This is a genomic window from Micromonospora sp. Mcm103 (genome assembly GCF_024519755.1).
Taxonomy (GTDB): domain Bacteria; phylum Actinomycetota; class Actinomycetes; order Mycobacteriales; family Micromonosporaceae; genus Micromonospora; species Micromonospora aurantiaca.
In genome coordinates this window covers 1-57671 of the sequence record NZ_JALJRJ010000010.1, presented here as the reverse complement: position 1 = coordinate 57671, position 57671 = coordinate 1, and the positions used below count along the sequence as shown (strand labels likewise).

Sequence of the window (57671 nt, the reverse complement as noted above, 5' to 3'; positions counted from 1 at the left end):
GAACCTGACGGTGTCCCCGAAGAACCCCAGGGCCACGCCGGGAACCCCGCTGACGGTCACGACGACGTGGTCGGGGCTGCCCGGTGGGCGGCACACCGGCTACATCGAGTACGCGGGCGGCACCGGAACCGTGGTGAGCGTCAACTGACCCGCCGGTGAGCGCGGCGGGGCCGGACAGCGTCGTCCGGCCCCGCCGTCGCCGGCCCGGGTTAAGCTCCTCCGATCGAGCCACAAGTTACCGGGAGGTAAGCATGTCGGAGGAGCCCCGCGTCGCCATCGTCACCGGAGCCGCGCGCGGCATCGGCGCGGCGACCGCCCGCCGGCTGGCGGCCGACGGCATGGCCGTCGCCGTGGTCGACATCGACGAGTCCGCCACCAAGGAGGCGGTGGACGCCATCGGCTCGGCCGGCGGCCGGGCGCTCGGCGTCGGCGCCGACGTGTCCGACCGGGCCCAGGTCGAGGCCGCCGTGGAACGGGTCGCCGCCGAACTCGGCGCGCCGACTGTGCTCGTCAACAACGCCGGCGTGCTGCGCGACAACCTGCTGTTCAAGATGACCGACGGCGACTGGGACACGGTCATGGGCGTGCACCTGCGCGGGGCGTTCCTGTTCAGCCAGGCCGCGCAGAAGCACATGGTCGAGGCGAAGTGGGGCCGGATCGTCAACCTGTCCAGCACGTCCGCGCTCGGCAACCGGGGCCAGGCCAACTACTCGGCCGCGAAGGCCGGTCTCCAGGGCTTCACCAAGACGCTGGCGATCGAGCTGGGCCCGTTCGGGGTGACTGTCAACGCGGTCGCGCCGGGCTTCATCGTCACCGACATGACCGCCGCCACCGCGGCCCGGATGAAGGTCGACTTCGACGACCTCCAGAAGCACGCCGCCGCCGAGATCCCGGTCCGCCGTCCCGGCCGCCCGGAGGACGTCGCGCACACCATCTCGTTCCTGGCCAGCGAGGGCGCGTCCTTCGTCTCCGGCCAGGTCATCTACGTCGCCGGCGGTCCGAAGGACTGACCGGCCCGACCCGGCGCGGGCCCGCTCAGGCGGGGTCGCGCCGGGTGCGCCACAGCCAGAACAGGCCGAGCACCGGCAGCACCAGCGGCACGTAGCCGTAGCCGCTGCCGAAGTCGGACCAGACCGTCTCGTCCGGGAACAGATCCTTGTCGACGATGCTCAGCACGCCCACGCCGAGCACGCCGACCAGTTCGACCGTGCAGCAGGCGAGCGCGACCCGCCGGCCGGTGTGCCCGGCGCGGGCCAGCCCGACCGCCGCCACGATGTAGATCAGCGCCGCCACCGCGGACAGCAGGTACGCCACCGGCGCCTCGTCGAACTTCGTGGCGATCTGCAGGCTCGCCCGCGAGGTCGCGGCGATGGCGAAGACGATGTAGACGGCGATCAGCAGCCGGCCCGGGCCGCGGTTGGTGGCGCGCTTCTCGTGCGCGGTCGTCGGGTCAGCCACCGAGGACCTCCCAGGTCTGCTGGAGCCGTACCGCCACCACGGGCGTGACCAGGCAGATCGCGCAGACGATGCCGGAGCCCCAGCGGGTCGGCTCCATCCGGGCCAGCACCCAGGCCAGCGGCGGCAGGCAGACGAGCGTCACCAGGTAGCCGAAGAACGCACCCGGCTCGCCCGGCCGCTCCCCGCCGCCGAGCGCGACGAGAGCCGTCACGGTGAGCGCGAGCAGCGCCACCTCCAGCACGGCCAGGCCGACGAACTGGATCCGGTCCGGCGGCCGGTGGCGTACCGCCGCCACCAGGGCCCAGACGGCGAGCGCCAGCGAGATCACGATCGCGACCGTGGCGAGCGGCCCGTCCACCGGGGAGGCGGAGGCGGCCGCCGCGCTGGTCGTCGACACGGTGTCGTTCACCGGCACAGCCTACTAATCCGTGTAGTAGCGGCTCGCCCGCCGGGTCGTGGCGCGCCGGACGGGCCGGGGGACTAGCGTGGATCACGGTCCCGGCGTACGCCGGTGGCGGACGTCGACGGCAGGGGGTCGGGGTGCGGTTCGGGTTGTTCGGCACCGGTTACTGGGCGGCGGAGACGCATGCCGCGGCCATCGAGGCGCACCCGTGGGCACGGCTCGCCGGCGTCTGGGGACGCAACCCGGCGAAGGCGGAGGAACTGGCGACCCGGCACGGCGTACCGGCCTTCACCGACGTGGACGCGCTCATCGACGCCTGCGACGCGGTCGCCGTGGCGCTTCCGCCGGACGTGCAGGCCGACATCGCCGTCCGGGCCGCCACCGCCGGGCGGCACCTGCTGCTGGACAAGCCGCTGGCGCTCGACCTCGCCGACGCCGACCGGGTGGTCGACGCGGCACAGGCGTCCGGGGTGGCGTCGGTGGTCTTCTTCACCCAGCGCTTCCACCCGAACGTCACCGGGTTCCTCGCCTCGACCGCTGCGGCGGGTGGCTGGCAGCACGCCCGGGCCACCATGTTCGCGTCGATCTTCCAGCCCGGGAACCCGTACGGCGACTCGACCTGGCGGCGGGAGCGCGGCGCGCTGTGGGACATCGGCCCGCACGCGCTGTCGCTGATCCTGCCGGTGCTCGGCCGGGTCACCCGGGTCGCCGCGATGGACGGCCCGAGCGGTCTGGTGCACCTGCTGCTCACCCACGACGGCGGCGCGACCAGCTCGCTGTCGCTGACCCTGGACGCGCCGTCCGAGGCGGTCACCCGGGACTTCGTCTTCTTCGGCGAGAACGGCACCGAGACCGTCCCGCCCGGCGACGGCAGCGCGCTCCAGGCGTTCGGCGCCGCGCTCGACCAGTTGCTGGAGGAGGTCGACGCCGGCACCCGCGACCACCGCTGCGACGTGCGGTTCGGCCGCGAGGTGGTGGCCGTGCTGGACGCCGCGCAGACCGCCCGTGCGCAGGGACGCACCGTCGACCTGTAGAAAACCGGTCGCCCGGGCCGGACCCGGTCGTTAGCGTGGCGGCATGTTCACGCATGCCCTGATCCGCGTGGCCGCCGCGCCGGCCGCGTGTGGGCTCCTCCTGGACGCCCGTCCGCGGTTCCGGCGCCCGGCCCTGGCCGGCCGGTACGCCGCCCGCGTCTGACCCGACCGCCGGTTCCCGACCCGCCCCGAGGGGCGCCGGTCGTGCCACCTCGCCGAGGTGGCGGTACCCGTGGTTCGTCCACGCCACCTCGCCGAGGTGGCCCGCTCAGGCATGTGCCGCGTCCCGGCCACTGTCCAGGGTCGTCCGAGTCCCGATCCGCTCGGACCGCCCGCCCGATCCGCCCTACGCCGCCTCGACGGCGGGGGACACCAGCGCAGCGGTCCGTACCCGTCGCCGTCCGGCGACAGACAGGACGAACCCGTGGCGCCCCGCCGAACCACCGCACGCGACCGGTCCCGTCGCGTACTGTCCCAGAACTTCCTCGCCGACCCGGCCGCCGTCGCGCGGATGGTCCGCGCGGCCCGGCCCGGCCCGGACGACCTGCTGCTGGAGGTCGGCGCCGGACGCGGCCGGCTGACCCGGCCGCTCGCCGCGCGGTGCGGGCGGCTGATCGCGTACGAGGTCGACCCGGCCGTGCTGCCCGAGCTGACGGCGGCCTGCGCTCCGCTGCCGAACGTCGAGGTACGGGCGGCCGACTTCCTGGCCGCTTCCCCGCCCGCCGGGCCGTTCTCGGTGGCGGGCAACATCCCCTGGTCGCTCACCGCGGCGGTGGTCCGCTGGTGCCTGGCCGCACCAGGGCTGGGCGCAGCGACGCTGCTCACCCAGCTCGACTACGCCCGCAAGCGCACCGGCGACCACGGCCGGTGGAGCCGGCTCACGGTGCTCACCTGGCCGGAACACCACTGGCGGCTGGCCGGGCGGGTGCCCCGGGCCGCGTTCCGGCCGGTGCCGGGGGTGGACGGGGGCATCCTGCGGCTGGAGCGCCGGACGACGCCACTCGTGGCGCCGGCCGCGCTGCCCGCGTACCGGCGGATGGTGGAGCTGGGCTTCGGCGGAGTCGGCGGCTCGCTCGCGGCCTCGCTGCGCGCGGGCCATCCCCGGCCGCGGGTCGACGGCGCGTTGCGGGCCGCGCGGATCGCGCCGGACACCCCGGTCGGGCTGGTCTGGCCGGAACAGTGGCTGGTGCTGTTCCGGCTGCTGCACGCGCCGGTCAACCGGCGAGGGTGACGAGCGCCTCGACCAGTTCGGCCGGGGTGTCGAACTCCTCGGCCGGCAGCGTGCGCAACCGCTGGAGCGTCTCGGTGCTGGCGCCGTTCTCCTGGCCCCAGCGGACCAGGTCCTCCCGGGAGACCGGGTAGTCCAGCCCGGCCAGGAACTCCTGCAACTGCGCGCCGGTGACGGTCATGCCGCCCGGCTACCCGCTGGGCCCGGCGGCATGCCCGCCGCCGGGCCGCGGCGGCGGTTTGTCCCGGCGGGCCCCGGGTAGCCGCGGACATGCTGGTACAGCGGCTCGGCGCGCCGAGCGACTTCGACCCCTTGCTGGACCGCGTGCGGGACGCCCGGGTGGTGATGATCGGTGAGGCGACGCACGGCAGCTACGACTACTACCGGCTGCGGGAGCAGTTGACCCGGCGGCTCATCGCCGAACAGGGGTTCGACTTCGTGGCGGTGGAGGGGGACTGGCCGGACTGCGACCGGGTGCACCGGTCGGTGGTGTGCGCGCCGGGCGGGGCGGCCGATCCGCTCGCCGCGCTGGAACGGTTCGAACGCTGGCCCACCTGGATGTGGGCGAACGCCGAGGTGGCCCGCTTCTGCCGCTGGCTGCGGGCGTGGAACCTGGAACGCCCCGAGGGGGAGCGGGCTGGCTTCCACGGGCTGGACGTGTATTCCCTCTGGGAGTCGATGCAGGCCATCTTCGACTACCTCGGTGAGGAGGATCCGGCCTCGCTGGAGGCCGCCCAGGAGGCGTACCGCTGCTTCGAGCCGTACGGCAAGCGGCCCGAGGAGTACGGGATGGCCAGCCGGTTCGTCTCCGCCCGGTGCGAGGAGGAGGTGGTCCGGCTGCTGGCGCGTACCCGGGAACAGGCCGCCGCGGACGGCCCGGACCGCTTCTCGGCCTGGCAGAACGCGGAGGTGGTGGCCGGCGCGGAGCGGTACTACCGGGCGATGGTCGGTGGCGGCCCCGAGTCGTGGAACGTCCGCGACGTCCACATGGCCGACACGCTCGACCGGCTGCTCGACCGGTACGGGCCGGACTCGCGGGGCATCGTGTGGGCGCACAACACGCACGTCGGCGACGCCCGGGCCACCGACATGGCGGCGGACGGCATGGTCAACATCGGGCAGCTCGGCCGGGAACGGCACGGCCGGGACGCGGTGGCGCTGATCGGCTTCGGCAGCTGGCACGGCAGTGTGGTGGCCGCGCCGCGCTGGGGCTCACCGGCCGAGACGATGGTGGTGCCGCCGGCCCGGGAGGGTTCGGTGGAGCACCTGCTGCACGAGCTGATGCCGGACCGGGCGGTGCTGGTCTTCGGCGGCGACGACCAGCCGGAGTGGGTGACCGGCGAGGCGGACCACCGGGCCATCGGGGTGGTGTACGACCCGAGCTTCGAGTCCTGGGGCAACTACGTGCCGACCCGGCTGGGCGAGCGCTACGACGCGTTCATCTGGTGCGACGAGACGACGGCGCTGCATCCGCTGCCGACGCTCGTGACGCCGGGCGAGATGGAGACGTACCCGGCGGGTGTGTGAACGGGTGGGGCCCGGACGGACCCCACCCGCACGGATCACACGTTCGCGTGCTGCTTCTCGGCGAGGTGGGCGCGCAGGCCCTCACCCTCGACGTCCACGTTGGGCAGGATCTTGTTCAGCCAGCGCGGCAGCCACCAGGCGGCGTTGTTCAGCAACGACATCACCGCCGGCACGATCGTCATCCGGACCACGAACGCGTCGATGGCGACACCGATCGCGAGCGCGAAGCCCATCGACTTGATGATCGGGTCCTCCAGGAAGACGAAGCCGCCGAACACCGAGATCATGATGAGCGCGGCGGCGGTGACCACCCGGGCGCCGTGCCCCATGCCGTTGATGGTGGCCTGCTGGGCGGTGTCGCCGTGCACGAAGTCCTCACGCATCCGCGAGACCAGGAAGACCTCGTAGTCCATGGCCAGGCCGAACAGGATGCCGATGAGCAGGATCGGCAGGAAGCTGACCAGCGGGGCCGGGGTGTCCAGGCCGACCAGGTCGGCCAGGTGGCCCTGCTGGAACACCGCCACGGTGATGCCGAACGTGGCCGCCACGGTGAGCAGGAAGCCCAGCGCCGCCTTGACCGGCACCAGGATCGACCGGAACACCAGCATCAGCAGCAGGATCGACAGGCCCACCACCAGCAGCAGGTAGACCGGCAGCGCGTCGGAGAGCTTCTCCGACACGTCGATGCCGACAGCGGTGACGCCGGTGAGCAGCACGTCGGCGTTCTGGATGCCCGAGACCTGCTTGCGGATGTCCTGCACGACCGTCTCGGTGGCCTCGTCGGTCGGGCCGGTCTTCGGGATCACCCCGATCAGCGCGGTACGCCCCGACGGGTCGACCTGCGGCGGCGCCACGGCCAGCACCCCGTCGGTCTTCTGGACCAGCGCGGTCACCTGCGGGATGGCGGCCTGGGTGTCCTGCGGCGAGTCGGCGGTGACCACGACCGCGAGCCGGCCGGTGAAGCCGGGGCCGAAGCCCTCCCGGATCAGGTCGCTGCTGACCCGGGCCGGGCTGCCCTCGGCGGCGGCCGAGGCGTCCGGCAGCGCCAGGCGCATGTCCTGGGCCGGGATGGCGAGCAGGCCGAGGCCGAGCAGGCCGACCAGGATCACCGGGATGCGCAGCTTGGTCACCCACCGCGCCCAGCGGAAGCCGAAGCCGGAGCGGTCCTCCGAGCCGGTGGTCGGGTCCTCGACCGCCTTGCGGTCGCGCAGCTTGCGCGGCAGCACCTTGTGGCCGGCGAATCCGAGCAGCGCCGGGGCCAGCGTGATCGCCACCAGCACGGCCACGGTGACGGTGCCGGCGGCGGCCAGACCCATCACGGTGAGGAACGGGATGCCCACCACGGCCAGGCCGGCGAGCGCCACCACGACGGTCGCGCCGGCGAAGACCACCGCCGAGCCGGCGGTGCCGACCGCGCGGCCGACCGCCTCCTCGGGGGAGAGCCCGTCGAGCAGGTTCTGCCGGTGCCGGGAGGTGATGAACAGCGAGTAGTCGATGCCGACCGCGAGGCCGAGCATCAGCGCCAGGATCGGCGCGGTGCTGGTCAGTTCGACCGCGCCGCTGAGCGCGAACAGACCGGCCATGCCGACGCCGACACCGATCAGTGCGTTCAGCATGGTCATCCCGGCCGCCACGAGCGAGCCGAACGTGATCACCAGGACGATCGCCGCGACCAGCACGCCGATCGCCTCGGTCGAGCCGACCTCCGGCTCACCGTTCAGCACCTCGCCGCCGGGGGCGATCTGCCAGCCCTGCGCCTCGGCCTGCGCGCCGACCTTCTCGTACGCGTCGCGCTGCTCGTCGGTGACCTCGTCCGCGCCGCCGGCGAACTGCACCTGGATCAGCGCGTACCGGCCGTCCGGGGTGAGCGCCTGCGCCTGGTACGGGTCGACCGCGCCGACCACGCCGGGGAGCGTGGCCGCCTCCTCCGTGACCTGCTTGACCACCGCCTGTCCGGCGGGTGAGGTCAGCGCACCGTCCTGCGGTGCCTTGACCGCGATGGTGCCGGTCGCGCCGCTGGCCGCCGGGAAACGGTCGGCGAGCAGGTCGATCGCCTTCTGCGACTCGGTGCCCGGCATGGTGAAGTTGCTCGCCGTCGGGCCCTTCAGCGTGGCCGCGGCCAGGCCGAGTCCGACGAGTACGACGAGCCAGACGACGGCGACGAGTCGCCGCCGGCGCAGGGATGCCCGGCCGAGCCGGTACAGCAGGGTCGCCATGGACCTTCCTTGTCCTCGCAGGAACGGATCAGGTGGTGACTTCGAGCGCGCGGTACGCCACGGCGAGCAGCGCGGGTCGCAGCTGCTCGTCGGGGATGTCCAGGAACTCGCCGCAGGTCTCGGCGATGCCGGCGAGCACGACGAGCGCCGCGACGCGTGCCTCCGGACGGTCGGAGAAGCCGGAGAACGCGGCGATGAGCTGCTCGGAGATCTGCTGGATGTGGGCGAACGCGGGCTGCTGGAGCAGGTCGGGGAACTCTCCCCGGAGCAGCGCGATCTCCCGGCGGAAGCGGACCGCCAGGTCGACGAAGCCGTCCGCGGCGACGCGTTGGGCCTCGGCGCCGGTGTGCGCGGCGATGCGGACGTCCAGCTCCTCCAGCACCGTGATGGCCGGGGCCATCAGCTCGCAGAGCAGGGCGTCCTTGCTGGCGAAGTGGTAGAGCACCGTGGCCTTGGAACAGCCGACGTCGCCGGCGATGTCCTGCAGCGAGGTGCCCTTGTACCCGGTGACGGCGAAGCGGCGAGCGGCAGCGGCCAGCAGCTCGTCGTGGGTGGCGGTGGTGGGTCGCGCCATGTCCTCCAGCATGCCTGACCGATCGGTCAGGTGCTGACCGATCGGTCAGATCCGCCGCGTGGCGTTCGCCACAGCGTCCTGTTTTCGCAGCTCAGGCCGGTGTTCCGGTCCAGTCGGCCAGCCATTCGCCGGACCAGGTGAGCGCGCCGGAGCGCAGGTCGGCGACGAGTCCGCGTACCCAGTCCAGCTCGGCGCGGAGCACTGTCAGCTGGTACTCGTCCTCGACCAGGAAGAGGCGGGGCAACTCCACGGCGCTCAGCGCCGCCTCACGCTCGCGCAACCGTGCCTCGATGGCGCCCGCCCGCTCGTCGAGCCGCCGGGCCGCCTCCTCGGGCGGCAGGATCGGCAGGAACGACAGGGCGGCGGGGAACTCCGGGAACTCCCGGGCGGGGGTGGCGAGCGCGTCGGCGAGCCACCCGTCGAGCGTGCGGCGGCCGGCCGGCGTGAGCGCGTACACGGTGCGCTCCGGCCGCCCCTCCTCGCGCCTGGTCTCGGCCACCCGGATCAGCTCGTCGCGGCGCAGCCGCTCGATGGTCTGGTAGATGCTGTTGCGCTGCGCGACGTTCACCACGTCCTGCTTCTCGCGCTCCCGGATGAGCTGCTGCATCCGGTACGCGTGCATCGGCTCCTCGACCAGGAGGGCCAGCACCATCATCGCCAGCGGCGAGCGACGAACCGTCATGGCCCCACCCTAGGTGCCCCCTGTCGCGCCATAGTCATTTTATGTATAGTCATGACATGACTAAAGCTCTCGTCGTCGGTGCCGGACTGGCCGGCCCGGTCGCCGCCATGGCCTTGCAGCGCGCCGGCATCGACGCTGCGGTGTACGAGGCGTACCTGCGGGACGCGGTCGGGGTGGGCGCCTTCCTGACGCTCTCCGCCAACGGGCTCGACGCGCTGCGCGCGATCGACCTCGACGACCTGGTGGCCGGGCTCGGACACCCGACACCCCGGATGCTCATGCACAACCACAGAGGGCGCCGGCTCGCCGAGTTCGGGGCCCCCGGCAGTCGTACCGTCGGTCGTTCCGACCTCTACCGGGCGCTGCGCGACGAGGCGCTGCGCCGGGGCGTCGAGTTCGTCCACGGCGCCCGGCTGGCCGGCGCCGACCCGACCGACGGCGGTGTGACCGCCCGGTTCGCCGACGGCCGCACCGCAGACGGCGACCTGCTGGTCGGCGCGGACGGGCTGCGCTCCCGGGTCCGCACGCTGATCGACCCGGCCGCCCCCGCGCCGCGCTACGTACCGCTGCTGAACGCCGGTGGCTTCGCCCGCGGGCTGCGCCTGCCCGACGAGCGCGGCGTGATGCAGATGATGTTCGGCCGGCGCTGCTTCTTCTGCTGGATCGTGGTGGGGGAGGACGAGGTCTGGTGGTTCGCCACCCCGCCGCAGCCGGTCGAGCCGAGCCGGGAACAGCTCGCCGCGATCGGCCCGGACGAGGCCCGGACCCGGCTGCGCGCTCTGCTCGCCGACGATCCGGGACCGGCGACGCGGATCCTCGACCACACCGCGCGGATCGAGTACGGCTGGCCCACGTACGACCTGCCCTCCGTGCCGGTCTGGCACCGCGACCGGTTGATCGTGATCGGCGACGCGGCCCACACCGCCGCCCCCTCCTCCGGGCAGGGCGCGGCGATGGCCTTCGAGGACGCCGTCCAGCTCGCCCGCTGCCTGCGCGACCTGCCGGACGTACCGGCCGCGTTCCGGGCCTACGAGCGGCTGCGCCGCGACCGGGTGGAGCGGGTGGTGGCGCAGGGGCGGCGGACCAGCACCACGAAGGTCGCCGGCCCGGTCGGGCGGCTGGTCCGGGACCTGGGCATGCCGTTCGCCGCCCGCTACCTGGCGCGCGACGGCGGCGCCGCCCAGGCCTGGCTGTTCGACCACCACATCGACTGGACCGAGCGGGTACGGGACTGAGTCAGGCCGGTGGGCCGCCGTGCCGGCGGTCGTACTCGGCCCGGGCCGCGCTGATCGCCTCGCGGTGCCGCTCGGCCCAGCTCGTCAGCGCCACCAGCGACTCGTACAGCTCCCGGGCCATCGGCGTGGCGGTGTACTCCACCTTCGGCGGCACCGTGGGATGCACGTGCCGGTGCAGCAGCCCGTCCCGCTCCAGGTTGCGCAGCGTCAGCGTGAGCATCCGGCGGCTGATCCCCTCCACCCGGCGCTCCAGCTCGGTGAAGCGGATCGGGCCGGCCGAGGCGGCGATCAGGATGCCGATGGCCCACTTGCCGCCGACCCGGTCCAGCGCCTCCCGCACGGTGCAGGCGCTCGCCTGCTCCGCCGCGTCCGGTCCGCACCGCTCCGACTCCGCCTCACCCACGCCCCGATCGTCGCAGGTGCGGGACGGCGAGGCGCGCCGGGCACCGTGTCGGGGTTGCCGAGCCGGGCCCGGCCCGGGATGGTGGTCCGATGGGCGCCGCCGACGAGACCCGGGCCGGAGTGTCGCTGACCAACCTCGACCAGTCGCTGTTCGACGGCGCCGGGGCGACCAAACGTGACCTGGTCGACTACCTCGACGCGATGGCTGACCGGATCCTGCCGGAACTGCGGGACCGGCCGCTGTCGGTGCTGCGGGTGCGGCCCGGCCAGGAGCCGTTCATGCAGAAGAACCTGCCGAAGTACACGCCCGACTGGGTGCGCCGCACCGAGGTGTGGGCGGAGGCGTCGCACCGCCGGATCTCGTACGCGCTCTGCGACGACCGGCGGACGCTGCTCTGGTTCGCCAACCAGCGTGCGGTGGAGTACCACCCGACGCTGGCCCGCGCCGGTGCGCCCGAGTACCCGTCCCACCTCGTGCTCGACCTGGATCCGCCGGAGGGGGACGCGTTCGGCGCCGTGGTGCGGGTCGCGCTGCTGGTGCGGCAGGCGCTCGCCGACGCCGGGCTCGCAGGCGCGGTGAAGACGAGCGGCGCCAAGGGGCTGCACGTGATCGTGCCGGTGGATCCGGCCACCACGGCGGAGGAGGCCGCCGCCGCGACCCGGGCGCTCGCCGCCCGTACCGAACGGCTTGACCCCGCGGCCGCGACCACCGCGTTCATCGTCGCCGACCGCGGCGGCCGCGTCTTCGTCGACTCCACCCGGGCGTACGGCGCGACAGTGGTGGCCGCCTACAGCCCTCGGATCCGGCCCGGCGCCCCGGTGTCGTACCCGGTGGGCTGGACCGACCTGGAGAGCGCGAGCCCGGCCGACTTCACCGTGCTCACCGTGCCGGGCCTGCTGGGGGACCGGGATCCGTGGGCGGAGGCGCTGCCCGCGCCGCAGCGCCTGCCGGCGGACCTGGTCGAGCAGGGGCGGACCATCCCGGTGGCCCGGGTGCAGGCGATGCACGAGGGCAAGCGCCGCGCGAAGGCCCGCCGCGAGGCCGGGTGACTCCGCTCCGCGTCAGCGACGCCGGGTCGCCGTCGCCGGTGGGCGCTTGCCCCAGGAGAACGCGATGAGCACCACGGCCAGCGCCCAGGTGACGATCATCGTCCAGATGGGGCGGGTCTCGGTGGCCGCGCCGACGACCCCGCCGATCGCGTAGCTGACCAGGCAGAGCAGGCCGGTCGCGGCGAGCCGCCCGGCGGCGCTGCGGCCCTCCGGCTCGAACACCCAGTCGGCGATGCCCTTCGTGGTGCGCAGCACGGTGCCGGTCTGGTACGACGTGGCGGTCTGCACGCCGAACGTGCGGACGACGAGCCCGCCGAGGATGCCGACCGGGAACGCCAGCAGCGCGGTCAGGATCGTGCGCTCGGTCAGCGAGTCACGCCCCGAGTCGAGGGACCGGTCCACCAGCCCCCAGAGCACGAGCAGCGCCAGCATGGCGAGCAGTTCCATGCCCGGTGGCGTGAGCGGGCCGGCCGGACGGCGAGCACCTCGGCTGCCGCTTCGCGCAGGGCCTGACGCACCGAGGGCGGCGTGTCCCGCAGGACCTCGTCGCGCAGCGCGATCGAGGCCAGCCGCAGGCCAGCGGCGGTGTCGACGAGGAACCCGCGGGAGATCAGTTCCTCCACCGTCGCGCCGGCTGGCTCGTCCGGCGTGGTGCCGGTGCGGGTGGCCACCGCTTCGAGGAACCACAGACCGCAGGGGGCGTCCGCGACGGCGACGCCGCGCAGGACCCACCGCTGCGCGGTGGTGAGCGACGAGGGTACGCCGGTGTGCATCTTGGGGCGGTTGGTCAACGGCGTCTCGGGCAACTGGCTCACCTTCGCAGGTGCTGGGTTCGGCCCCGTTCACCGTGAGGTTAGCCAGCTCGCGACCTGCCCATCCGTGAATCGGGGACAAAGGCGAAAGTGGTTCGCCCGGCGCCGGAGCTAGATCATCCGGCGTCGTACCCGCCAGACCACCACGCCGATCAGGATCGCCGCGACGGCGACGAACACCGCCGCCTCGATGAGCTGGAACGTCCAGAACCGGTCGGCCGGGTGGTAGACCCCGAACTGCTGGACGCCGCGCGCGTGCAGGAACCGGTTGAGGTTGGTGCCGGCCCGGTCGGCGGCGTCCGTCAGCTCGGCGTACTCGGCCCCACTGAGCCGGCGTCCGGTGGCGTCGGCGTAGCCGCGTTCGATCACCCAGTCGGCGACGCCGGGCACGAACCGGTGCCCCGCCTGGTCCGTCGAGCCGCCGGCCGGGACCGGCTGCGTGGTGGTGAGCGGCGTGGCGTACGCGGGGCGGGCCAGCAGCGCCACCGACATCCGGGCGGCGAGGAATGCCCCGAACGCGACGCCGAACGCGGGCAGGCTGCGCCGCAGGATCGCCCCCGCGGCGGTGGCGACGCCGAACGCGAACAGCGCGTACGCCACCGGGACGAGCCCTTCCAGGTCGAAGGCGTCGTACTGGAACCGCCCCTCCCACGCGTCGAACGGCTGACGGAACCAGGTGAGCACCGCGGTGAACATCCCGGTGAGCACTACTGTGACGCCGGCCAACGCCACGAGCTTGGCCACCAGCCAGCGCATCCGCGGCACGGCCTGCGTCCACGCGAGCTGCCAGGTGCCGTCCTCCAGCTCGCGCGCGAGCAGTGGCGCGCCGAGGAACGCGCCGATGACCACGGGGACCAGGTAGAAGGCCGCCAGGAGGTTCTCGACGTACCCGTACTCGTCGTCGAGTCGGCGGAAGGATGCGGCGCAGGCATCGCCGACACCTGCTTCTCCCGCACAGCGGGCGGGGCCGCCGGGGAACAGGTCGTGGGCCTGCGTCCCGAGCACGAGCAGGGCGACGCCGAACAGGCCGACGAGCAGACCCAGCACGCAGACCTCGGTCCGGTGCTGGCGCCAGATCAGCCAGGTCATGCCGGCACCCCCGACGTGACCGCGGCGTCCGGCTCGGACGGCCGGCGCAGGTACGCCAGCACCAGGTCCTCCAGCGCGACCGGCTGGGCCTGCCATCCGGGCGCGGCCGGGAGGCCGCCGTCGCGTACCAGCAGGGTCGTGTGCCTGTCGCTGTGGACGGCCTCCACGACGGCGCCGCCCCGGTCGACGTCGTGTGCCGTACGCGGGCCGACGAGCAGCCGGTGCTCGGCGAGGAGGGTGTCGATGTCGCCGGTGAGCGTGACCCGGCCCTGGTTGAGCACGACCAGGTGGTCGCAGACGCGCTCCAGCTCGTGCACGACGTGGGAGGAGAACAGGACTGTCACCCCGCCCTCGGCCACCGCGCCCATGAGGACCTGGAGGAACTCGTGCCGGGCCAGCGGGTCGAGGCTGGCCACCGGCTCGTCGAGGACGAGCAGGTCCGGCCGCTTCGCCAGGGCCAGAGCCAATGCGACCTGGGCCTGCTGCCCGCCGGAGAGCGTGCCGGTCCTGCGGTCGAGCGGGATGCCCAGCTTCGCCAGCCGGCGCTCGGCCAGCCCCTGGTCGAACCGCCTGTTGCAGGCCCGGCCGAAGCGGAGCATCTCGGCGACGGTGAAGCGCTTGTACAGCGGGTGGTCCTGGGCCAGGAACCCGATCCGGGACAGCGTCTGCGGGGTGCTCGCAGTGACGTCCCGGCCGAGGACCTCCACCGTGCCGGTGCTCGGTGCCAGCAACCCGACGACCAGGCGCAGCAGCGTGGTCTTGCCCGCGCCGTTCGGCCCGACCAGGGCGATCACGCCGCCCGCCGGCAGGGCGAGGGTGCAGTCGCGCAGCGCCCAGCCCTTCCGGTACCGCTTGCCCACACCGTCGGTGCGCAGCGCGAACCCGGTATCTGTCACGCCACGTCCTCGTTCCTCGTGTGCCGGCGGACGGAGGTGAAGAGCGCGTCGACCGCCTGCTCGTCGAGGCCGGCCGCGTAGGCGCGGCGTAACCAGGTCTCCAGGCCACGGCGCAGCGACGTGTACGTCGACGCCGACATCGCGGCCGACTGCTGTTCGTTGACGAACGTGCCCTGGCCGGGCCGGCCGGTGACCAGGTTCTCCTGCTCCATCTGCCGGTACGCCTTGGCGACGGTGTTCGGGTTGATCGCCAGATCCTCGACCACCTCGCGGATGAGCGGGAGACGGTCACCGGGCTGGAGGAAGCCCAGTAGCACCGCCTGGCGGACCTGCTGGACGAGTTGCAGGTACGGCGGCACGCCGGAGTGGGTGTCGAGCCGGAAGACGAACACGATGCTCCTCACTGCTTTACTAGTAACGTAGTTAAGCAGTGGATCGATGGTCAAGGGAGCCGGCTCGCCCGGAAACGAAACGAGCCCGGCAGCCAAGGTGGCTGTCGGGCTCGCGGAGGTCTTCTGGTGCGATTTCTTGGCAAGTGTGCCCCCGGCAGGATTCGAACCTGCGCTCCCGCCTCCGGAGGGCGGTGCTCTATCCCCTGAGCTACGGGGGCTCAGCGACCCGAGAAGAGTAGCAAACCCCCTCCCGGATCACCGAATCGGTACCCCCGCGAGTCGATCTTCGTCGGCTCAGGCCGCGGCGACGGCGCGACCGCAGCTCGGCAGCGGGTGCAGCACGACCCGGCGGGGCAGCCGGCGGGGCCACTCGTTGCGCGGCCACGAGCCGTCCACGATCAGATGCACGGTGCGTTCCTCGGCGCCGCTGAGCCGCAGCACGAAGTCCCGGGGCAGCGGCGGGTCCACCGACGGTGTGGTCACCATGAACCGCACCCGTCCCCGCGAGGAGACCGCCGACACCACGTCGGCGGCGGGCATGGTGCCGCGCAGGCGTACCCGGCCGATCCAGTAGACCTCCGCGGCGTGCTCCTGGGCCGCCCGCGTGATCGCCGGGTACTCGCTGCGTACCCAGCGCTCGACCGCGCCGACGCACAGGCCGCAGGCCCGCTCGCGCGGCTCGCGCGGCCCCAGACCCCAGGCCCGGAGGTACGCCCCGACGGTGCCGGCGTCCATCGCCAGCCCGAACCGGCGCTCGATGAGCGTGGTCAGGCTCTGCCGTGTCCAGAGCTCCTCGTCGAGGCCGAACTCGTCGGGGTGGACCCCCCGGAGCACGTCGATGAGTTCGAGTTCCTGTTCGCGGCTGAGCGTTCCCGGCTCGCCCTGCCGCAGTCCGCGACGGACGGCTGCCACCGCTCCGTCACCGCCGATGGTGTGGCGTCGGCACCAGCTGGTCACCGACCGCCCTGCGTCTCTGAGTGCAACCCCCACGTCTTGGGCAACGAGCCCGAATCGCAACTGGTCACGATATGTGGGTAGAAAACTCTCCAACCTCCACAATGACCCGTTAACCCCAAACCGTTACAAACACCCAAACCGGGACATCTTACCCCGCATCACCCAACCCTCGCGTGGGCACGCCGCCCCACTCGACCGCCCCGCCCGCCCGAACGCCTCATCCGTTGCTGATCGACTCCACTTCGCCGAAGTGGCTGCATCGCACCCACCCCGACCCCACCACCTCCCCGGGCTGGTGTCGATCAAGAGCGGGGATACCCCCACCTCCCCGAGTTGGTGTCGAGCGAGCACGGAATCGGAAGCGCGCACGCGCGAGGCGGCGAGGAGGCCCTGTCGGGCTGACCCCGGGCCGCCCTTGCCCCCTGCTCCCGCGATCTTGCACTTGCGGCCCTCCCATAACGGGGCGAATCCGGCAGCGCTGGGGCAGTAAGTGCAAGATCGCCGGGGCCGGGGCCGGGGCCGGGGCCCGGGCCGGGGCCGGGGACGGGGGAGGCCCGGTGCCCCTGGGAAGGGGACCGGGCCTCGGGATCGTGCGGGGCGGCGGGTGTTAAGGGGTGCCGCCCAGGCGCTTCAGGGCGGCGTTCAGGTTGGTCAGGTCGTTCTGCTGGGTGTTCTTCATGATCTGGGCGACCGCCAGCACGTCGTCGTCGTGCCCCTCGTCGAGGATGCCGTCGATCATGTGCACCCCGCCGATGTGGTGGCGGATCATCATCTGGAGGAACAGCACGTCGAACTCGCGACCGCTCGCGCCGCGCAGCTTCGCCATCTCCTCCGGCGTCGCCATGCCCGGCATCAGGCCGTTCTTGACCAACCCGCCGCCGTCCTTCATCCACGCCATCGGCGCCTGCTCGCCGGTCGGGTCCAGCTTCCAGGACCGCAGCCAGGTCTGCATGGTGCCGATCTCGCCCTGCTGGCCGGTGGCGATGTCCACGCCGACCTGGCGTACCTCCGGGTCCTGACCCTGGCTGAACGCCAGCAGACCCATCGCCACGGCCTGGTTGTGGTGGGCCGTCATGTCCCGGGCGAACCCGGCCTCCGCCGAGTTCTCACCCGGACGGGTGAGCGTCGGCGTGAGCAGGCCGCCCGCGTACCCGAGGACCAGCCCGACCACGAGGGCGGCGGCCACCGCCAGCAGGCCGTAACGGCGCGCGGCGCTCCGGCCGCCCTGGTCGGCGGCCGGGGCCTCGTCCAGTTCGCTGTCGGTGGTCACCGGAGCGGTCATCGCGGCGTCCTCACTGGGTGGGCTGCTGGGGCATGGTGTTCTGCAGGTTGTCCCGCGGGGTGGTGCCGGTGGCGGTGACGCCCTGGTCGCAGAGCGCGTTCGGGCCCTCGATCGAGGCGTTCACCCGCAGGGTCTTGATGAAGTCGTCGATCCGGCCGTCGTCGGCGTTGTCGACCTTGAGCTGGTAGCCCCAGGCCTGGAGCGAGATCGGCTTGTCCAGCCCCTCGAACGGGCTGAGCATCGTCTTCTCCTTGCCCTGCACCTTGCTGCGGAGCTTCTCCACCTGGTCGGCGGGCAGGTCCGGGCGGTAGGTGATCCAGACGGTGCCGTGCTCCAGGCTGTGCACCGCGTGCTCGTTGGCGATCGGGGCGTCGTAGACGTCACCCATGCAGTTCTGCCACGCCTGGTTGTGCGGGCCGCCGACCGGCGGGAGGATGTCGTACTTGATCGCGCCGGGCTGGTGGTTTCCGCCCTTGACCAGGTCCTTGTCCTTGGCGCGGTAGTCGACGATGCCGTCGATCGCCTCGGCCCGCTTCTGCCACGGCTGGCCGCCCTGGTAGACCGCCCAGGCGCCGACGCCGATGATGCCCACGGCCAGGACGCCGACCGCGACGAAGAGGGCGATCGGGCCCCACGAGCGGCCCTGGCTCACCTTCACCGGGGCGACCGGCTTGCGGCCCTTGCCCCCGGCGCCCTGCCGTGGCGTGCCCTTGCCGCCCCCGGCCTTGCCCGAGCCGGCCTTCGCGGCGGGCTTGTCGGCAGCCGCGGGCCGGCCGGCGGCCGGCTTCTTGCCGGTGCTGACCACGGTGGGACGGCGCTCCGGGCCGCCCGGGGTGCTGATGCTCATCGTGCCTCGTCAGGTCGGTCGGTCAGGGGAGCGCGGGGCCGGTTCACATGCTGGGTCGCCTCCGCGGTGCCCGAGTCTACCCCCGATAACATGGATCAGTGACTCCCGCAGAACTCGCCGAGGTCGTCCTCGCCGCAGCCCACGCCGTCTTCGACGAGCGGGGACTGGACCGCGCCGCGCTGCCCGCGCAGACCACCGTCGAGCGACCACGTAATCCCGATCACGGTGACTACGCCTCGACGCTGGCGCTCCAGCTCAGCAAGAAGGTGGGCGTACCGCCGCGGGAGCTGGCGACAGCGCTGGCCGACGAGCTGGCCAAGGCGCCGGGGATCAAGTCGGTGGAGATCGCCGGTCCCGGCTTCCTGAACGTCCGCCTGGACGCCGCCGCCGCCGGCCAGCTCGCCAAGGTCATCGTCGAGGCCGGTCCGGCGTACGGGCGCAGTGACACCCTCGCCGGTCAGCGGATCAACCTGGAGTTCGTCTCGGCGAACCCGACCGGCCCGGTGCACATCGGCGGGGTCCGCTGGGCGGCCGTCGGCGACGCGCTCAGCCGCCTGCTCCGCGCCACCGGTGCCGAGGTGGGCACGGAGTACTACTTCAACGACGCCGGCTCCCAGATCGACCGGTTCGCCCGGTCGCTGCTGGCCGCCGCGAAGGGCGAGCCCGCGCCGGAGGACGGCTACGGCGGCGCGTACATCGCGGAGATCGCCGCCGAGGTGGTCCGGCTGCGGCCGGACGTGCTCGACCTCAGCGAGGACGCCGCCCAGGAGGTGTTCCGGAACGAGGGCGTCCAGCTGATGTTCGCCGAGATCAAGTCCTCGCTGCGCGACTTCGGTGTGGAGTTCGACACCTACTTCAACGAGAAGGACCTGCACGACGGGGGCGCGCTGGACGCGGCGCTGGACCGGCTGCGGGAGCAGGGGCACGTCTTCGAGTCCGAGGGCGCGACCTGGCTGCGCACCACCGAGTTCGGCGACGACAAGGACCGGGTGCTGCGCAAGTCCAACGGCGAGTGGACGTACTTCGCCGCCGACTGCGCCTACTACCTGAACAAGCGGGAGCGCGGCTTCGACCGGGTCGTGATCATGCTGGGCGCCGACCACCACGGCTACATCGGCCGGATGAAGGCGATGTCCGCGTGCTTCGGCGACGACCCGGCGCGCAACCTGGAGATCCTCATCGGCCAGCTGGTCAACCTGGTCCGCGACGGCGCCCCGGTGCGGATGAGCAAGCGGGCCGGCACCGTGGTCACGCTGGAGGACCTGGTCGACGCGATCGGCGTGGACGCGGCCCGGTACGCGCTGGCCCGCTACTCTGCCGACTCGCCCATCGACATCGACGTGGAGCTGTGGACCCGGGCCAAGAACGACAACCCGGTCTACTACGTGCAGTACGTCGCGGCGCGTACCGCCGGGGTGGCCCGCAACGCGGCCGAGATCGGGCTGACCCGTGGCGACGCCGCCGCGTTCCAGCCGGAGCTGCTCGGCCACGACAAGGAGAACGAGCTGCTCAAGGCGCTCGCGGAGTTCCCCGCCGTGGTGGCCACCGCGGCCGAGCTGCGCGAGCCGCACCGGGTGGCCCGCTACCTGGAGGAGAGCGTCGCGCAGGCGTACCACCGGTTCTACGACAACTGCCGGATCGCCCCGCAGGGCGACGAGGAGATCACCGACACCCACCGGGCGCGGCTCTGGCTCAACGACGCCACCCGGGTGGTCATCGCCAACGGCCTGCACCTGCTCGGGGTGTCCGCGCCGGAGCGGATGTAGCGTGCGAGCGCGAGGAGTGAGCTTGCGAGCCCCGCAGTCGCGAAGCGGAGACGAGTAGACATGCGGGCCCACGAGGCAGGAGCGCTGCACGGCGAGATCGGCACCCGGGGGCCGGCCTGGCTGCGTACCCCGGTCGACGTCAACGCCCTGGTGCCGCAACTGTGGCCGCGCAACGTGGCGCGCGGCCCCGGCGGCGCGGTCACCGTCGCGGGCCTGGACGTCCGCGACCTGGCCGCCGAGTACGGCACCCCGGCGTACGTGCTGGACGAGGACGACCTGCGTGAGCGCTGCCGCGAGTTCCGCGCGGCCTTCCCGGACGCGGACGTGTACTACGCCGGCAAGGCGTTCCTGTGCCGCGCCGTGGTCCGGATGATCGCCGAGGAGGGCATGTTCCTCGACGTCTGTACCGGAGGCGAGCTGGCCACCGCGCTCTCGGCGGGGATGCCTCCCGAGCGGATCGGCTTCCATGGCAACAACAAGTCGGTGGCGGAGCTGACCCGGGCGGTCGACGCCGGGGTGGGCCGGATCATCGTCGACTCGTTCACCGAGATCGACCGGCTGACCGAGCTGGCCCGTGAGCGCGGGGTACGTCCGAAGGTGCTGGTCCGGGTCACCGTCGGCGTGGAGGCGCACACCCACGAGTTCATCGCCACCGCGCACGAGGACCAGAAGTTCGGCTTCTCCCTCGCCGGCGGGGCCGCCGCGGCGGCCGCGTTCAAGATCCTCGACGAGGACGTGCTGGAGCTGCGCGGGTTGCACTCGCACATCGGCTCGCAGATCTTCGACGCCAGCGGCTTCGAGGTGTCCGCCCGCCGGGTGCTCGCCCTCCAGTCGCAGATCCGCGACGCGCGGGGCGTGGAGCTGCCCGAGCTGGACCTGGGCGGTGGTTTCGGCATCGCGTACACCACGCAGGACGACCCGGCGTCGCCGCACGACCTGGCGAAGCGGCTGCGCAAGATCGTCGACGGGGAGTGCGCGGCGGAGAACCTCGCCGTGCCGCACCTGTCCGTCGAGCCGGGCCGCGCGATCGTCGGCCCGGCCGTGTTCACGCTGTACCAGGCCGGGACCGTGAAGGACGTCGACGGCCTGCGGACCTACGTGAGCGTGGACGGGGGGATGAGCGACAACATCCGGACCGCGCTCTACGACGCCTCGTACTCGGCCACGCTGGCGAACCGCACGTCAGCCGCACAGCCGATGCTCGCCCGCGTGGTGGGAAAGCATTGTGAGTCCGGGGACATCGTGGTGAAGGATGAATTCCTGCCCGCTGACGTGCAGCCCGGAGATCTTGTCGCGGTGCCCGGCACCGGGGCGTACTGCCGGAGCATGGCGAGCAACTACAACCATGTCCCGCGGCCCCCGGTCGTCGCCGTCCGCGAAGGTCGGGCGCGGCTGATCGTCCGCCGGGAGACCGAAGACGACCTGCTGGCATTGGATGTGGGATGACCTCACCGGTTCGCTTGGCGCTGCTCGGCTGCGGCACTGTCGGCAGCGACGTGGTCCGGCTGCTGCACGAGCAGTCGGAAGACCTCGCCGCCCGGATCGGCGCCCCGCTGGAGATCGCCGGGATCGCCGTACGCCGGATCGGCCGTGACCGCGGCGACCTGCCTGTCGACCCGGCGCTGTTCACCACCGACGCGCTCGGGCTGATCAAGCGCGACGACGTGGACGTGGTGGTCGAGGTGGTCGGCGGTATCGAGCCGGCCCGCGGCTGGCTGGTCGAGGCGCTGCGCGCGGGCAAGAGCGTGGTCACCGCCAACAAGGCGCTGCTCGCCGAGGACGGCGCCGCGCTGCACGACGCCGCCGCCGAGGGCGGCGCCGACCTCTACTACGAGGCCAGCGTCGCCGGAGCCATCCCGCTGCTGCGCCCGCTGCGCGAGTCGCTGCACGGCGACCGGATCACCCGGGTCACCGGCATCGTGAACGGCACCACGAACTTCATCCTCTCCGCCATGGACTCCACCGGCGCCGGGTTCGCCGAGGCGCTGGAGGAGGCCACCGAGCTGGGGTACGCCGAGGCCGACCCGACGGCCGACGTGGAGGGCTTCGACGCCGCCGCGAAGGCCGCCATCCTCGCCTCGCTGGCGTTCCACACCCGGGTGACCGCCGCCGACGTGCACCGCGAGGGCATCACCGAGGTGACCGCCGCCGACGTGGCCAGCGCCAAGGCCATGGGCTGCACGATCAAGCTGCTCTGCATCGCGGCCCGCGGCGTCGACGCGGAGGGCCGGGAGACCGTCAACGTGCGGGTGCACCCGGCGATGATCCCGCTGACGCACCCGCTCGCGAGCGTCGGTGACGCGTTCAACGCGGTCTTCGTCGAGGCCGACGCCGCCGGGCAGCTCATGTTCTACGGCCGGGGCGCCGGTGGCGCGCCCACCGCCAGCGCGGTGCTCGGCGACGTGGTGGCGGTGGCCCGCAACCGCCTCGCCGGGGTGCACGCGGCGAGCGAGTCGGCGTACGCGGACCTGCCGGTGCGGCCGATGGGCGAGGCGCTCACCCGCTACCACATCAGCCTCGACGTGGCCGACCGGCCGGGCGTGCTGGCCGGGGTGGCGGGCGTCTTCGCCCGGCACGAGGTGTCCATCGCCACCGTCCGTCAGGGCCCGGCCGGCGGTGACGCGGAACTCGTTATCGTCACCCACGTCGCGCCCGACGCCGCGCTCGCGGCCACCGTGCGTGAGCTGCGCGGACTCGACATCGTCAGGTCGGTGACGAGTGTGCTTCGGGTGGAGGGCGGCGCGTAACCCACGCGTCCCGCCTGATGGTTAGAGCAGGGTGTGCCGGTGGCCGGGCGGGCAGGCTGGTCCACGCTGTTGGCAGGCCCCGGAGCGGGGCGACAGAGGCGAGGAGCACGACATGTGGCGGGGACTGATCGAGGCGTACCGGGATCGGCTGCCGGTCACCGAGGCGACTCCCGTCGTCACCCTGCACGAGGGCAACACGCCGCTGCTGCCGGCGCCGGTGCTCTCCGCCCGGGTCGGCGCGGACGTGTGGCTCAAGGTCGAGGGCGCCAACCCGACCGGCTCGTTCAAGGACCGCGGCATGACCGTCGCGGTCTCCAAGGCCGTCGAGGCCGGTGACAAGGCGATCATCTGCGCCTCCACCGGCAACACCAGCGCCTCCGCCGCCGCGTACGCGGCCCGCGCCGGGATCACCTGCGCGGTGCTGGTGCCGCAGGGCAAGATCGCGCTGGGCAAGCTGGCCCAGGCGCTCGTGCACGGCGCGAAGCTGCTCCAGGTGCAGGGCAACTTCGACGACTGCCTCGGGCTCGCCGGCAAGCTCGCGCAGGACTACCCGGTCGCGCTGGTCAACTCCGTCAACATCGACCGGCTGCACGGCCAGAAGACCGCCGCCTTCGAGATCGTCGAGGCGCTCGGCGACGCGCCCGACATCCACTGCCTGCCGGTCGGCAACGCCGGCAACATCACCGCGTACTGGATGGGCTACTCCGAGGACCTGCGCGACGGCAACGCCACGAAGGCCCCCCGGATGTACGGCTTCCAGGCGGCCGGCGCCGCCCCGATCGTCACCGGTCAGGTGGTGCCGGAGCCGTCGACGATCGCCACCGCCATCCGGATCGGCAACCCGGCGAGCTGGACGAAGGCCATCGACGCGCGGGACGCCTCGGACGGCCTGATCTCGGCGGTCACCGACCGGGAGATCCTGTCGGCGTACCGGCTGCTGGCCCGCGAGGTGGGCGTCTTCGTCGAGCTGGGCAGCGCGGCGAGCGTCGCCGGTCTGCTCCAGCAGGCCGAGGCCGGCCGGGTGCCGGCCGGGTCGCGGGTGGTCTGCACGGTCACCGGGCACGGCCTGAAGGACCCGGAGTGGGCCATCTCCACCGCGCCGGCGCCGGTGACCATCGCCAACGACGCGCTGGCCGCCGCCCGCTCCCTCGACCTGGTCTGAGGTCGGGTACCAGCGGCCGAAGTGTCATCGGCTGGGGCGGATGCCGGGAGTGTCGGGGCGTGCGGCAGACTCAGACACCCCCCTGCCGGACACCTCTCCAGGAGTGAGTAACGCCGATGTCGCTGCTCGCCAGATTCAGCCTCGCCAACCGGGGGCTGATCGCCCTCGTCGCGTTGGTGACCACGGCCTTCGGCCTGTTCGCCGTGCCGTCGCTGAAGCAGCAGCTCCTGCCGTCGCTGGAGTTCCCCGCCGCGTTCATCGTGGCGACGTACCCGGGCGCCGCGCCGGAGATCGTGGAATCCCAGGTCGCCGAGCCGATCGAGAACAGCCTCAAGGGCATCCCGGGCCTCGACGAGGTCACCTCGACCTCGCGCGAGGGCGCGGCGACGGTCCAGGTGCAGTACGAGTTCGGCACCGACCTGGACGACGTCGTGAACAAGATGGAGACCGCGCTCAACCGGATCGACTCCCAGCTCCCCGAGGGCGTCGACCCGCAGGTCATCGCCGGCAGCACCGACGACCTGCCCGCAGTGGTGGTCGCCGCGACCGGTGACGGCGACGAGCGGGCGCTGGCGGAGAAGCTGCGCAACGCCGTCGTACCGGAGCTGGAGGCGCTGGACGGCGTCCGCTCGGTGGACGTCACCGGCGCGCGCAACCAGGTCGTGACGATCACGCCGGACCCGGCGAAGCTGGCCGCCGCCAAGGTGGCACCGACCGCCATCGCGTCGGCGCTCAAGAGCAACGGCGTGGCCGTGCCGGCGGGTGCGCTCGCCGACGGCGACCGGTCGCTGCCGGTGCAGGTGGGCACGCCGATCCGGACCGTCGACGACCTGCGCGGCATCGTGCTGACCACGGCTCCCGCCGCCCCGGTACGCCTCGGCGACGTGGCCGCCGTGGAGCAGCAGCTCGCCCCGGCCACCTCGTTCACCCGGACCAACGGCAAGCCCAGCCTCGGCATCGCGGTGACCGCCGCGCCGGACGGCAACGCGGTGGAGATCTCGCACGAGATCCGGGACCGGTTGGACGAGCTGTCGAAGACCTCCGGCGCCGAGCTGACAGTGGTCTTCGACCAGGCCCCGTTCGTCGAGAAGTCCATCGAGAGCCTGACCACCGAGGGCCTGCTGGGCCTGGTCATGGCCGTCGTGGTGATCCTGGTGTTCCTGCTGTCGGTGCGCTCCACCGTCGTCACCGCGGTGTCCATCCCGCTGTCGGTGCTGGTCGCGCTGATCGTGCTCTGGTCCGGCGACTACTCGCTGAACCTGCTCACCCTCGGCGCGCTGACCATCGCCGTCGGCCGGGTGGTGGACGACTCCATCGTGGTGCTGGAGAACATCAAACGCCATCTGGAGTACGGGGAACCGAAGCGGGACGCGATCCTCACCGCGGTCCGCGAGGTGGCCGGCGCGGTGACCGCGTCCACGCTCACCACTGTCGCCGTGTTCGCGCCGATCGCCCTGGTGGGCGGCTTCGTCGGGCAGCTGTTCGCACCGTTCGCGATCACCGTGACGGTGGCGCTGCTCGCCTCGCTGCTGGTGTCGCTCACAGCCATCCCGGTGCTGGCGTACTGGTTCCTGCGGCCGCGCGGCGGCGCCGACGACGCCGCCGCCCGGCGGGCCGCCGAGGAGAAGGAGCTGCGCAACCCGTTGCAGCGGGCGTACCTGCCGGTGATCGACTTCGCCACCCGATCGCGCAAGACCCGCTGGGCCACTGTGGGCCTGGGGCTGCTCGTGCTGCTGGGCACGTTCGGCCTGGCGCAGAAGCTGGAGACGAACTTCCTGGACGACTCCGGCCAGGACACGCTCGCCATCCGGCAGGAGATGCCGGCCGGCACCTCGCTCGCCGGCACCGACCGGGCCGCCGCGCGGGTCGAGGAGGTGCTGCGGCGTACGCCGGGGGTGGAGACCTACCAGGTCAGCGCCGGTGGTGGGGACAACCCGTTCGCGGGCGGCGGCAGTGACCGGGCCACCTGGTCGCTGTCGCTGTCCGACGACACCGACGCCGCGGCGGTACGGCAGGACCTGCGCAAGGAGTTCGACGCGCTCGGCGCGGAGGTGGGCGAGCTGACGTTCGGCGGCGGGCAGAACGCCTCCGCCAACCAGGTCGAGGTGGTCGTGCAGGCCGCCGACCAGGAGACGCTGACCCGGGCGGCCGAGGCGGTACGGGGCGCGATGGCCGGCACGCCGGGCGTGGAGGACGTCACCAGCAGCCTGGCCACGCAGGTGCCGCGCGTCGAGGTGACTGTGGACCGGGTGGCGGCGGCCCGCGCGGGTCTCACCGAGGCGGCAGTCGGGCAGCTCGTCGCGCAGACGTACCGGGGTGCGCCGCTCGGGCAGGTGACGCTCGACGGTACGGCGCAGAGCGTGGTGCTGAGCAGCGGCGCCCGGCCGCCGCTGACCGTCGACGAGCTGCGGGCGCTGCGGGTCGGCGCGGTGCCGCTGGACGCGATCGCCGACGTCGAGCAGGTGGACGGTCCGCAGCAGGTGACCCGGATCGACGGGGAGCGCAGCGTCTCGGTCACCGGCACGGCGACCGGCTCGAACCTGGGCGCCACCACGCAGGAGCTGCAGAAGCGGCTGGACGCGCTGGACGTGCCGGGCGCCACGTACGTGATCGGCGGTGTCAGCGCCGACCAGGCGGACGCGTTCGCGGACCTCGGTCTCGCGGTGCTGGCCGCCATCGCGATCGTCTTCCTGATCATGGTGGCGACGTTCCGCAGCCTGACCCAGGCGCTGATCCTGCTGATCTCGGTGCCGTTCGCCGCGACCGGCGCGATCGGGCTGCTGCTCGTCACCGGCACGCCGTTGGGTGTGCCGGCGCTGATCGGCGTGCTCATGCTCGTCGGCATCGTGGTGACGAACGCGATCGTGCTGATGGACCTGATCAACCAGTACCGGGCCCAGGGCATGGACGTGACCGAGGCGGTGGTGGAGGGCGGCCGGCGCCGGCTGCGGCCGATCCTGATGACCGCCGTCGCCACCATCTTCGCGTTGCTGCCGATGGCGCTCGGCCTGACCGGCGAGGGCGGCTTCATCTCCAAGCCGCTGGCGGTCGTGGTGATCGGTGGCCTGCTCAGCTCGACGCTGCTGACGCTGGTGCTCGTGCCGACGCTCTACACGATGGTCGAGCACACGAAGGGCTCGTTCCGGAACCGGCGGCGGGGCGGCGCTCCCGAGCCGGTCGGGCCGCAGCCGGAGCCGGACCCGGTGCCGGTGACGGTCGGCGGCGGGGAGCGCGCCGAGGAGCGGGCCGTGGTGGCGCCGCCGCCGGCCCGCCCGTCGGGCGCGCTTGTCGACGGCACCGACCAGTTCGAGGTGCTCCGCCTGCCCAAGAGCCGCCAGTCTCCGCTGCCGCCCACCGAGTGACGGACCGGGAGGGGCCCCGCGCGGGCCCCTCCCGGCGCCTCGGCGCGCGGGACACACCGGAACCGCGTCGGACGGTACGCTCAGTGAACTGCTGCCTACTTTCGGTTCGGGGGTGCGATGGCGGGGGGTGCGGGCCGGTGGGACCGGCGTGCCGTGCTGCGCCGCTCCGCGCTGCTGCTCGGCGGGGCCGCGGTCGGCTCGTTCGCGACCGCTGAGAGCACCTGGGTGGCCGACCGGAGGCTCCCGATCGCGGGCGGGCCGGCGAGCGCCACGCTCGGCAACCGCCACCAGGAGGTCGGCACCGGCGGGCTGCAGGTCGTCTGGGGCGTCCGCACCGAGGAACCCCTGGTGGCGCTCACCTTCGACGACGGCCCCCGCCCACAGTGGACCCCGATGGTGCTCGACACGCTCGCCGAGCACCGGGTGCCGGCCACCTTCTTCCTGGTCGGTGAACGGGCCCGCGAGCACGCCGCGCTGGTCCGCGGCCGGATGGACGCCCACGAGGTCGGCAACCACAGCTGGGCGCACCGCGACCTGGCCCGGATGGACGCCGCGACGGTCTACGACGACCTGCGCCGCAGCCACGACGCGATCACGGCGGCCACCGGCTCGGCGCCCCGGCTGCTGCGCCCGCCGTGGGGCCACCTCGGTGGGTCGGTGCTGTACGCGTCGGCCCGGCTGGGCTACCGCCTGGTGCTCTGGACGCTCCAGATGGTCGAGAGCGAGTTCCCGCACGACCCGGCCGGCCACGCCCGGCGCATCGTCGCCGACGTACGCCCCGGCACGATCCTGCTCGGCCACGACGTCGGCACCGACACCCGGCTCGTCGCGCTCCGCGGCCTGCCCGACATGATCAACGGTCTGCGGGCCCGGGGATACACCTTCGTCACGGTCTCCGACCTGCTGCGCCGCGCTGCCGCGACAGGGGCGGCCCGGTAGGGTGCCCGCGTGTCACCCACCCTGTCGGTCCTCGTCCGCAACCGCGACTTCCGCCATCTGTTCCTCGCCGAGCTGGTCGTCTTCGGCGCGGACTGGTTCGTCATGGTGCCGCTGCTGGTGCTGCTGCCCGACCTGACCGGCAGCGGGGTCTGGGGCGCGCTGGTGCTGGCGGTGGACACCGGCACGACCGCGTTGCTGCTCCCGTACGCCGGAACGATCGCCGACCGGTTCGACCGCCGCAAGGTGATGATGGTGGCCAACGTGGGCGCGCTGGCCGGGGTGCTGCTGCTGCTCGGCGTGCGCAACGCCGGTACGGCCTGGCTGGCGCTGGCGGCGATCGCGCTGGTGGCCGTGGCGAAGGCGTTCTACTCGCCGGCCGCCCAGGCCGCGCTTCCGAACGTGGTCGACCCGGAGGACCTGGCCGCGGGCAACGCGGTGGCCGGTTCGGCGTGGGGCACGATGACAGTGGTCGGCGCCTCGCTCGGCGGGATCCTGAGCGCCGTCGCCGGCCCGTACGCCAGCTTCTGGGTCGCCGCCGTCGGCCTGGTCGCCGCCGCGGGCCTGGCCGCGCTGATCCGCCGGCCGTTGCAGGCGCCGCGCGACCCGGCGGCGACGGCGCCGCGCACGTGGGCGGCGATCCGGGAGGCGCTGCGCTACATCGCCCACCGCCCGCGCGTGCTGGCGCTGGTGACGGTCAAGTCGGCGGTCGGCCTGGGCAACGGCGTGCTGACCGTCTTCCCGCTGCTCGCCGGGGTGTACGGGGTCGGCGCGGTCGGCGCCGGTCTGCTCTTCGCCGCCCGCGGCGCCGGGGCGCTGGTCGGCCCGATCATGATGCGCCGGGTGCTGAGCAACCGGGCCTGGCTGCTCACCGGCCTGGCGATGTCCATGTCGTTGTACGGCCTGGCCTACCTGGGCGCGTCGGTGGTGACCTGGTTCCCGCTGGTGCTGGTCCTGGTGTTCCTGGCCCACCTGGGCGGCGGCAGCAACTGGGTGCTGTCCAACTACGCGTTGCAGGGCGAGGTGCCGGATCGGCTCCGGGGAAGGGTCTTCGCCACCGACATGATGCTGGCGACGCTCGCCATCGCGGTGAGCCAGCTGGTGGTGGCGCTCGTGGTGGACCGGGTGGACGAGCGCACCGTGCTGGCCGGCTGCGGCCTGGTCACCGTCGTGTACGCGATCGGCTGGCGGTTCGCCACCCGGCGGCTCTCGCTCACCGACCCGGTCGACACGCCGACCCCCGAGCGCACCGGCTGACACGCCGGTCCCACGGTCCGGGCGGTCCGGCCGGGCTGTCGGGGTGACGTCCTAGCATGAGCCGGTGCCGACCACATTCACCACCGGCCCGGTGCGGGTCCGGGTGCCCGCGACCAGCGCCAACCTGGGCCCCGGCTTCGACGCGCTCGGGCTGGCCCTGGGCCGCCACGACGACGTCACGGCCGAGGTGACAGACGGCGGCGTCCGGGTGTCGGTCACCGGCGAGGGCGCCGGCGAGCTTCCGTCGGACGAGCGGCATCTGATCGTCACCGCGATGCGGGCCACCTTCGACGCGCTCGGCGCGCAGCCGGCCGGTCTGGCGCTGGAGTGCGTCAACCGCATCCCGCAGGCCCGGGGTCTCGGCTCGTCGTCGGCGGCGATCGTGGCCGGGGTGCTGGCGGCCCGCGCGCTGGTCGCAGGCGGCGAGCGGCGGATGGACGACGACGCCGCGCTGCGCCTGGCGGCCGAGCTGGAGGGGCATCCGGACAACGTCGCGCCCTGCCTGCTCGGCGGCTTCACCATCGCCTGGACCGAACCGGGTGGCGCGCGGGCGGTCTCGTTGCCGGTGGCGCCGGCCGTGCGCCCGACCGTCTTCGTGCCCGCCGAGCGGGGTCTGACCTCGGTGGCCCGGGCGGCGCTGCCGGCCACCGTGCCGCACGCCGACGCGGCGTCGAACGCGGGCCGGGCGGCCCTGCTGGTGCACGCGCTGACCGTCGATCCCGCACTGCTGCTGCCGGCCACCGTCGACCGGCTGCACCAGGAGCAGCGGGCGCCGGGGATGCCGGCCACGGCGGCGCTCGTCGCTGAGCTGCGTGCGGCGGGTGTGGCGGCTGTGGTCAGTGGGGCGGGGCCGACCGTGTTGGCGCTCTCCGAGGTCCCGGCGGGATTCCGGCTGGGAACAGACTGGCGCCGGTGGGAGTTGCCGATAGATGTCAGCGGTGCCCGGGTCATCCGGGGTAGACTTTGACACGCCGAGCGGGGCCCTGTTGCCGCAGGTCGGACGAGGCGATTACGCTCTAGACCTAGCACAGCCGCGAAGCATGCGATCTTCCTGCGGTTCGGCGCACCCCCGAAGCTCTCGGCGGTAGCCCGTCACCCCTGCTCAAGGCCCACGCCGCACCGCAGTTTCCACAGGTCGCCGCAGACGGCGAGACCTGCTCACCGATGGTGGTGAGTCGGGAAACCACCGGCTGCTGTGTCACAGACTCCCGCGACGCGTCCATGCGAGGCGGGTGCACCGAGGCCGCCCGGCCACCTGGTTCCACGACTCCGGGCAGCCCGGCCTATCGAGGGAAGGAATCCATTGAGCGACACCACCGACGTGACGTCGGATGTTTCCAACGTCGCTGGCGATGCCACCACCGCCGCCCCCACGCGCCGCCGGCGGAGCGGCACCGGTCTGTCGGCGATGCTGCTGCCGGAGCTGCAGAGCCTGGCCGCGTCGCTCGGCATCTCTGGTACCGCTCGCATGCGCAAGGGCGAGCTGATCAGTGCCATCACCGAGCGGCAGCAGGGCGGCGCGGCCGGAACCCCTCGACCACGAGCCGAGGTGGCGGCGGCTGCTGCTCCCGCCCGTGAGGAGGTGCACGCGGAGGTCCGTGAGGAGCGGGCCGAGGCACGCCCCGCCGAGCAGGCGCCGGCCGCCGAGGTGACCGAGGGTCGTACCCGCGGTCGCCGCAGCCGGGCCGCCGCCGCGACCACCGAGGCCCGACCGGCCGAGGCGCCGGCGACCGAGGCGCGGCCGGCCGAGACGACGCGCGCCGAGGAGGTGCCCGCCGAGACCGGCGAGCGCGCCGAGCGTGGCGGTGACCGGGCCGAGCGCGGTGAGCGCAACGAGGGCCGGGGCCGTGAGCGTGGCGGTGACCGGGCCGAGCGTGGCGGCGACCGGGCCGAGCGTGGCGGCGAGCGGGCCGAGCGCGGCGAGCGCAACGACCGGGGTGACCGCAACGACCGTGGTGACCGGGCCGAGCGTGGCGAGCGGGCCGAGCGTGGTGACCGCAACGAGCGGGGCGACCGGGGCGAGCGCGCCGAGCGCAACGACCGGAACGAGCGCGGCGACCGCAACGACCGCAACGACCGGGGTGACCGTAACGACCGTGGTCAGCGCGCCGAGCGGGACAACGACGGCGACGACGACGGCGAGGGCGGCGGCCGGCGGGGCCGGCGCAGCCGGTTCCGGGACCGTCGTCGCGGCCGCGGCGAGCGGGGCGAGGGCGACAGCGGTGGCGGCCGCGAGCCGCAGGTCGGCGAGGACGACGTGCTCGTCCCGGTCGCCGGCATCATCGACGTGCTCGACAACTACGCCTTCGTCCGGACCACCGGCTACCTGGCCGGCCCGAACGACGTGTACGTCTCGATGTCCCAGATCAAGAAGTACGGCCTGCGCCGCGGTGACGCGATCACCGGCGCCGTGCGGGCCGCACGGGACGGCGAGCAGCGGCGCGACAAGTACAACCCGCTGGTCCGGCTGGACACCATCAACGGGATGGAGCCGGACGAGGCGAAGCGCCGGCCGGAGTTCTACAAGCTCACGCCGCTCTACCCGCAGGAGCGCCTGCGGCTGGAGACCGAGCCGCACATCCTCACCACCCGGGTGATCGACCTGGTCATGCCGATCGGCAAGGGCCAGCGGGCGCTCATCGTGTCGCCGCCGAAGGCCGGTAAGACGATGGTGCTGCAGGCGATCGCGAACGCGATCACCCGCAACAACCCGGAGTGCCACCTGATGGTGGTGCTCGTCGACGAGCGGCCCGAAGAGGTCACCGACATGCAGCGGTCGGTGAAGGGCGAGGTCATCGCGGCCACGTTCGACCGTCCGCCGCAGGACCACACCACCGTGGCGGAGCTGGCGATCGAGCGGGCGAAGCGCCTGGTCGAGCTGGGCCACGACGTGGTCGTGCTGCTCGACTCGGTGACCCGGCTCGGGCGGTCGTACAACCTGGCGGCGCCGGCCAGCGGCCGGATCATGTCGGGTGGTATCGACTCCACCGCGCTCTACCCGCCCAAGCGCTTCCTCGGCGCGGCGCGCAACATCGAGAACGGCGGTTCGCTGACCATTCTCGCCACCGCGCTTGTGGAGACCGGGTCCATGGCGGACACGGTCATCTTCGAGGAGTTCAAGGGCACGGGTAACGCCGAGCTGAAGCTGGACCGGAAGATCGCCGACAAGCGGGTCTTCCCGGCGATCGACATCAACCCCTCCGGCACCCGCAAGGAGGAGGTCCTGCTCGCGCCGGAGGAGCTGGCGATCATCCACAAGCTCCGCAAGGTGCTGCACTCGCTGGACTCGCAGGCGGCGCTCGACCTCCTGCTGGACCGGCTCAAGCAGTCCCGCACCAACATCGAGTTCCTGATGCAGATCGCGAAGTCCACTCCGGGCGAGTGAGCTGACGGTTCCGACGAACGAGGGGCACGGCCGCATCGGCCGTGCCCCTCGTCGCGTACCGGTGCAGGTCGTGAAGTTTTTCTACGGTTAAGCCGCTAGGTATTGAAACTTCTGTTCACCGTCGGGTTGACTGTCGTCCATGCGAACCCGCAGTCGACCCGCCCGCCTCGCCGGCGTCCTGCTGCTGACGCCGTTGCTGACCCTCACCGCGCCGCCACCGTCCGCCGCGACTGCCGCGCCGTCGGCCGTCGCGCCGCCGGGCGCCACCGCCGCCGAGGACGCGCCACGCGCCTCCTCCCGCCCAGACTCCGCCGTCGCGCTCGCCGGTGTGGAACCGGCCGGCGGGCTGGAGACCGCCAAGACCACCCGGCCGGTCGCGCCCGGCCTCGACCTGACCTCCTTCGACAGGTACGACGCGGCCGGCTGGCTGCGCGCCGACGCCCTCACCGCGGACCTGGCCGGCGGGCTCACCGTCGACTACGTGAACTCCGGTGAGGTCACCAAGGACGAGCCGCTGCGCGCCGCGGTGGATCGCTCCCGTGCCGTCGCGGCCGTGAACGGCGACTTCTTCGACATCAACAACTCCGGTGCCGCCCAGGGCGTCGGCGTCCGCTCCGGCGAACTGGTGCAGTCCCCAGTCGCCGGGCACCCCAACGCCGTCGGGATCAGCGCCCAGGGCATCGGCCGGGTCGTCGAGGTCGGCTTCGAGGGCACCGCGACGCTGCCCGCCGGGCCGGTGCCGCTCACCCAGTTCAACAACATGGTGCAGCGCGACGGCGTGGGCGTGTTCACGCCGCTCTGGGGGTCGTACACCCGCAAGCGGGCCGTGGAGGGCGCGACCCGGACGGTCGAGGTGACGGTGACCGGCGGCCGGGTGGCGAGCGTCGCCACCACGGCGGGCGAGGGGCCGATCCCGGCCGGCACCACCGTGCTGCTCGGCCGCGAGGCCGGCGCCGACGCGCTCGCCGTGCTGCGTCCCGGCGACGCGGTGGACCTGACCTGGCGGCCGCGGGCCTCCGACGGCGGTGACCTGCGCGCCGCCGTGGGTGGCGGCAACGTGCTGGTCCGCGACGGCGTGGTGCAGAGCATCGCCGACGCGTCGCTGGCCCCGCGCACCGCCGTCGGCTTCTCCGCCGACGGCCGCAAGATGATCATGCTGACGGTGGACGGCCGCCAGGTGGACAGCCGCGGCGTCACCCAGACCGAGATGGGCCGCATGATGGCCGAGCTGGGCGCCGCGAACGCGCTCAACCTCGACGGCGGCGGCTCCTCCACGCTGCTCGCCCGGGAGCCGGGCGCGGCCACGGTCCAGGTGGAGAACAGCCCGTCCGACGGCAGCGAGCGGCCGGTACCGAACGGGCTCGCCGTCTACGCGCCGAAGGGCAGCGGCCGGCTCACCGGCTACTGGCTGGAGACCGCCAGCGACCCGACCGCCGCACCCGGCGTCGCGCCGGTGCGCGGCGGCCGGCCGGACCGGGTCTTCCCCGGCCTCACCCGCCGGCTCACCGCCGCCGGATACGACGAGACGTACGGCCCGGCCGCCGGCGAGCCACGCTGGCACGCCACCCACGGACGAGTCGACGGCGACGGCGTGTTCCGGGCCGCCGTCCCCGGCCACAGCACCGTCACGGCCGCCCGCGGCCGGGCCCGGGGCACCATCGAGCTGACGGTGCTCGGCCCGCTGCAGCGGATCGACGGCACCGTCGACCGGGTCGGCCTGGACCGGGCCGGCGACAGCGGCCTGTTCGGCGTGGTCGGCTACGACGCCGAGGGCAACACCGCGCCGATCGAGCCGGCCGACCTGACGCTGGAGTACGACAGCGACCTGCTCTCCGTCACCCCCACCGCCGACGGCAACCTGGCCGTCAAGGCGCTCGCCGCGACCGGCTCGGCGCTGGTCACCGCGCGGGTCGGCAACCGCACCACGGTCCTGCCGGTGACCGTCGGGCTGACCGACGTGCCGGTGGCCGGGTTCGACGACGCGGCGTCCTGGAAGTTCAGCCAGGCCCGCGCCTCCGGGTCGGTCGCACCGGCCGAGGGGCACACCGGGGGCGGGCTGCGGATGTCGTACGACTTCAGCCAGTCCACCGGCACCCGGGCCGCGTACGCCGACCCGCCCGCCTGGATCGACGTCCCCGGCCAGCCGCAGGCGTTCGGTATGTGGATCAAGGCGAACGGCACCGGCGAGTGGCCCAGCCTGCACCTGCACGACGCGCAGGACACCCAGTTCGTGCTGCGCGGCCCGTACCTGGACTGGACCGGCTGGAAGTACGTCGAGTTCGCCGTACCGCCGGGCGTGCAGTACCCGGTGCGGGTGCGCCGGTTCTACGTGGCCGAGACCGACCCGGCCAAGCAGTACCGCAGCGAGGTGGTGATCGACGACCTGGTGGCCCGGGTGCCGCCGGACGTGCAGGCGCCGCCGGAGCCGAACCGCACCGACCGGGTGGTGCTGCGCGACGGCACTGTGGACGGGGCGCCCTGGCGCTTCGCGGTGCTCTCCGACGCCCAGTTCGTCGCCGCGAACCCGGACAGCGACCTGGTCGCCCAGGCCCGCCGTACGCTGCGCGAGGTCCGCGCCGCCCGGCCGGACTTCCTGATCATCAACGGCGACTTCGTGGACACCGCCTACCCGGCCGACTTCGCCCTGGCCAAGCGCATCCTGGACGAGGAACTGGGCGGCGAGGTGCCGTACCACTACGTGCCCGGCAACCACGAGATCATGGGCGCGCCGATCGACAACTTCCGGAGCGTCTTCGGGGACACCTCGCGCGTCTTCGACCACCGGGGCACCCGGTTCCTCACGCTGAGCACCGCCACCGGTTCGCTGCGGGGCGGCGGGTTCGACCAGGTGGAGCTGCTGCGCCGGACGCTCGACCAGGCCGCCGCCGACCGCTCGGTGGGCTCGGTGGCGGTGTTCTTCCACCACCCGCCGCGCGATCCGAGCCCGGCCAAGGCCAGCCAGCTCGGCGACCGCAAGGAGGCGGCACTGGTCGAGCAGTGGCTGGCCGACTTCCAGCACCGCACCGGCAAGGGCGCGGTCATGGTCAACGGCCACGTCGGCACGTTCCACGCCGACCGGGTGGACGGCGTGCCGTACGTGATCAACGGCAACTCGGGCAAGGACCCGTCCACCCCGGCGGCGCTCGGCGGGTTCACCGGCTGGACCGAGTTCGGGGTGGACCCGGTGACGCCGGGGGAGGCCGAGCGGGCCCGCCGTGACCCGCTGGCCGAGGGGCCGCGGTGGGTGAGCGCGGAGATGCACGCCCACGTCGACCGGCTCGCGGTGACCGCCCCCGCGCAGGTGTCCCGGCGTACGCCGGCCGACGTCACGGCCACGCTCACCCAGCCCAGCGGCCGGCAGGTGCCGGTGGCCGCGCCGGTCAGCGCCGACTGGTCCGGTTCGCCGAACCTGCACATCGGCGGTGCGGCGGGCGTACGCCCCTGGCACGCCGCCCGCTTCGACCCAGTTACCGGCAAGCTGACCGCCCTGCGCCCCGGCGCCCAGGTCCAGCTGACGGTCACGGTGAACGGAGTGAAGGCCGAGGCTCAGGTGACCACGACCCGGTAACCCAACCCCCGGGCCCCGCCCCGGTGATCATGAAGTTGGCCCGGACAAAAGCGACAGGAAACGCCGCTAACTTCATGATCGTCGGGGGCGGGCCGGGGGCGGGCCGGGCCCGGGTGGGAGTGGGTGGGGTGGGGGTGGGAATGCTGACGGGTGGGCCGGCGTTGGAGGTGGCGGACCTCCTGTGCCGGGTGGAAGACGCCCGTGGCAGACTGGTCAATCGGCCACCGGTTCCGGTTCACGCCCGAGCCCGTCGTGACGACGGGGAGCACCGACGGCGACCCGGCGACCACCGACGAAAGGACCGAGGCGACATGAAGCCCAACATCCACCCGGAGTACGCGACCACCGAGGTCCGCTGCTCCTGCGGCAACTCCTTCACGACCCGCAGCACCGCCAAGGGCGGCGCCATCAGCGTCGAGACCTGCAGCGCCTGCCACCCGTTCTACACCGGTAAGCAGCGCGTGCTGGACACCGCCGGCCGGGTCGCGAAGTTCCAGCAGAAGTACGCCAAGGTTCAGGCCAAGAAGGCCAAGTAGCTCCGTCGACGACGCCCGTGTCCGGCTCCTGCCGGGCACGGGCGTTCGTCCGTTTCCGCCGGTTCTTGCGTGAAGGAGCACCCGCAGCATGAGCAGTGAGCGCCTGGCCGCCCTCCTCGACGAGTACGCCGAGCTGGAGAAGCGGCTGGCCGACCCGGCCATCCACGCCGACCAGGGCGCCGCCCGGCGGGTGGGCCGGCGCTACGCCGAGCTGGTCCCGCTGCACAAGGCGGCCGGCGAGCTGGAGCAGGCCCGCGCCGACCTGGCCGCCGCCCGCGAGCTGGCTGCCGAGGACCCGACGTTCACCGGCGAGGCGGACACCATCGCCGCCTCCCTGCCGGCGCTCGAGGAACGGCTCGCCGAACTGCTCATCCCGCGCGACCCGCACGACGCCAAGGACGTGATCGTCGAGATCAAGGCCGGCGAGGGCGGCGAGGAGTCCGCGCTGTTCGCCGGTGACCTGCTGCGGATGTACACCAGGTACGCCGAGCGGCACGGCTGGGTCACCGAGGTGATCGACGCGCAGGACTCCGACCTGGGCGGCGTCAAGGACGTCTCACTGGCGATCAAGAGCAAGGGCGTACCGGAGGGCGGCAACGGCGTCTGGTCCCGGCTCAAGTGGGAGGGCGGCGTGCACCGGGTGCAGCGCGTCCCGGTCACCGAGTCGCAGGGCCGCATCCACACCAGCGCCGCCGGTGTGCTGGTGCTGCCGGAGGCGGAGGACGTCGACGTCACCATCGACCCGAACGAGCTGCGCATCGACGTGTTCCGCTCCTCCGGGCCCGGTGGGCAGTCGGTGAACACCACCGACTCGGCGGTCCGGATCACCCACGTGCCGACCGGCATCGTGGTCTCCTGCCAGAACGAGAAGTCGCAGCTGCAGAACCGGGAGCAGGCCATGCGCATCCTGCGCGCCCGGCTGCTCGCCGCCGCCCAGGAGCAGGCGGACGCGGCGGCGTCGGACGCCCGCAAGGCGCAGGTCCGCACGGTGGACCGGTCCGAGCGGATCCGCACCTACAACTTCCCGCAGAACCGGATCACCGACCACCGCATCGGCTACACCGCGTACAACCTCGACCTGGCGCTGGCCGGCGAGCTGGACGGGGTGCTCGACGCGCTGACCGAGGCGGACCGCGCGGCCCGGCTGGCCGGCGAGACCGAACTGTCCCGCCGCTGACCGCTTGGGGTGTTAAGCGGGGGCCCCTCCTCTACCGGAGGCGTTAACAGGGGGGCCCTTCCTTACCGCTCAGCTCGCCCGCAACCGCGCCTTGGCGCGCAGCATCTCCCGGTCGGCCAGCTCGAACGCGGTGCCCAGCGCCTCCCGGACACTCACCGTGGTGCTGCCGTCCACCTCGGCGAAGCCGATCGTCACCCCGACCGGCGTGCCCGGCACCAGGGACTCCCAGTCCTCGGTGCGGACCGCCGCCTCGATCCGGCGGGCCACCTCGACCGCCTCCGGCATGCCGGTGTCGGGCAGCACCACGACGAACTCGTCGCCGCCGTAGCGGGCCACGAAGTCGCCGCGCCGCATCACCCGGTTGATCACCCCGGCGACCCGTTGCAGCACCAGGTCGCCGGAGTGGTGGCCGTGGCGGGTGTTCACCGCCTTGAACCCGTCGAGGTCGCAGACGCCGATCACCACCCGCTCGCCCCGGGACACCACGGCGCCCAGGTAGCGCTCCAGCCGGCGCCGGTTGGGCAGGCCGGTGAGCGGGTCGGTGAGCGCCTCGCCCTCGTACCGGGCCGCCTCGCGGCGCATCTCCTCGTGGTCGATCCGGGCGGCGATGCCGTCGATGTAGACGTCCCGCAGCCGGTCGCTGCGCCGCGCCGCCAGCCGGAACGCGTGCCGGTCGGCCCGGTGCGCGCCCGCGTGGTCGCCGGCCCGGGCCAGCGCGATGCTGCGCAGCCGGGGCGGCTCGGCCGCGCCGAGCGTCTCGTCGGAGACCCGCAGCGCGTCCAGCCGGGTGACCGCCTCGATCGGTCGTCCGGCCGCCACCGCCAGGCAGACCTGGCCTAGCTGGCGCAGGTCGCGGGCGCGTGCGCTGTCCCCGCCGTGGCCGAGCAGCCGGTTCGGGTCGGCGTCCCCGGCGGACTCCACCCGGTCGCCGAGCGCGGCCCGGCGGGCGGCGGCGTAGCCGTACGCGGCGAGGCTGCTCGGGCGCAGGTTGCCGGCCCGTCCGCCGCGCAGGAACCGGGCCAGGTCACCGGCGACGTCGCGCAGTACGCGCAGGCAGCCGTCGCTGTCGCCGTTGTGGTCGAGCGCTACCGCGTTGCGCAGCCGGATGCCGGGCGCGGCGAACGTCTCCTCGGGGATGCCGACGCTGAGCCCGACCTCCCGGGCCCGCTCGATCGCGCCGAGCGCGTGACCGTGGAAGCTCAGGTACGAGTACGCCATCGCGAGGTCGTGCCAGCCCCAGGCGGTGTCCCGGTCGGGGGTGTCGTCGGCGCCGAGCGCGCGGGCGGCCCGGACCAGGTGCATCACGCACCTGTCCAGCGCGCCCTGGTGGTGGGCGGCGAGCGCGGCCAGCGCGTTGAGGTGCCCGTGCAGGTAGGGCTCGGCCAGGTCCCGTACGGCGGCGGAGGCGTCCTCGACGGCCCGGGTGAACTCGGCGGTCCGGCCGAGATTGATCAGCGCGGACAGCCGTTGCACGAGCGCGTCGGCGCGGGCGTACGGGTCGTCCGTGGTGCGGATGACGCGGTCGAGCAGGGCGCACGCCTCCGCGGACCGGCTGGCCTCCTGGAGTGACCGAGCGCGTCGGAGAGCGTCAACCTGGTCCTCGACCTGGTCGAGCCAGCCCACTCGCGACCTCCCTGCGGTGTGCGCCCGGACGCACCCGCTCGTGAGGTGAGCCGCGACGCCTCATGATTATTGCGTGACCGCACTCCCGCAACACCCGTCCGAAGGGACAGAACGCGAACGCCCCTCGCTGGTGATCAACCGGGTGGCGCGCGCGCTCGCCGCGGCGGGCGTCGAGGCGCCCCGCGCCGAGGCCGAGCAACTCGCCGCGTACGTCCTTGACGTGCCGCGCGGCCGGCTGGCGCTCGCCGACGGTTTCACCCCGGCGCAGCGCGACCGCCTCGACGAGCTGGTCGGGCGGCGGGTGACCCGCGAGCCGTTGCAGCACCTGCTCGGCTCGGCCGGTTTCCGCCATCTGGAACTGGCGGTCGGGCCGGGCGTATTCGTGCCTCGGCCGGAGACCGAACTGCTGGCCGGCTGGGGGATCGAGCGGGCCCGGGAGCACGCCGCGCCGCTCGTGGTGGACCTGTGCAGTGGTTCCGGCGCGATCGCCCTCGCGGTCGCGCATGAGGTGCCCGCGGCGCGGGTGGTGGCGGTGGAGCGGTCCCCGGCCGCGCTGGCGTGGCTGCGGCGCAACGCGGCGGACCGGGCCGCCGCCGGGGACCGGCCGGTCGAGGTGGTGGCCGCCGACGTGACCGATCCGGACCTGCTGGCCGGCCTGGCCGGGCGGGTCGACGTGCTGCTGTGCAACCCGCCGTACGTGCCGAGGTCGGTGGCGGTGCCGCCGGAGGTGGCCGGGCACGACCCGGACGAGGCGGTGTTCGGCGGCGCGGACGGGCTGGACGTGATCCGGCCGGTGGTCGGCCGGGCCGCCGCGTTGCTGCGCCCGGGCGGCGCGATCGGCATCGAGCACGACGACACGCACGCGGCGGCGGTGCCCGCGCTGCTGCGCGGCGACGGCCGCTACGACCGGGTCGAGGAGCACCGGGACCTCGCCGGGCGGCCGCGCTGGGCGAGCGCGTCCCGGCGGGCGGACGGCACCCACGCCGAGCCCGCCCGGGCGTGGCAGACTGACTCCTCGTGATGCTCTACGACTGTCGGTCGCCCGCCGACCGGGACCGCGGCATCGCCGCTGCCATCGAGGCGGTCAAGAACGGGGAACTCGTCGTCCTGCCGACCGACACGGTCTACGGCATCGGGGCGGACGCCTTCACCCCGTACGCGGTGAAGGCCCTGGCGGACACGAAGGGTGCCGCCCGGCAGGCGCCCCCGGTGCTCATCGGTTCCCGGCACACGCTCGACGGCCTGGTCTTCTCGCTGCCCGGCGCGGCCCGCGACCTGGTCGAGGCGTTCTGGCCCGGTGCGCTGACCATCGTGGTGGAGCACTCGCCGAGCCTGGCCTGGGACCTGGGCGACTCCAGCGGCACGGTGGCGGTGCGGATGCCGCTGCACCCGGTGGCGCTGGAGGTGCTGCGGGAGACCGGGCCGATGGCGGTCGCCTCGGCCAACAAGATCGGCCAGCCCGCCGCGCTCACCGCCGAGGAGGCGCGTGACCAGCTCGGCTACGGCGTCCGGGCGTACCTGGAGGCCGGGCCGGCGGTGGACCCGGTGCCGAGCACCATCGTCGACCTGACCGGCGACGTGCCGCGGGTGCTGCGCGAGGGCGCGGTGACGCTGGCGAAGCTGCGCGAGGTCGTGCCCGACATCCTCGACGAGCGGGGGGTCTGAGTGCCGCCCTTCACCGTCCTGCACGTCTGCATGGGCAACATCTGCCGGTCGCCGATGGCCGAGCGGCTGCTGCTGCTCGCGGTCCGGGAGCGGCTGGCCCGCCTCGACGTCGACCCGGCCGGGTCGGATGCGCTCGTGCACAGCCACAGCGCCGGCACCGGCGGCTGGCACGCGGGGGAGGAGATGAACCCGCCCGCCGCGCGGCAGGTGATCTCGCGCGGCGGTGACACCGAGGGGTTCGCCGCCCGGCGGCTGCGCTCCGACCTGATCGACGCCGCCGACCTGGTGCTCACCGCCACCGCCGACCAGCAGGAGTACGTGGTGGCGCTGCGGCCGGACGCCGCCGCGCGCACGTTCGTCCTCGGTGAGTTCGGCCGCCTGCTCGGCGCGCTGGACCGGTCCGCCCTGCCGCCGGCCGAGCCGACGCCGGACGCCGTGTACGCGCGCGGCACCGCGCTCGTCGCGGCCGTCGACGCGGCGCGGCAGAACGCCTCCGCGCTGCCCACAGACGACCTGGACGACCCGTGGGGCCGGGGCGACCAGTGCTTCAGCCGGGTCGCGGACGAGATCGAGGAGACCGTGCAGCCGCTGGCTGCCGTCCTGCTCCCCTGATCGCGGTTCATCCTTCCTCGCGAACTTCCTGCGCATTTCGCGGAAGATGGCGGCGAAAGCGGCCATTCCGGTCATTCTGAACGGGTCCGTACGGCCGGCTCCTGCGGGGAGAGCTGATGAACCGGGCCTATCTCGACAAGCTGTTCACCGTTGTGCTCGCCGGCGTGCTCGCCGGACTGGCCCTGGCCGCAGCCGCGCTGCCGGCCGCGCTGGTCTTCGGGCTGGGCGTGAAGAACCTGATGCCGTACACCGCGTTGCCGGAGGCGCTCAAGACGCCACAGCCGGCACAGCGGTCCAACCTGTACGCGAACGACGGGCGGACGCTCATCACCTCGTTCTACGTCGAGGACCGGGTGGACGTGCCGGTCGGCGAGGTGGCGCCGGTGATGCGCGACGCCATCGTGGCCGCCGAGGACGTGCGCTTCTACGAGCACCACGGCGTCGACGTGCGCGGCGTGGCGCGGGCGTTCACGGCCAACCGCCGCGAGGGCACCCGCCAGGGTGCCTCCACGCTGACCATGCAGTACGTGCGCAACGCGCTCGCCGGTGACACCCGGCTGACCGAGGAGCAGCGCGCCGCCGCCACCGAGATCACCGTCGGGCGCAAGATCCGCGAGATGCGGTACGCGCTGACGCTGGAACGGCAGGTCGGCAAGGACGAGATCCTGGGGCGCTACCTGAACATCGCGTACTTCGGCGCCGGTGCGTACGGCATCGCCGCCGCAAGTAAGCGCTACTTCTCCACCACCCCGGAGCGGCTCACGCTGGCCCAGGCCGCGCTGCTCGCCGGGCTGGTCCGGTCCCCGGCCGACGACCCGATCAACGGGGAGGCCGACTCGGCGCTGCAACGCCGGGCGTACGTGCTGGACCGGATGGTGGAGACCGGCCGGGTGAGCGCGCCGGACGCCGAGGCGGCGAAGGCCACCGAGCTGGCCCTCAAACCCAACACCACGCCGAACGACTGCGCGGCGGTGCCCGCCGACCACAACGACTGGGGCTTCTTCTGCGACTGGTTCACCCAGTGGTGGAACGCCCAGCCGGCGTTCGGCGAGAACGTGGACGAGCGGCAGCGGACGCTGCGCCGGGGCGGCTGGAAGATCGTGTCCTCGCTCGACCCGGACGTGCAGGCCAAGGCCAGCGAGCAGGTGCGGGCTATCTACCCGGAGACGATCGCGCGGGCGGCGCCGACCGCCGTGGTGCAGCCGGGCACCGGCCGGGTGCTGGCGATGGCGGTGAACCGCACCTACGGCACGGCCGCGAACCCGGACGGGCAGCAGAACTACCCGAACACGGTCAACCAGCTGGTGGCCGGCGGTGGCGGCATCACCGGCTACCAGGCGGGCTCGACGTTCAAGCTGTTCGCGCTGCTGGCCGCGCTGGAGTCGGGTCTGCCGCTGGACACCGAGTTCGACGCGCCGCGCGTCTACGTGACGCAGTACCCGGTCGGCGCCGGCCCGGCGAGCTGCGGCGGCCGGTGGTGCCCGGCGAACGCCAACACGTACTGGATGGACGGCGACCGGGACATGTGGGACGCGTTCGGCCGGTCGGTGAACACGTACTTCGCGTGGCTGACCGAGCGGGTCGGCGCGGACCGGGTGGTCGAGATGGCCCAGCGGCTGGGCATCGTGTTCCGCGCCCCGGCCGACGCCAAGATGGCCCGGGAGGGTGCCAAGAGCTGGGGACCGTTCACGCTCGGCGTCTCCGCCACCACGCCGCTGGACCTGGCCGGCGCGTACGCCGCGGTGGCCGCCGAGGGCACCTGGTGCCGGCCCACGCCGGTCACCTCGATCACCGACCCCGGCGGCCGGACGGTGCCGGCCGGGAACACCGACTGCCGGCAGGTGCTCGACACCGAGGTCGCCCGCGCGGCGGCGGATGCCAGCCGCTGCCCGGTCGGCGACCAGTCGATGTACCGGCGCTGTGACGGCGGCACCGCCGAGGAACTGGCCCCTGGCCTGCGCCGGCCGGTGGCGGGCAAGACCGGCAGCTCGGAGCGGAACGCCACCGAGACGGTCGTCGCGTTCACCCCGCAGTTGTCGGTGGCGACGATCGCCGCGAACCCGGACGACCCCCGGGACGCGGTCGGCGGCGGCGTGCAGAAGCGGCAGATCGCCGCCGTGGGCCGCATTCTCGCGTGGTCGCTGCGCGACGAGCCGGTACGCGACTTCGTCCCGCCCGGCCAGGCGGTGGCCTTCGAGCACACCAGCCCCCGAACCGGCAACTGACCACCCCACCCCACCCCACCCCACCCCGTCCCCGTCCCCGTCCCGCGCGATCTTGCACTTACCGCCCCGGCAAGAGGTGCATAACGGGCGCACCCAGGGTCGCAAGTGCAAGATCGCGGGAGCGGGGACGGCGGGGGAGGGCGGGGGAGGGCGGTCAGCCCGGGTGTTCGGCGCCCCGGGCGATGTTGCGGGCCATGCCGCCGAAGACGACGGCGTGGAACGGGGCCACCGAGGCCCAGTAGAGGTGGCCGGGCAGGCCGCGCGGGAGGAACACGGCACGCTGGACGTACCTGCTGCGGCCGTCCCCGTCCGGCTCGGCGCGCATCTCCAGCCAGGCCCGCCCGGGCAGCCGCATCTCGGCGCGCAGCCGCAGCAGCTCACCCGGGACGATCTCCTCGACCCGCCAGAAGTCCAGCGCCTCGCCGACCTGCAGCCGGTGCGGGTCGCGCCGGCCGCGGCGCAGCCCGACGCCGCCGACCAGCCGGTCCATCCAGCCGCGCACCGACCAGGCCAGCGGGAACGAGTACCAGCCGTGCTCGCCGCCGACGCCCTCGATGACCCGCCACAGCGCCGACGGCGGCGCGTCCACCGTCCGCTCCCGCAGATCGGTGTACGCGGTGCCGCCGGACCAGTGCGGGTCCGACGGCAACGGCTCGGCGGGCGCGTCCGGCCCGCTCGCGTTCGACCAGCGCGTCTCCACCTGCGCGTCCCGCACCTTCGTCAGCGCCAGCGCGACCGCCTGGTCGAAGCCGATCAGCCCGTCCGGCGGGTCCGGCACGTACCGGGCGATGTCGTGCTCGTGCGCCACCGCCTCGTGCACCAGGCTCTCCACGAGCGGCCGGGCGATCGCGTTCGGCACCGGCGTGATCAGGCCGACCCAGTGCGAGGAGAGCGACGGGGTGAGCGGGCGTACCGGCAGGATGACCCGGCGCCGCAGCCCGGCGACCCGGGCGTACCGCTGCATCATCTCGGCGAACGTCAGCACGTCCGGGCCGCCGATGTCGAAGGCCCGGTTCACGTCGGCCGGCAGGTGCGCGCAGCCGGCCAGGTAGCGCAGCACGTCCCGGACCGCGATGGGCTGGATCCGGTTGCGCACCCAGCGCGGGGTGACCATCGCCGGGAGCCGCTCGGTCAGGTAGCGCAGCATCTCGAACGACGCCGAGCCGGACCCGATGATCACGGCGGCGCGCAGCACCGCCGTGGGCACGCCGCTGTCCAGCAGGATCCGCGCGACCTCCGCCCGGGACCGCAGGTGCGCCGAGGGCAGCCCTTCGCGCTCCGCCGGCTCCGGCCCGCCGAGATACACGATCCGGCGTACGCCCGCGGCGCGCGCCGCCTCGGCGAAGTTCGTCGCCGCCTCCCGGTCGGCCGCCTCGAACCCGCGCTGGCCCAGCGAGTGGACCAGGTAGTACGCCACCTCCACGCCCTCGAACGCGGCCGGCAGCGTCTCCGGCCGGCGCAGGTCACCCTCGACGATCTCCGCCTCGGCCGCCCACGGCACGTCCCGCAGCCGCCCGGCGGTCCGGGCCAGGCAGCGTACGGTGTGCCCCTCGGCCAGCAGCCGGGGCGCGAGGCGTCCGCCGATGTAGCCGGTAGCACCGGTGACGAGGCATCTCACGGCCTCCAGTGTGCGGCTCCGTAGACTCCTTCGCTGTGGAGAACGCGAGGGACACCTTCTGGGGACCGGACTTCCAGCAGCTCAGCACCGTCGACCCGGAGATCGCCGAGGTGGTGCTGGGTGAGCTGGACCGGCTGCGCGGCGGCCTGCAGCTGATCGCCAGCGAGAACCTGACCTCGCCCGCGGTGCTGGCCGCGCTGGGCTCCACGCTCACCAACAAGTACGCCGAGGGCTACCCGGGGCGGCGCTACTACGGTGGCTGCGCCGAGGTGGACCGGGCCGAGGAACTGGCCGTCTCCCGGGCGAAGGAGCTGTTCGGCGCCGAGCACGCGAACGTGCAGCCGCACTCCGGGGCGAGCGCCAACCTGGCCGCGTACGCCGCCCTGGTGCAGCCGGGCGACACGGTGCTGGCGATGGACCTGCCGCACGGCGGGCACCTGACCCACGGCAGCCGGGTGAACTTCTCCGGCAAGTGGTTCCACCCGGTCGGCTACACCGTCCGGCGGGACACCGGGAGGATCGACTACGACGAGGTACGCGACCTGGCCCGCGCGCACCGGCCGAAGATGATCATCTGCGGCGCGACCGCGTACCCGCGCCTGATCGACTTCGCCCGCTTCCGGGAGATCGCCGACGAGGTCGACGCGTACCTGATGGTGGACGCCGCCCACTTCATCGGCCTGGTGGCCGGCGGCGCGATCCCGTCCCCGGTGCCGTACGCCGACGTGGTCACCGCGACCACCCACAAGGTGCTGCGCGGCCCGCGCGGCGGCATGATCCTCTCCCGCGAGCCGCTCGCGGCCCGGGTCGACAAGGCGGTCTTCCCCTTCACCCAGGGCGGCCCGCTGATGCACGCCGTCGCCGCCAAGGCGGTCGCGCTGCGCGAGGCCGCGCAGCCCGAGTTCCGCACGTACGCCGCCCAGGTGGTCACCAACGCCCGCGCGCTCGCCGACGGGCTGGCCGCGGAGGGGCTGCCGCCGGTCTCCGGCGGCACCGACACCCACCTGGCCCTGCTCGACCTGCGCGAGACCGGCGTGACCGGCGCCCAGGCCGAGGCCCGCTGCGACGCCGCCGGCATCACGCTCAACAAGAACGCGATCCCGTACGACCCGCAGCCGCCCTCGGTCGCCTCCGGCATCCGGGTGGGCTCGCCGAGCGTCACCACCCAGGGCATGCGCGAGGGGGAGATGCGCCGGATCGCCACGCTGATCGGGCGGGCGGTGCGGACCGATCCGGAGTCCCCCGGTGGCGGCGACGAGCTGACCCGGATCGCCGCCGACGTGACCGAGCTGGTCACCGAGTTCCCGGCGTACCCCCGTGGCTGAGCCCGGGACGCACGCGGCGGAGGCGGCCGCGGACCGCGGCTGGCGACTGCGCCACCTGCCGGTGCTGCTGGCGGCGGTCGCGGTGCTCGCTGCTGCCGCGGCGGTGGCCGGCGGGGTGTGGCGTGGCGCGGACGGCGCGCTCGGCGCGGCGGCCGGGGTGGCCGTCACGGCTGCCAGCTACACGCTCACCACAGTGGTCCTGGCCTGGGCGGACTCCAAGGACCCGCAGCTCGTGCTGCCGTTCGGCCTGGGCCTGTACGTCGCCAAGATCACCGCGCTCGGCGGCGTGATGGTGCTGGTGGCGTCGACCGGCTGGCCGGGACTGATCCCGTTCGCGCTCGGCATCGCCGCGGGTGTCGTGGTGTGGACCGGTGTGCACGTCTGGTGGCTCACGACCGTCCATGCCCGACGGATGCCGCGCTGAGGCGTCCCACCCTTCGGGCGACGCGCGGTTCTGTCCGCGATCGGTCATTCTCTCAGTGGCGGGGGAGGAGTACCGTGCCTCCAGACGACTTCGCCCGCCCGTGTCCCACACAACCAGGTTGTGCGGGGGGTGAGGCACAGCCTCTTCTGCTCGACTGATATCGTTCGCCCCGTCATGGCCGGTGACCAGAAACCCCCCAGCACTGGCGGCCCGGGCGACGTTCCGTCCGGTGCCGGTCAGGGTTGGACCGCGCTCTCATACCTCATCGGGGGCATGCTCGTCTGGGGTTTCATCGGCTGGCTGGTCGACCGTTGGCTCGACACCGGCGGCGTCGCCACCGGTATCGGGGTCGTGCTCGGCATGGCCGGGGGGATCATCCTGGTCGTCCGCCGACTGGGCACGCCTACTTAGGAAGGGACGCGGTGTTCGGACAGGCGAACGTCCTGGCTCAGGGCCAGGCGGAATTCCCACCCAGTGTGGGGGACTTCTACCTGCCCAGCATCCTGCCCTGGGGTGCGGAGAACTCGTACTGGTTCACCAAGATCACGGCGATGGTGTGGATCGCCGTCGGTATCTTGATCATCTTCTTCCTGGCGACGTACCGGAAGCCGCAGCTCGTCCCCACCAAGAAGCAGTGGTTCGCCGAGTCGATCTACGGCTTCGTGCGCAACAACATCGCAGTGGACATGATCGGGCACGCGGGAGTGCGGTTCGCGCCGTACTTCACCACGCTCTTCTGCTTCATCCTGCTGACGAACTTCTTCGCGATCGTGCCGTTCTTCCAGATCTCGCCGAACTCGCACATCGCGTTCCCGGCCATCCTCGCCGTGATCAGCTACGTGATGTTCATCTGGGTCGGCATCCGGCACCACGGCTTCGTGAAGTACGTCAAGGCCTCTCTGGTCCCGCCGGCGCCCTGGTACATCCTGCCGCTGCTGGTCCCGATCGAGTTCTTCTCGACGTTCCTGGTCCGGCCGTTCTCGCTGGCCGTCCGTCTCTTCGCGAACATGTTCGCCGGCCACATGCTCCTGCTGGTCTTCACGCTCGGCGGGTTCGCCATGCTCAGCGCCAACGTCTGGCTGGCACCGGTGTCGGTGCTGTCCTGGGTGATGACGATCGCGCTGACCTTCCTCGAGTTCCTGGTGATCTGTCTGCAGGCGTACGTCTTCACGGTGCTGACCGCCAGCTACGTGCAGGGCGCCCTCGCCGACGAGCACTGATCCGATCTTTCGCACCAACCGTTGTCGTCCCGCGTGACCGTCACGCGTGATAACCAGGAGGAACCAACCAATGGACATCTACGCCGCGGTAGAGGGCAGCACCGCCGCCATCGGCTACGGTCTCGCGGCCATCGGCCCGGGCATCGGCGTGGGCCTGGTCTTCTCGGCCTACATCCAGTCGACCGCCCGCCAGCCGGAGTCGTCCCGGATGACCCTTCCGTACGTCTGGATCGGCTTCGCCGTCATCGAGGCGCTGGCGCTGCTGGGCATCGCCTTCGGCTTCATCTGGGCCGGCTGAACCAGCCCCTTTGACCGGGAGGTTTTCCCATGTACTTCCTCGCCGCTGAGGGTGGTGAGACGACCCACAACCCGATCATCCCTGTCTGGCAGGAGATCGTGGTCGGGCTGGTCGCCTTCGGTGTCCTCTGCTTCGTGCTGATGAAGTTCGTCTTCCCGCGCATGGAGCAGACGTTCCAGGCCCGGGTGGACGCGATCGAGGGCGGCATCAAGCGAGCCGAGGCCGCGCAGGCCGAGGCGAACCAGCTGCTCGAGCAGTACCGGGCCCAGCTCGCGGAGGCGCGTACCGACGCCGCCAAGATCCGTGACGACGCCCGTGCCGACGCCGAGGGCATCCGCCAGGACATCCTCGCCAAGGCGCGCGAGGAGTCCGACCGGATCATCGCCGCCGGCAAGGAGCAGCTCGCCGCGGAGCGGGCCACCATCGTGCGCGAGCTGCGCACCGAGGTCGGCACCATCGCGGTGGACCTGGCCAGCAAGATCGTCGGTGAGTCGCTCGCCGACGAGGCGCGTCGCAAGGGCACCGTCGACCGGTTCCTGAGCGGTCTCGAGAGCACGGGGGCCCGCTGATGCAGGCCGCCAGCCGGGAGTCGTACTCCGCCGGGGCCGAGCGCCTCGACGCGTACGCCCGCGGCGCGGAGCCGTCGGCGGTGGCCTCCACCGCCGACGACATCCTCTCCGTCGCCGCCCTGCTGCGGCGCGAGCCGCGGCTGCGCCGGGCGCTGTCCGACCCGGCGCGCTCGGGTGAGGACCGCACCGCTCTGCTCACCGGGATCCTGAGCGGCAAGGTCGGCGCGGACGCGGTCGACCTGCTCACCGTGCTGGTCTCCGGTCGCTGGTCGGCCTCGTCGGAGCTGCTCGACGGCGTCGAGCAGCTCGGCGTGGAGGCGCTCCTGGCGAGCGCCGACTCGACCGGCGAGCTGGGCGAGGTCGAGGACGAGCTGTTCCGCTTCGGGCAGGTCGTCTCCGGCTCCGGCGAGCTGTCCAACGCGCTCTCCGACCCGATGGCCTCGGTGCAGCGGCGGGCCGAACTGGCCCGGCAGCTGCTCGCCGGCAAGGCCCGGCCGGTCACCGTCCGCCTCGTCGAGGCCGCGCTCGCCGGCTTCGGGGGACGCTCCTTCACCGGTGCGCTCACCCGGCTGGTCGAGCTGGCCGCCGACCGGCGGGACCGTCAGGTCGCTTACGTGACCGTGGCGGCTCCGCTGAACGACGAGGAGGAGCGACGCCTCGGCGCCCGCCTCTCCCAGATGTACGGTCGGGAGGTGTCCGTCAAGCAGACGGTCGACCCCGACGTGCTCGGCGGAGTGCGCGTACAAGTCGGATCCGACCTGTACGACGGGACCGTCCTGCGCCGCCTCAACGAGACCCGCAACGCGCTCGCGAAGCGCTGACCAGCGTCTTAGCAGCCCTGATTCGACGCCATCGGACCGGTCGGTACTAGGTATCCCGGGCCCCTGATACTTAAGGAAGCAGAGGATGGCCGAGCTGACCATCTCGACGGAGGAGATCCGCGGCGCCCTGGAGCGCTACGTCTCCTCCTACACGGCCGACGTCTCCCGCGAGGAGGTCGGCACCGTCGCCGACGCCGGTGACGGCATCGCCCACGTCGAGGGTCTCCCCTCGACCATGACCAACGAGCTCCTGGAGTTCGAGGACGGCACGCTCGGCGTGGCGCTGAACCTCGACGTCCGGGAGATCGGTGTCGTCGTCCTCGGTGACTTCGGCGGGATCGAAGAGGGTCAGCGCGTCAAGCGCACCGGCCGCGTGCTCTCCGTGCCGGTCGGCGACGCCTTCCTCGGGCGCGTGGTGAACGCGCTCGGCGAGCCGATCGACGGCCTCGGCGACATCGCCAACGAGGGCTTCCGCGAGCTGGAGCTCCAGGCTCCGAACGTGATGTCCCGCAAGTCGGTCGACGAGCCGCTCCAGACGGGTATCAAGGCCGTCGACGCGATGACCCCGATCGGCCGCGGCCAGCGCCAGCTGATCATCGGTGACCGCAAGACCGGCAAGACCACCGTCGCGCTGGACACCATCCTGAACCAGCGTGAGAACTGGCGCTCCGGCGACCCGAAGAAGCAGGTCCGCTGCATCTACGTCGCGATCGGCCAGAAGGCCTCCACCATCGCCTCCATCAAGGGGACGCTGGAGGAGGCGGGCGCGATGGAGTACACCACCATCGTCGCCTCCCCGGCCTCCGACCCGGCCGGCTTCAAGTACCTCGCCCCCTACACCGGCTCGTCCATCGGGCAGCACTGGATGTACGGCGGCAAGCACGTCCTGATCGTCTTCGACGACCTGAGCAAGCAGGCCGAGGCGTACCGCGCCGTGTCGCTGCTGCTGCGCCGCCCGCCGGGCCGCGAGGCCTACCCGGGTGACGTCTTCTACCTGCACTCGCGTCTGCTGGAGCGCTGCGCCAAGCTCTCCGACGAGCTGGGTGGCGGCTCGATGACCGGTCTGCCGATCATCGAGACCAAGGCGAACGACATCTCGGCGTTCATCCCGACCAACGTCATCTCCATCACCGACGGCCAGATCTTCCTCGAGACCGACCTGTTCAACCAGGGCGTCCGGCCGGCCATCAACGTCGGCACCTCGGTCTCCCGGGTCGGTGGCGCCGCGCAGGTGAAGCCGATGAAGAAGGTCGCCGGCTCGCTGCGGCTGAACCTGGCCCAGTTCCGCGAGCTGGAGGCGTTCGCCGCCTTCGCCTCCGACCTGGACCGGGCCTCCCGGGCCCAGCTGGACCGCGGTTCCCGCCTGGTCGAGCTGCTCAAGCAGCCGAACTACTCGCCGTACCCGGTGCAGGAGCAGGTCGTCTCCGTCTGGGCCGGCACCGAGGGCAAGCTGGACGACGTCCCGGTCGGCGAGGTCCGCCGCTTCGAGTCGGAGTTCCTCCAGTACCTCCGGCACAAGCACGAGGGCGTCCTGGCCGGGATCGCGGACAACAAGTGGGACGACGACATCATCTCCTCGCTCGACTCCGCGATCGCCGAGTTCAAGCAGGTCTTCCTGGGCAAGGAGGACGAGGTCCGGGTCAACGACGCGCCGGCGAAGCCGCTGGAGGGCGACCAGACCCGTGAGACGGTGACCCGCTTCCGCGACGGCACCACCGACCGCCCGGCCGAGAGCTGATCCCATGGCCGCCCAGGTACGCGTTCTCCGGCAGCGGATCCGTTCCGCCAAGGGGATGAAGAAGATCACCAAGGCGATGGAGCTCGTCGCGACGAGCCGCATCGCCAAGGCCCAGGCCAAGGTGGCGGCGTCGCTGCCGTACGCCGAGGCGATCACCGGCGTGCTGACGGCGCTGGCCTCGAACGCGCGGATCGACCACCCGCTGCTCACCCCGCGCGAGCGGGTGCGGCGGGCGGGCGTCCTGCTGGTCACCGCCGACCGGGGCCTGGCCGGTGGTTACAGCTCGAACGCGATCCGGACCGCCGAGTCGCTGATCGCCCGCCTGCGTGCCGACGGCAAGGAGCCCGTGCTCTACGTCATCGGCCGCAAGGGCGTGGCGTTCTACCGGTTCCGCAACCGGCAGATCGCCGCCAGCTGGACGGGCTTCTCCGAGCAGCCGTCGTTCGAGGACGCCCGCGAGGTCGGTGAGACGCTGATCAAGGCGTTCACCGCCGGCGCGGACGACACCGACAACGACGCCGGCGCCGACGGGATCCTCGGCGTGGACGAACTGCACATCGTCTACACCGAGTTCAAGTCCCTGATGACGCAGAACCCGGTGACCCGGATCGTCGGTCCGATGCAGGTCGAGGACCGGCCCCGGTCCGAGGGCCTGCTGCCGGCGTACGAGTTCGAGCCGGAGCCGGAGTCGCTGCTCGACGCCCTGCTGCCGAAGTACATCAACACGCGGATCTACGCGGCGTTGCTGGAGTCGGCGGCCAGTGAGTCGGCCGCCCGTCGGCGGGCGATGAAGAGCGCCACCGACAACGCCGAAGAGATGATCGAGAAGTACACGCGTGAGATGAACTCGGCCCGTCAGGCCGGCATCACCCAGGAGATCAGTGAGATCGTCGGCGGCGCGAACGCGCTGGCCGCGTCGGGAAGTGAAGTGTGATGACTGTATCCGCAGTTGAGACCAAGACGGCCACGGGTCGCGTGGTCCGGGTCATCGGCCCGGTCGTCGACGCCGAGTTCCCGCGCGACGGCATGCCGGAGCTGTTCAACGCCCTGCACGTCAACGTGACGCTCTCCGGCGGCGAGAAGACGCTGACCCTGGAGGTCGCCCAGCACCTGGGTGACAACCTGGTCCGCGCCATCTCGATGCAGCCGACCGACGGCCTGGTCCGCGGCACCGAGGTGCGCGACACCGGTGCGCCGATCAGCGTGCCGGTGGGCGACGCGGTCAAGGGCCACGTGTTCAACGCGATCGGCGAGTGCCTCAACCTCACCGAGGGCGAGACCATCCAGGCCGACGACCGGTGGGGCATCCACCGCAAGGCCCCGGCCTTCGCGGACCTGGAGCCGAAGACCGAGATGCTGGAGACCGGCATCAAGGTCATCGACCTGCTCGCCCCGTACGTCAAGGGCGGCAAGATCGGCCTGTTCGGCGGCGCGGGCGTGGGCAAGACGGTGCTCATCCAGGAGATGATCACCCGTGTGGCCCGGAACTTCGGTGGTACCTCGGTCTTCGCCGGCGTGGGTGAGCGCACCCGCGAGGGCAACGACCTCATCGCCGAGATGACCGAGTCGGGCGTCATCGACAAGACCGCGCTGGTCTACGGCCAGATGGACGAGCCGCCGGGCACCCGCCTGCGGGTCGCGCTGTCGGCCCTGACCATGGCGGAGTACTTCCGTGACGTGAAGAAGCAGGAGGTGCTGCTCTTCATCGACAACATCTTCCGCTTCACCCAGGCCGGCTCCGAGGTGTCCACGCTGCTCGGCCGTATGCCGAGCGCTGTGGGTTACCAGCCGACCCTGGCCGACGAGATGGGCGAGCTCCAGGAGCGGATCACCTCCGTCCGGGGCCAGGCCATCACCTCGATGCAGGCGATCTACGTGCCCGCCGACGACTACACCGACCCGGCGCCGGCCACCACGTTCGCCCACCTCGACGCGACCACCAACCTGGAGCGGTCGATCTCCGACAAGGGCATCTACCCGGCCGTGGACCCGCTGGCGTCCTCGTCCCGGATCCTCGCCCCGGAGTTCGTCGGCGAGGAGCACTTCGCCGTCGCCACCGAGGTGAAGCGGATCCTGCAGCGCTACAAGGACCTGCAGGACATCATCGCCATCCTCGGTATCGAGGAGCTCTCCGAGGAGGACAAGCTCACCGTCGGCCGCGCCCGCCGGATCGAGCGGTTCCTCTCGCAGAACACGTACGCGGCGGAGCAGTTCACCGGCGTGCCCGGCTCGACGGTCCCGATCGCCGAGACCATCGACGCCTTCCGCCGGATCAGCGAGGGGGAGTTCGACCACTTCCCGGAGCAGGCGTTCTTCATGTGCGGCGGCCTGGACGACCTTCGGGCCAAGGCCAAGGAGCTGATGGGCGAGGAGGGCTGAGAGCCCGCTCACAACCCACGAGGGCCGTCCCGGCGAAAGCCGGGGCGGCCTTCGCCTTTTCGGGCCCCCGCACTACCAGATGCCCGGTTCTCCAGCAAGCAGTTCGCCGGATCGCGCGGTACCGTTCCTGACACGACTTCACATCCGGCCGTTGATCTCTGCAACCAAACGGACCCCCGCGCCCGTCTTCCTACCCGTGGGCGCGACGATTGGAGATGCTCGTGGGTGGTAAGGGCGGCGCCGATCGCGGCAAGCGGTCCATGTGGCGCGGCGTGCCCCGGTGGGCCCGCGTCTGCACGATCCTGGGCATCGTCATGGTGGTGCTCAGCGGCTCCGTGCTGATCGGCTCCCGCGCCCTCGTCGCCCGCTACGAGGGATCTGTCGGCAAGGCCGACCTCTTCGGTGACCAGGCCGCCGGCGCCAACGAGAAGAAGAGCGACATCAAGGGCCCGCTCAACATCCTGCTCGTCGGTGTGGACCCCCGCACGTCGACCGCCCGCCCGCTCGCCGACTCGATCATGGTCCTGCACGTGCCCGCCACCATGGACCGCGGCTACCTCTTTTCGCTCCCGCGCGACCTGCGGGTGGACATCCCGGAGTTCCCCAAGGCCGACTACTCGGGCGCCAACGACCGGCTCAACGCGGCCATGTCGCACGGCAGCAACGTGCCCGGGCAGAACCCCAGCACCGCGCAGGGCTTCGAGCTGCTCGCCAAGACCGTGCAGGGGGTCACCGGCATCAAGCGCTTCGACGCCGGGGCGATCATCAACTTCAGCGGCTTCAAGAAGATCGTCGACGCCATGGGCGGCGTCGACATGTACATCGAGCGGGAGGTGCGCTCCGAGCACCTCCAGCCGGACGGCACGCCGCGCCAGCTCAAGCCCGGCGGCGGTGGCTACCTGGGCCCGCAGGCCGTGTACAAGAAGGGCAACGCCCACCTCGAGGGCTGGCAGGCGCTTGACTACGTCCGGCAGCGCTACCCGAAGAACGGTGTGCCGGACGCCGACTACGGCCGGCAGCGGCACCAGCAGCAGTTCGTCAAGGCGATGGTGAGCCAGGCGTTCAGCGCCGACGTGGTGGCCAACCCGGTCAAGCTGGATCGGGTGCTGCGCGCGGCCGGGAAGTCCCTGGTGTTCAACGGCCGGGGCAGCAGCGTCGTCGACTTCGGCCTGGCGCTGAAGGACATCCGGCCCGAGGCGATCGAGACGATCAAACTGCCGGGCGGCCCGATCGGCAGCGGCAGCAACTACCGGGGCGAGCAACTGCTCGAACCGGCGGAGGACTTCTTCACCGCTCTGCGTACCGAACAGCTCGACGCGTTCCTGCTGGAGCACCCCGACTTCAAGCAGAAGACCAAGTAGCCTGAGCGGGTGCGGGGCCGTGGTGGTCCGGCTCTCACCACCCGCGTTGGGTGGGCTGCGGGGTCGCGACTAGACTTTCGGCAATCCGCCGCCGCAGCAAGGAGACAGCGTGGCACAGCAGCTTCACGTCGAGCTCGTAGCCGTCGAGGAGAAGGTCTGGACCGGCGAGGCCGAGATGGTCGTCGCCCGGACGACCGAGGGTGAGCTCGGTGTGCTGCCAGGGCACGCACCGCTGCTCGGCCAGCTCGCCGAACCCAGCCAGGTACGCATCAAGCAGGCCGGTGGTCAGCAGGTCGCGTACGACGTGGCCGGCGGCTTCCTGTCGGTGACCGGTGAGGGCGTCACGGTCCTCGCCGAGAGCGCAACCCCCGCCACCCCGGCCCGCTGAGCCGACCCGCCGATGGAGATCGTCGAAGGGATCGGAATCGGCGTCGCGATCGTCGTCGTCGCGCTTCTGATCCTCTTCATCCGGCGGGCCCTGTTCACGCGTAGCGGTGGCATCATCCGGCTGAGCGTCCGGGTCAACACGATCCTCGACGGTCGTGGCTGGTCACCCGGGTTCGGTCGCTTCGTGGGCGACGAACTCCGCTGGTACCGCATGTTCAGCTTCGCGCTGCGCCCCAAGCGGGTGCTCTCCCGCAAGGGGCTGGCGGTCGAGCGCCGTCGGCTGCCCGAGGGGCAGGAGCGCATGTCCATGCCCGCCGAGTGGGTGATCCTGCGCTGTACCAGCCACCACGCGCCGATCGAGATCGCCATGGCGCGATCCACTGTCACCGGATTCCTGTCCTGGCTCGAGGCCGCCCCACCCGGGGCGGTCTCGCCGCGTCTGGCCTCCCAGGACTGGCCCGCCGCCTGACCCCCCCCGCCCTCCCCGGGGTCACGGGGGACGTGCCGGGGCGCCGCCGCTGACGCCGATCTTGGAGTTGTGGCGCCACAAGATGCCCGTTTCGCACCGTTAGCGAGGCACCACAACTCCAAGATCGCCGCACCCCCCCCGGGCCCCCCGCGATCTTGCACTTGAGGCCCCGGCAAACCTCGCGAACGGGACGCCTGGAGGGCTCGAACTGCAAGATCGCGCGGGCGATCCTTCGGGCGAGTGCTGGCGTCGCGCTCCCGCCCGGCCAGCCCTGCCCGGGCCAGCCCCGCCTGGGTCGGGTCGATCATGAACTTGGCGGCATTTGGTGTCCGGTTTGTCGCCGCTAACCTCATGATCGACTGCCTGGGGCGGGTGGCTGTGGTGCCGCCCGTGCACGCGAGCCCGTCCCAGGCGCCCTCCGCCGCCTGGCGACCCGAGCCATCCGTAGATCTTGGTACGAAACGGCCCCCACGAGGGCACTTTCGTACCAAGATCTACGGCTGTTCCTGGAATGCGGACATGTGTCTCGGTGGTGCCGGGTCCGGGGGCGTGTGGGTGGGGGTGTTCGGGTCGGGGGTGGTGGGCGGCACTCTGGTGGCGGAATCGTGGGCGGGTGGGTGGCGTTGTAACCGGGTGAACGACCGAGCACCGGCCGCGCCCCTGAGAGGCCGGCAGGCCTGTGGGAACAGACCCGGCGGGCTGGTCGTTGAACCCGGTTCCGACGACGTGAGCCGGCCCGGGAATGATGCCGGGGCCGAGGTCGTTGGACATGCTTCCGGCGCCGCGCAGTGGCACCCCCTGTGCCCCGCGAGCAGCCGGATCCCCCGAAGACTTTTTGAGCGCCTGACGGTGCCCACGTATCCCGTCCCCCGCGGGTGCGTCGACCCCCGAATGGAGCACTTGTGATGAACACGATTCTGCGTAAGAGCGTTCTGGGTATTGCTGGTCTGGCTTTCA

The 57671-nt window shown here is 72.7% G+C and carries 52 protein-coding genes, 1 tRNA gene and 1 pseudogene (1 of these 54 running past the window's edge); 36 read left to right on the top strand and 18 right to left on the bottom strand.

Annotated features, from left to right (window positions below):
* Both OC439_RS14655 and fabG read left to right on the top strand, forming a co-directional pair.
* Positions 1-148: the final stretch of a S8 family serine peptidase gene (locus OC439_RS14655; RefSeq protein ID WP_315985934.1), read on the top strand. 2834 nt of this gene lie to the left of the window's left edge; only the last 148 of its 2982 coding nucleotides appear in the window; its start codon lies off the left edge, out of view; it ends in the stop codon at positions 146-148.
* A gap of 103 nt (positions 149-251) precedes the next feature.
* Positions 252-1010, top strand: a complete 759-nt coding sequence (gene fabG, locus OC439_RS14645) for a 3-oxoacyl-ACP reductase FabG (RefSeq protein WP_262013894.1) — start codon at positions 252-254, stop codon at positions 1008-1010.
* Here fabG and OC439_RS14640 read toward each other — a convergent pair.
* Together OC439_RS14640 and OC439_RS14635 are read right to left on the bottom strand one after the other, a co-directional pair.
* Positions 983-1458, bottom strand: a pseudogene (locus OC439_RS14640) (hypothetical protein). The gene fabG and the pseudogene OC439_RS14640 sit on opposite strands and share 28 nt — an antisense overlap.
* A complete protein-coding gene (locus OC439_RS14635) occupies positions 1451-1867 on the bottom strand; it encodes a hypothetical protein (protein ID WP_410054926.1) in 417 nt (138 codons plus the stop codon). Before OC439_RS14635 ends, OC439_RS14640 begins: the two are co-directional and overlap by 8 nt.
* A 131-nt stretch (positions 1868-1998) precedes the next feature.
* Between OC439_RS14635 and OC439_RS14630 the strand changes: the two genes are divergently transcribed.
* The gene (locus OC439_RS14630) at positions 1999-2895 is read left to right on the top strand and encodes a Gfo/Idh/MocA family protein (RefSeq protein WP_262013891.1); all 897 of its coding nucleotides are present in this window, start codon (positions 1999-2001) and stop codon (positions 2893-2895) included.
* A 424-nt stretch (positions 2896-3319) separates the two neighbouring features.
* Positions 3320-4126 (top strand): ErmE/ErmH/ErmO/ErmR family 23S rRNA (adenine(2058)-N(6))-methyltransferase, encoded by an 807-nt coding sequence (erm, locus tag OC439_RS14625; protein ID WP_262013890.1) that lies wholly within the window; start codon positions 3320-3322, stop codon positions 4124-4126.
* Here erm and OC439_RS14620 read toward each other — a convergent pair.
* Positions 4110-4304 carry a DUF2795 domain-containing protein gene (locus tag OC439_RS14620; RefSeq protein WP_091422483.1) on the bottom strand — a complete coding sequence of 65 codons (195 nt, stop codon included), beginning with the start codon at positions 4302-4304 and terminating at the stop codon, positions 4110-4112. The genes erm and OC439_RS14620 overlap by 17 nt on opposite strands.
* An 89-nt stretch (positions 4305-4393) precedes the next feature.
* Here OC439_RS14620 and OC439_RS14615 point away from each other — a divergent pair, with 89 nt between their 5' ends.
* A complete protein-coding gene (locus OC439_RS14615) occupies positions 4394-5650 on the top strand; it encodes an erythromycin esterase family protein (RefSeq protein WP_262013889.1) in 1257 nt (418 codons plus the stop codon).
* A 35-nt stretch (positions 5651-5685) separates the two neighbouring features.
* Here OC439_RS14615 and OC439_RS14610 read toward each other — a convergent pair whose 3' ends face one another.
* From OC439_RS14610 to OC439_RS14600, 3 genes are all read right to left on the bottom strand, one after another.
* Positions 5686-7866, bottom strand: a complete 2181-nt coding sequence (locus OC439_RS14610; protein WP_262013888.1) for an MMPL family transporter — start codon at positions 7864-7866, stop codon at positions 5686-5688.
* A 28-nt stretch (positions 7867-7894) separates the two neighbouring features.
* Positions 7895-8440, bottom strand: a complete 546-nt coding sequence (locus OC439_RS14605) for a TetR/AcrR family transcriptional regulator (RefSeq protein WP_262013887.1) — start codon at positions 8438-8440, stop codon at positions 7895-7897.
* 91 nt (positions 8441-8531) lie between these two features.
* Positions 8532-9122 (bottom strand): PadR family transcriptional regulator, encoded by a 591-nt coding sequence (locus OC439_RS14600; protein WP_262013886.1) that lies wholly within the window; start codon positions 9120-9122, stop codon positions 8532-8534.
* 56 nt (positions 9123-9178) lie between these two features.
* On the opposite strand from OC439_RS14600, the gene OC439_RS14595 reads away from it, so the two are divergent.
* Complete coding sequence (locus OC439_RS14595; protein ID WP_262013885.1) at positions 9179-10357, top strand: FAD-dependent oxidoreductase; 1179 nt, start codon at positions 9179-9181, stop codon at positions 10355-10357.
* Position 10358: 1 nt separating this feature from the next.
* On the opposite strand, the gene OC439_RS14590 is transcribed toward OC439_RS14595, so the two are convergent.
* The gene (locus OC439_RS14590; protein WP_262013884.1) at positions 10359-10760 is read right to left on the bottom strand and encodes a winged helix-turn-helix transcriptional regulator; all 402 of its coding nucleotides are present in this window, start codon (positions 10758-10760) and stop codon (positions 10359-10361) included.
* Between the two features lie 89 nt (positions 10761-10849).
* Here OC439_RS14590 and ligD point away from each other — a divergent pair, with 89 nt between their 5' ends.
* A complete protein-coding gene (gene ligD / locus OC439_RS14585; RefSeq protein ID WP_262013883.1) occupies positions 10850-11809 on the top strand; it encodes a non-homologous end-joining DNA ligase in 960 nt (319 codons plus the stop codon).
* Between the two features lie 12 nt (positions 11810-11821).
* On the opposite strand, the gene OC439_RS14580 is transcribed toward ligD, so the two are convergent.
* The 9 genes from OC439_RS14580 to OC439_RS14540 all read right to left on the bottom strand — a co-directional run bounded on the left by OC439_RS14580 (position 11822) and on the right by OC439_RS14540 (position 18084).
* Positions 11822-12256, bottom strand: coding sequence for a DUF1275 family protein (locus OC439_RS14580; protein WP_262013882.1), 435 nt, complete (start codon positions 12254-12256; stop codon positions 11822-11824).
* Positions 12175-12615: a hypothetical protein gene (locus OC439_RS14575; RefSeq protein WP_262013881.1), complete on the bottom strand. Its 441-nt coding sequence runs from the start codon at positions 12613-12615 to the stop codon at positions 12175-12177. The genes OC439_RS14580 and OC439_RS14575 overlap by 82 nt, the downstream gene beginning before the upstream one ends.
* A gap of 117 nt (positions 12616-12732) precedes the next feature.
* Positions 12733-13710 (bottom strand): ABC transporter permease subunit, encoded by a 978-nt coding sequence (locus OC439_RS14570; protein WP_262013880.1) that lies wholly within the window; start codon positions 13708-13710, stop codon positions 12733-12735.
* Complete coding sequence (locus OC439_RS14565) at positions 13707-14606, bottom strand: ABC transporter ATP-binding protein (protein ID WP_262013879.1); 900 nt, start codon at positions 14604-14606, stop codon at positions 13707-13709. The genes OC439_RS14570 and OC439_RS14565 overlap by 4 nt, the downstream gene beginning before the upstream one ends.
* Positions 14603-14998, bottom strand: a complete 396-nt coding sequence (locus OC439_RS14560; protein ID WP_262013998.1) for a GntR family transcriptional regulator — start codon at positions 14996-14998, stop codon at positions 14603-14605. The genes OC439_RS14565 and OC439_RS14560 overlap by 4 nt, the downstream gene beginning before the upstream one ends.
* A gap of 146 nt (positions 14999-15144) precedes the next feature.
* Positions 15145-15216 (bottom strand) — tRNA-Arg (locus OC439_RS14555).
* Between the two features lie 76 nt (positions 15217-15292).
* A complete protein-coding gene (locus tag OC439_RS14550; RefSeq protein ID WP_135241822.1) occupies positions 15293-15988 on the bottom strand; it encodes a winged helix-turn-helix domain-containing protein in 696 nt (231 codons plus the stop codon).
* 574 nt (positions 15989-16562) lie between these two features.
* On the bottom strand, positions 16563-17237 hold the full coding sequence (locus tag OC439_RS14545) for a DUF305 domain-containing protein (protein ID WP_262013878.1): 675 nt from the start codon (positions 17235-17237) through the stop codon (positions 16563-16565).
* Between the two features lie 10 nt (positions 17238-17247).
* Positions 17248-18084 carry a DUF3105 domain-containing protein gene (locus OC439_RS14540; protein WP_262013877.1) on the bottom strand — a complete coding sequence of 279 codons (837 nt, stop codon included), beginning with the start codon at positions 18082-18084 and terminating at the stop codon, positions 17248-17250.
* Positions 18085-18182: 98 nt separating this feature from the next.
* Between OC439_RS14540 and argS the strand changes: the two genes are divergently transcribed.
* The 12 genes from argS to prfA all read left to right on the top strand — a co-directional run bounded on the left by argS (position 18183) and on the right by prfA (position 37980).
* A complete protein-coding gene (argS, locus tag OC439_RS14535; RefSeq protein ID WP_262013876.1) occupies positions 18183-19850 on the top strand; it encodes an arginine--tRNA ligase in 1668 nt (555 codons plus the stop codon).
* Between the two features lie 60 nt (positions 19851-19910).
* On the top strand, positions 19911-21296 hold the full coding sequence (gene lysA / locus OC439_RS14530; protein ID WP_262013875.1) for a diaminopimelate decarboxylase: 1386 nt from the start codon (positions 19911-19913) through the stop codon (positions 21294-21296).
* Positions 21293-22597, top strand: a complete 1305-nt coding sequence (locus OC439_RS14525; protein ID WP_262013874.1) for a homoserine dehydrogenase — start codon at positions 21293-21295, stop codon at positions 22595-22597. The genes lysA and OC439_RS14525 overlap by 4 nt, the downstream gene beginning before the upstream one ends.
* 112 nt (positions 22598-22709) lie before the next feature.
* Positions 22710-23759 carry a threonine synthase gene (gene thrC / locus OC439_RS14520; protein ID WP_262013873.1) on the top strand — a complete coding sequence of 350 codons (1050 nt, stop codon included), beginning with the start codon at positions 22710-22712 and terminating at the stop codon, positions 23757-23759.
* Between the two features lie 116 nt (positions 23760-23875).
* Entirely contained in the window at positions 23876-27121 is a 3246-nt protein-coding gene (locus OC439_RS14515; protein WP_262013872.1) for an efflux RND transporter permease subunit, read from the top strand.
* Positions 27122-27238: 117 nt separating this feature from the next.
* A complete protein-coding gene (locus OC439_RS14510) occupies positions 27239-28060 on the top strand; it encodes a polysaccharide deacetylase family protein (protein ID WP_262013871.1) in 822 nt (273 codons plus the stop codon).
* Between the two features lie 9 nt (positions 28061-28069).
* Positions 28070-29314: an MFS transporter gene (locus tag OC439_RS14505; RefSeq protein ID WP_262013870.1), complete on the top strand. Its 1245-nt coding sequence runs from the start codon at positions 28070-28072 to the stop codon at positions 29312-29314.
* Positions 29315-29378: 64 nt separating this feature from the next.
* Positions 29379-30281, top strand: a complete 903-nt coding sequence (thrB, locus tag OC439_RS14500) for a homoserine kinase (RefSeq protein WP_262013869.1) — start codon at positions 29379-29381, stop codon at positions 30279-30281.
* A 336-nt stretch (positions 30282-30617) separates the two neighbouring features.
* A complete protein-coding gene (rho, locus tag OC439_RS14495; protein ID WP_262013868.1) occupies positions 30618-32699 on the top strand; it encodes a transcription termination factor Rho in 2082 nt (693 codons plus the stop codon).
* Positions 32700-32838: 139 nt separating this feature from the next.
* Positions 32839-36267 (top strand): phosphodiester glycosidase family protein, encoded by a 3429-nt coding sequence (locus tag OC439_RS14490; RefSeq protein WP_262013867.1) that lies wholly within the window; start codon positions 32839-32841, stop codon positions 36265-36267.
* 311 nt (positions 36268-36578) lie between these two features.
* On the top strand, positions 36579-36803 hold the full coding sequence (gene rpmE, locus OC439_RS14485) for a 50S ribosomal protein L31 (RefSeq protein ID WP_184688060.1): 225 nt from the start codon (positions 36579-36581) through the stop codon (positions 36801-36803).
* Between the two features lie 88 nt (positions 36804-36891).
* Positions 36892-37980 carry a peptide chain release factor 1 gene (gene prfA / locus OC439_RS14480; RefSeq protein WP_262013866.1) on the top strand — a complete coding sequence of 363 codons (1089 nt, stop codon included), beginning with the start codon at positions 36892-36894 and terminating at the stop codon, positions 37978-37980.
* Positions 37981-38049: 69 nt separating this feature from the next.
* Here the strand turns inward: prfA and OC439_RS14475 are convergent, their stop codons facing one another.
* Positions 38050-39603, bottom strand: a complete 1554-nt coding sequence (locus OC439_RS14475) for a sensor domain-containing diguanylate cyclase (protein ID WP_262013865.1) — start codon at positions 39601-39603, stop codon at positions 38050-38052.
* A gap of 130 nt (positions 39604-39733) precedes the next feature.
* Between OC439_RS14475 and prmC the strand changes: the two genes are divergently transcribed.
* From prmC to OC439_RS14455, 4 genes are all read left to right on the top strand, one after another.
* A complete protein-coding gene (gene prmC / locus OC439_RS14470; RefSeq protein ID WP_410054928.1) occupies positions 39734-40624 on the top strand; it encodes a peptide chain release factor N(5)-glutamine methyltransferase in 891 nt (296 codons plus the stop codon).
* The gene (locus tag OC439_RS14465) at positions 40624-41268 is read left to right on the top strand and encodes an L-threonylcarbamoyladenylate synthase (RefSeq protein ID WP_262013863.1); all 645 of its coding nucleotides are present in this window, start codon (positions 40624-40626) and stop codon (positions 41266-41268) included. The genes prmC and OC439_RS14465 overlap by 1 nt, the downstream gene beginning before the upstream one ends.
* Positions 41269-41880 carry a phosphotyrosine protein phosphatase gene (locus OC439_RS14460; protein WP_262013862.1) on the top strand — a complete coding sequence of 204 codons (612 nt, stop codon included), beginning with the start codon at positions 41269-41271 and terminating at the stop codon, positions 41878-41880. It abuts the gene before it with no gap.
* A gap of 116 nt (positions 41881-41996) precedes the next feature.
* The gene (locus tag OC439_RS14455) at positions 41997-44105 is read left to right on the top strand and encodes a transglycosylase domain-containing protein (RefSeq protein ID WP_262013861.1); all 2109 of its coding nucleotides are present in this window, start codon (positions 41997-41999) and stop codon (positions 44103-44105) included.
* Between the two features lie 154 nt (positions 44106-44259).
* Here OC439_RS14455 and OC439_RS14450 read toward each other — a convergent pair whose 3' ends face one another.
* Positions 44260-45723 (bottom strand): SDR family oxidoreductase, encoded by a 1464-nt coding sequence (locus OC439_RS14450; protein ID WP_262013860.1) that lies wholly within the window; start codon positions 45721-45723, stop codon positions 44260-44262.
* A gap of 35 nt (positions 45724-45758) precedes the next feature.
* On the opposite strand from OC439_RS14450, the gene glyA reads away from it, so the two are divergent.
* From glyA to OC439_RS14385, 13 genes are all read left to right on the top strand, one after another.
* Entirely contained in the window at positions 45759-47048 is a 1290-nt protein-coding gene (gene glyA, locus OC439_RS14445; protein ID WP_262013859.1) for a serine hydroxymethyltransferase, read from the top strand.
* Complete coding sequence (locus OC439_RS14440; RefSeq protein ID WP_135241804.1) at positions 47041-47472, top strand: hypothetical protein; 432 nt, start codon at positions 47041-47043, stop codon at positions 47470-47472. The genes glyA and OC439_RS14440 overlap by 8 nt, the downstream gene beginning before the upstream one ends.
* Before the next feature lie 174 nt (positions 47473-47646).
* Entirely contained in the window at positions 47647-47883 is a 237-nt protein-coding gene (locus OC439_RS14435) for an AtpZ/AtpI family protein (protein ID WP_194800586.1), read from the top strand.
* Positions 47884-47894: 11 nt separating this feature from the next.
* Positions 47895-48692, top strand: a complete 798-nt coding sequence (gene atpB, locus OC439_RS14430; protein WP_091422597.1) for a F0F1 ATP synthase subunit A — start codon at positions 47895-47897, stop codon at positions 48690-48692.
* Between the two features lie 70 nt (positions 48693-48762).
* Positions 48763-48990 (top strand): ATP synthase F0 subunit C, encoded by a 228-nt coding sequence (locus OC439_RS14425; RefSeq protein WP_091422600.1) that lies wholly within the window; start codon positions 48763-48765, stop codon positions 48988-48990.
* A gap of 29 nt (positions 48991-49019) precedes the next feature.
* Positions 49020-49559 carry a F0F1 ATP synthase subunit B gene (locus OC439_RS14420; RefSeq protein ID WP_091422605.1) on the top strand — a complete coding sequence of 180 codons (540 nt, stop codon included), beginning with the start codon at positions 49020-49022 and terminating at the stop codon, positions 49557-49559.
* The gene (locus OC439_RS14415) at positions 49559-50380 is read left to right on the top strand and encodes a F0F1 ATP synthase subunit delta (RefSeq protein WP_262013858.1); all 822 of its coding nucleotides are present in this window, start codon (positions 49559-49561) and stop codon (positions 50378-50380) included. Before OC439_RS14420 ends, OC439_RS14415 begins: the two co-directional genes overlap by 1 nt.
* 85 nt (positions 50381-50465) lie before the next feature.
* Positions 50466-52118 (top strand): F0F1 ATP synthase subunit alpha, encoded by a 1653-nt coding sequence (gene atpA / locus OC439_RS14410; protein WP_262013857.1) that lies wholly within the window; start codon positions 50466-50468, stop codon positions 52116-52118.
* Between the two features lie 4 nt (positions 52119-52122).
* Positions 52123-53052, top strand: coding sequence for a F0F1 ATP synthase subunit gamma (locus OC439_RS14405; RefSeq protein WP_194800591.1), 930 nt, complete (start codon positions 52123-52125; stop codon positions 53050-53052).
* Positions 53052-54497, top strand: coding sequence for a F0F1 ATP synthase subunit beta (atpD, locus tag OC439_RS14400; RefSeq protein ID WP_194800592.1), 1446 nt, complete (start codon positions 53052-53054; stop codon positions 54495-54497). The genes OC439_RS14405 and atpD overlap by 1 nt, the downstream gene beginning before the upstream one ends.
* Positions 54498-54712: 215 nt before the next feature.
* Positions 54713-55858 carry an LCP family protein gene (locus OC439_RS14395; protein ID WP_262013856.1) on the top strand — a complete coding sequence of 382 codons (1146 nt, stop codon included), beginning with the start codon at positions 54713-54715 and terminating at the stop codon, positions 55856-55858.
* 109 nt (positions 55859-55967) lie between these two features.
* On the top strand, positions 55968-56246 hold the full coding sequence (locus OC439_RS14390) for a F0F1 ATP synthase subunit epsilon (protein ID WP_047893558.1): 279 nt from the start codon (positions 55968-55970) through the stop codon (positions 56244-56246).
* 12 nt (positions 56247-56258) lie between these two features.
* Entirely contained in the window at positions 56259-56714 is a 456-nt protein-coding gene (locus OC439_RS14385) for a DUF2550 domain-containing protein (protein WP_120573385.1), read from the top strand.
* Positions 56715-57671: the final 957 nt, after the last annotated feature.

Coding starts and splice junctions, on each gene's coding strand:
- OC439_RS14580 (WP_262013882.1), bottom strand. CDS start 12,256: ATGGAACTGCTCGCCATGCTGGCGCTGCTCGTGCTCTGGGGGCTGGTG.
- OC439_RS14570 (WP_262013880.1), bottom strand. CDS start 13,710: ATGACCTGGCTGATCTGGCGCCAGCACCGGACCGAGGTCTGCGTGCTG.
- ligD (WP_262013883.1), top strand. CDS start 10,850: ATGGGCGCCGCCGACGAGACCCGGGCCGGAGTGTCGCTGACCAACCTC.
- OC439_RS14600 (WP_262013886.1), bottom strand. CDS start 9,122: ATGACGGTTCGTCGCTCGCCGCTGGCGATGATGGTGCTGGCCCTCCTG.
- OC439_RS14415 (WP_262013858.1), top strand. CDS start 49,559: ATGCAGGCCGCCAGCCGGGAGTCGTACTCCGCCGGGGCCGAGCGCCTC.
- OC439_RS14515 (WP_262013872.1), top strand. CDS start 23,876: ATGTCGCTGCTCGCCAGATTCAGCCTCGCCAACCGGGGGCTGATCGCC.
- OC439_RS14435 (WP_194800586.1), top strand. CDS start 47,647: ATGGCCGGTGACCAGAAACCCCCCAGCACTGGCGGCCCGGGCGACGTT.
- OC439_RS14455 (WP_262013861.1), top strand. CDS start 41,997: ATGAACCGGGCCTATCTCGACAAGCTGTTCACCGTTGTGCTCGCCGGC.
- OC439_RS14620 (WP_091422483.1), bottom strand. CDS start 4,304: ATGACCGTCACCGGCGCGCAGTTGCAGGAGTTCCTGGCCGGGCTGGAC.
- OC439_RS14395 (WP_262013856.1), top strand. CDS start 54,713: ATGCTCGTGGGTGGTAAGGGCGGCGCCGATCGCGGCAAGCGGTCCATG.
- OC439_RS14490 (WP_262013867.1), top strand. CDS start 32,839: ATGCGAACCCGCAGTCGACCCGCCCGCCTCGCCGGCGTCCTGCTGCTG.
- OC439_RS14595 (WP_262013885.1), top strand. CDS start 9,179: ATGACTAAAGCTCTCGTCGTCGGTGCCGGACTGGCCGGCCCGGTCGCC.
- thrC (WP_262013873.1), top strand. CDS start 22,710: ATGTGGCGGGGACTGATCGAGGCGTACCGGGATCGGCTGCCGGTCACC.
- OC439_RS14425 (WP_091422600.1), top strand. CDS start 48,763: ATGGACATCTACGCCGCGGTAGAGGGCAGCACCGCCGCCATCGGCTAC.
- OC439_RS14420 (WP_091422605.1), top strand. CDS start 49,020: ATGTACTTCCTCGCCGCTGAGGGTGGTGAGACGACCCACAACCCGATC.
- OC439_RS14615 (WP_262013889.1), top strand. CDS start 4,394: ATGCTGGTACAGCGGCTCGGCGCGCCGAGCGACTTCGACCCCTTGCTG.
- prfA (WP_262013866.1), top strand. CDS start 36,892: ATGAGCAGTGAGCGCCTGGCCGCCCTCCTCGACGAGTACGCCGAGCTG.
- OC439_RS14385 (WP_120573385.1), top strand. CDS start 56,259: ATGGAGATCGTCGAAGGGATCGGAATCGGCGTCGCGATCGTCGTCGTC.
- atpD (WP_194800592.1), top strand. CDS start 53,052: ATGACTGTATCCGCAGTTGAGACCAAGACGGCCACGGGTCGCGTGGTC.
- rpmE (WP_184688060.1), top strand. CDS start 36,579: ATGAAGCCCAACATCCACCCGGAGTACGCGACCACCGAGGTCCGCTGC.
- OC439_RS14525 (WP_262013874.1), top strand. CDS start 21,293: ATGACCTCACCGGTTCGCTTGGCGCTGCTCGGCTGCGGCACTGTCGGC.
- OC439_RS14405 (WP_194800591.1), top strand. CDS start 52,123: ATGGCCGCCCAGGTACGCGTTCTCCGGCAGCGGATCCGTTCCGCCAAG.
- OC439_RS14510 (WP_262013871.1), top strand. CDS start 27,239: ATGGCGGGGGGTGCGGGCCGGTGGGACCGGCGTGCCGTGCTGCGCCGC.
- fabG (WP_262013894.1), top strand. CDS start 252: ATGTCGGAGGAGCCCCGCGTCGCCATCGTCACCGGAGCCGCGCGCGGC.
- OC439_RS14545 (WP_262013878.1), bottom strand. CDS start 17,237: ATGACCGCTCCGGTGACCACCGACAGCGAACTGGACGAGGCCCCGGCC.
- lysA (WP_262013875.1), top strand. CDS start 19,911: ATGCGGGCCCACGAGGCAGGAGCGCTGCACGGCGAGATCGGCACCCGG.
- OC439_RS14610 (WP_262013888.1), bottom strand. CDS start 7,866: ATGGCGACCCTGCTGTACCGGCTCGGCCGGGCATCCCTGCGCCGGCGG.
- OC439_RS14605 (WP_262013887.1), bottom strand. CDS start 8,440: ATGGCGCGACCCACCACCGCCACCCACGACGAGCTGCTGGCCGCTGCC.
- OC439_RS14540 (WP_262013877.1), bottom strand. CDS start 18,084: ATGAGCATCAGCACCCCGGGCGGCCCGGAGCGCCGTCCCACCGTGGTC.
- OC439_RS14465 (WP_262013863.1), top strand. CDS start 40,624: ATGCTCTACGACTGTCGGTCGCCCGCCGACCGGGACCGCGGCATCGCC.
- atpA (WP_262013857.1), top strand. CDS start 50,466: ATGGCCGAGCTGACCATCTCGACGGAGGAGATCCGCGGCGCCCTGGAG.